The organism is Flavobacterium sp. DG1-102-2 (assembly GCF_033042555.1).
Classification (GTDB): domain Bacteria; phylum Bacteroidota; class Bacteroidia; order Flavobacteriales; family Flavobacteriaceae; genus Flavobacterium.
Genome location: NZ_JAWLIK010000013.1, coordinates 57,672 through 115,342 on the forward strand (window position 1 = coordinate 57,672; position 57,671 = coordinate 115,342).

At 40.9% G+C, this 57,671-nt stretch carries 53 protein-coding genes and 1 other RNA gene (2 of these 54 cut by a window edge); 32 read left to right on the forward strand and 22 right to left on the reverse strand.

What is annotated here, in order from left to right; genetic code table 11:
- The 4 genes from nadC to priA all read left to right on the forward strand — a co-directional run.
- Positions 1-557: the 3' portion of a carboxylating nicotinate-nucleotide diphosphorylase gene (nadC, locus tag R1T16_RS16230; protein WP_317502182.1), read on the forward strand. Its footprint begins 301 nt before the window's first position; only the last 557 of its 858 coding nucleotides appear in the window; the start codon falls outside the window, past its left edge; it ends in the stop codon at positions 555-557.
- Positions 557-1,483, forward strand: coding sequence for a YihY/virulence factor BrkB family protein (locus R1T16_RS16235; RefSeq protein WP_317502183.1), 927 nt, complete (start codon positions 557-559; stop codon positions 1,481-1,483). The genes nadC and R1T16_RS16235 overlap by 1 nt, the downstream gene beginning before the upstream one ends.
- A gap of 21 nt (positions 1,484-1,504) precedes the next feature.
- Complete coding sequence (locus tag R1T16_RS16240) at positions 1,505-1,936, forward strand: DUF2147 domain-containing protein (protein WP_317502184.1); 432 nt, start codon at positions 1,505-1,507, stop codon at positions 1,934-1,936.
- Between the two features lie 253 nt (positions 1,937-2,189).
- Positions 2,190-4,640, forward strand: a complete 2,451-nt coding sequence (gene priA / locus R1T16_RS16245; RefSeq protein WP_317502185.1) for a primosomal protein N' — start codon at positions 2,190-2,192, stop codon at positions 4,638-4,640.
- On the opposite strand, the gene R1T16_RS16250 is transcribed toward priA, so the two are convergent.
- Positions 4,637-5,332 (reverse strand): LytTR family DNA-binding domain-containing protein, encoded by a 696-nt coding sequence (locus R1T16_RS16250; protein WP_317502186.1) that lies wholly within the window; start codon positions 5,330-5,332, stop codon positions 4,637-4,639. The genes priA and R1T16_RS16250 overlap by 4 nt on opposite strands.
- A 173-nt stretch (positions 5,333-5,505) precedes the next feature.
- On the opposite strand from R1T16_RS16250, the gene rpsF reads away from it, so the two are divergent.
- From rpsF to R1T16_RS16270, 4 genes are all read left to right on the forward strand, one after another.
- A complete protein-coding gene (gene rpsF / locus R1T16_RS16255; RefSeq protein ID WP_317502187.1) occupies positions 5,506-5,850 on the forward strand; it encodes a 30S ribosomal protein S6 in 345 nt (114 codons plus the stop codon).
- Between the two features lie 2 nt (positions 5,851-5,852).
- Positions 5,853-6,149, forward strand: a complete 297-nt coding sequence (gene rpsR / locus R1T16_RS16260; RefSeq protein WP_020211613.1) for a 30S ribosomal protein S18 — start codon at positions 5,853-5,855, stop codon at positions 6,147-6,149.
- Between the two features lie 15 nt (positions 6,150-6,164).
- Positions 6,165-6,614, forward strand: a complete 450-nt coding sequence (rplI, locus tag R1T16_RS16265) for a 50S ribosomal protein L9 (RefSeq protein WP_317502188.1) — start codon at positions 6,165-6,167, stop codon at positions 6,612-6,614.
- Between the two features lie 147 nt (positions 6,615-6,761).
- The gene (locus tag R1T16_RS16270) at positions 6,762-7,229 is read left to right on the forward strand and encodes a DUF6495 family protein (protein WP_317502189.1); all 468 of its coding nucleotides are present in this window, start codon (positions 6,762-6,764) and stop codon (positions 7,227-7,229) included.
- Between the two features lie 84 nt (positions 7,230-7,313).
- Here the strand turns inward: R1T16_RS16270 and R1T16_RS16275 are convergent, their stop codons facing one another.
- Together R1T16_RS16275 and R1T16_RS16280 are read right to left on the reverse strand one after the other, a co-directional pair.
- Complete coding sequence (locus tag R1T16_RS16275; protein ID WP_317502190.1) at positions 7,314-7,613, reverse strand: hypothetical protein; 300 nt, start codon at positions 7,611-7,613, stop codon at positions 7,314-7,316.
- On the reverse strand, positions 7,614-8,150 hold the full coding sequence (locus R1T16_RS16280) for a hypothetical protein (RefSeq protein ID WP_317502191.1): 537 nt from the start codon (positions 8,148-8,150) through the stop codon (positions 7,614-7,616).
- 110 nt (positions 8,151-8,260) lie between these two features.
- Between R1T16_RS16280 and ligA the strand changes: the two genes are divergently transcribed.
- Genes ligA through rlmH form a run of 4 tightly spaced genes read left to right on the forward strand, consistent with a single transcriptional unit; the run spans position 8,261 to position 11,970 of the window.
- A complete protein-coding gene (gene ligA, locus R1T16_RS16285) occupies positions 8,261-10,264 on the forward strand; it encodes an NAD-dependent DNA ligase LigA (RefSeq protein ID WP_317502192.1) in 2,004 nt (667 codons plus the stop codon).
- Positions 10,265-10,266: 2 nt separating this feature from the next.
- A complete protein-coding gene (locus R1T16_RS16290) occupies positions 10,267-10,770 on the forward strand; it encodes a hypothetical protein (protein WP_317502193.1) in 504 nt (167 codons plus the stop codon).
- A gap of 14 nt (positions 10,771-10,784) precedes the next feature.
- Complete coding sequence (locus R1T16_RS16295; protein ID WP_317502194.1) at positions 10,785-11,474, forward strand: DKNYY domain-containing protein; 690 nt, start codon at positions 10,785-10,787, stop codon at positions 11,472-11,474.
- A gap of 22 nt (positions 11,475-11,496) precedes the next feature.
- Positions 11,497-11,970 carry a 23S rRNA (pseudouridine(1915)-N(3))-methyltransferase RlmH gene (gene rlmH / locus R1T16_RS16300; protein ID WP_317502195.1) on the forward strand — a complete coding sequence of 158 codons (474 nt, stop codon included), beginning with the start codon at positions 11,497-11,499 and terminating at the stop codon, positions 11,968-11,970.
- A 47-nt stretch (positions 11,971-12,017) separates the two neighbouring features.
- On the opposite strand, the gene R1T16_RS16305 is transcribed toward rlmH, so the two are convergent.
- Together R1T16_RS16305 and folP are read right to left on the reverse strand one after the other, a co-directional pair.
- The gene (locus R1T16_RS16305; RefSeq protein WP_317502196.1) at positions 12,018-12,320 is read right to left on the reverse strand and encodes a hypothetical protein; all 303 of its coding nucleotides are present in this window, start codon (positions 12,318-12,320) and stop codon (positions 12,018-12,020) included.
- Positions 12,317-13,141 (reverse strand): dihydropteroate synthase, encoded by an 825-nt coding sequence (gene folP, locus R1T16_RS16310; RefSeq protein ID WP_317502197.1) that lies wholly within the window; start codon positions 13,139-13,141, stop codon positions 12,317-12,319. The genes R1T16_RS16305 and folP overlap by 4 nt, the downstream gene beginning before the upstream one ends.
- Before the next feature lie 85 nt (positions 13,142-13,226).
- On the opposite strand from folP, the gene R1T16_RS16315 reads away from it, so the two are divergent.
- From R1T16_RS16315 to tpiA, 7 genes are all read left to right on the forward strand, one after another.
- Positions 13,227-13,769, forward strand: coding sequence for a DUF1599 domain-containing protein (locus tag R1T16_RS16315; RefSeq protein WP_317502198.1), 543 nt, complete (start codon positions 13,227-13,229; stop codon positions 13,767-13,769).
- 58 nt (positions 13,770-13,827) lie between these two features.
- Positions 13,828-14,925, forward strand: coding sequence for a thioredoxin family protein (locus R1T16_RS16320; RefSeq protein ID WP_317502199.1), 1,098 nt, complete (start codon positions 13,828-13,830; stop codon positions 14,923-14,925).
- 184 nt (positions 14,926-15,109) lie between these two features.
- Positions 15,110-15,331 (forward strand): hypothetical protein, encoded by a 222-nt coding sequence (locus R1T16_RS16325; RefSeq protein ID WP_317502200.1) that lies wholly within the window; start codon positions 15,110-15,112, stop codon positions 15,329-15,331.
- Complete coding sequence (locus tag R1T16_RS16330; protein WP_317502201.1) at positions 15,324-16,400, forward strand: ABC transporter permease; 1,077 nt, start codon at positions 15,324-15,326, stop codon at positions 16,398-16,400. Before R1T16_RS16325 ends, R1T16_RS16330 begins: the two co-directional genes overlap by 8 nt.
- A 9-nt stretch (positions 16,401-16,409) precedes the next feature.
- The gene (locus R1T16_RS16335) at positions 16,410-17,207 is read left to right on the forward strand and encodes a hypothetical protein (protein WP_317502202.1); all 798 of its coding nucleotides are present in this window, start codon (positions 16,410-16,412) and stop codon (positions 17,205-17,207) included.
- Positions 17,208-17,291: 84 nt separating this feature from the next.
- Positions 17,292-17,792, forward strand: coding sequence for a TlpA disulfide reductase family protein (locus R1T16_RS16340; protein WP_317502203.1), 501 nt, complete (start codon positions 17,292-17,294; stop codon positions 17,790-17,792).
- Positions 17,792-18,544: a triose-phosphate isomerase gene (gene tpiA / locus R1T16_RS16345; RefSeq protein ID WP_317502204.1), complete on the forward strand. Its 753-nt coding sequence runs from the start codon at positions 17,792-17,794 to the stop codon at positions 18,542-18,544. Before R1T16_RS16340 ends, tpiA begins: the two co-directional genes overlap by 1 nt.
- Positions 18,545-18,618: 74 nt before the next feature.
- Here the strand turns inward: tpiA and R1T16_RS16350 are convergent, their stop codons facing one another.
- Positions 18,619-19,209, reverse strand: coding sequence for a phospholipid scramblase-related protein (locus R1T16_RS16350; protein WP_317502205.1), 591 nt, complete (start codon positions 19,207-19,209; stop codon positions 18,619-18,621).
- A gap of 294 nt (positions 19,210-19,503) precedes the next feature.
- On the opposite strand from R1T16_RS16350, the gene R1T16_RS16355 reads away from it, so the two are divergent.
- Both R1T16_RS16355 and R1T16_RS16360 read left to right on the forward strand, forming a co-directional pair.
- Positions 19,504-20,886 carry a DUF3696 domain-containing protein gene (locus R1T16_RS16355; protein ID WP_317502206.1) on the forward strand — a complete coding sequence of 461 codons (1,383 nt, stop codon included), beginning with the start codon at positions 19,504-19,506 and terminating at the stop codon, positions 20,884-20,886.
- A complete protein-coding gene (locus R1T16_RS16360; RefSeq protein ID WP_317502207.1) occupies positions 20,886-21,740 on the forward strand; it encodes a hypothetical protein in 855 nt (284 codons plus the stop codon). Before R1T16_RS16355 ends, R1T16_RS16360 begins: the two co-directional genes overlap by 1 nt.
- Before the next feature lie 270 nt (positions 21,741-22,010).
- Here the strand turns inward: R1T16_RS16360 and R1T16_RS16365 are convergent, their stop codons facing one another.
- Positions 22,011-22,598 (reverse strand): Crp/Fnr family transcriptional regulator, encoded by a 588-nt coding sequence (locus R1T16_RS16365; RefSeq protein ID WP_317502208.1) that lies wholly within the window; start codon positions 22,596-22,598, stop codon positions 22,011-22,013.
- Positions 22,599-22,955: 357 nt separating this feature from the next.
- On the opposite strand from R1T16_RS16365, the gene R1T16_RS16370 reads away from it, so the two are divergent.
- Complete coding sequence (locus tag R1T16_RS16370) at positions 22,956-27,428, forward strand: choice-of-anchor I family protein (RefSeq protein WP_317502209.1); 4,473 nt, start codon at positions 22,956-22,958, stop codon at positions 27,426-27,428.
- A gap of 232 nt (positions 27,429-27,660) precedes the next feature.
- Positions 27,661-28,383, forward strand: coding sequence for an ElyC/SanA/YdcF family protein (locus R1T16_RS16375; protein WP_317502210.1), 723 nt, complete (start codon positions 27,661-27,663; stop codon positions 28,381-28,383).
- A 6-nt stretch (positions 28,384-28,389) separates the two neighbouring features.
- Here the strand turns inward: R1T16_RS16375 and R1T16_RS16380 are convergent, their stop codons facing one another.
- The 4 genes from R1T16_RS16380 to glmM all read right to left on the reverse strand — a co-directional run bounded on the left by R1T16_RS16380 (position 28,390) and on the right by glmM (position 31,730).
- Positions 28,390-28,995: a hypothetical protein gene (locus R1T16_RS16380; protein ID WP_317502211.1), complete on the reverse strand. Its 606-nt coding sequence runs from the start codon at positions 28,993-28,995 to the stop codon at positions 28,390-28,392.
- Between the two features lie 4 nt (positions 28,996-28,999).
- A complete protein-coding gene (locus R1T16_RS16385) occupies positions 29,000-29,605 on the reverse strand; it encodes a hypothetical protein (protein ID WP_317502212.1) in 606 nt (201 codons plus the stop codon).
- A 75-nt stretch (positions 29,606-29,680) separates the two neighbouring features.
- Positions 29,681-30,337 (reverse strand): peptide deformylase, encoded by a 657-nt coding sequence (gene def, locus R1T16_RS16390; RefSeq protein ID WP_317502213.1) that lies wholly within the window; start codon positions 30,335-30,337, stop codon positions 29,681-29,683.
- 4 nt (positions 30,338-30,341) lie between these two features.
- Positions 30,342-31,730 (reverse strand): phosphoglucosamine mutase, encoded by a 1,389-nt coding sequence (gene glmM, locus R1T16_RS16395; protein WP_317502214.1) that lies wholly within the window; start codon positions 31,728-31,730, stop codon positions 30,342-30,344.
- Between the two features lie 151 nt (positions 31,731-31,881).
- Here glmM and R1T16_RS16400 point away from each other — a divergent pair, with 151 nt between their 5' ends.
- A complete protein-coding gene (locus R1T16_RS16400) occupies positions 31,882-32,478 on the forward strand; it encodes an acyl carrier protein phosphodiesterase (protein ID WP_317502215.1) in 597 nt (198 codons plus the stop codon).
- Positions 32,479-32,587: 109 nt separating this feature from the next.
- The gene (locus R1T16_RS16405; protein ID WP_317502216.1) at positions 32,588-34,408 is read left to right on the forward strand and encodes a chloride channel protein; all 1,821 of its coding nucleotides are present in this window, start codon (positions 32,588-32,590) and stop codon (positions 34,406-34,408) included.
- 243 nt (positions 34,409-34,651) lie between these two features.
- Here R1T16_RS16405 and fsa read toward each other — a convergent pair whose 3' ends face one another.
- On the reverse strand, positions 34,652-35,308 hold the full coding sequence (gene fsa / locus R1T16_RS16410; protein ID WP_317502217.1) for a fructose-6-phosphate aldolase: 657 nt from the start codon (positions 35,306-35,308) through the stop codon (positions 34,652-34,654).
- A gap of 142 nt (positions 35,309-35,450) precedes the next feature.
- Entirely contained in the window at positions 35,451-36,254 is an 804-nt protein-coding gene (locus R1T16_RS16415; protein WP_317502218.1) for an SDR family oxidoreductase, read from the reverse strand.
- A 278-nt stretch (positions 36,255-36,532) separates the two neighbouring features.
- Here R1T16_RS16415 and R1T16_RS16420 point away from each other — a divergent pair, with 278 nt between their 5' ends.
- Together R1T16_RS16420 and R1T16_RS16425 are read left to right on the forward strand one after the other, a co-directional pair.
- Positions 36,533-38,251 carry a family 43 glycosylhydrolase gene (locus R1T16_RS16420; RefSeq protein WP_317502244.1) on the forward strand — a complete coding sequence of 573 codons (1,719 nt, stop codon included), beginning with the start codon at positions 36,533-36,535 and terminating at the stop codon, positions 38,249-38,251.
- Between the two features lie 33 nt (positions 38,252-38,284).
- The gene (locus R1T16_RS16425) at positions 38,285-39,187 is read left to right on the forward strand and encodes an alpha/beta hydrolase (protein ID WP_317502219.1); all 903 of its coding nucleotides are present in this window, start codon (positions 38,285-38,287) and stop codon (positions 39,185-39,187) included.
- A gap of 380 nt (positions 39,188-39,567) precedes the next feature.
- On the opposite strand, the gene ffs is transcribed toward R1T16_RS16425, so the two are convergent.
- Positions 39,568-39,665, reverse strand: an RNA gene (gene ffs / locus R1T16_RS16430) — signal recognition particle sRNA small type.
- Between the two features lie 88 nt (positions 39,666-39,753).
- Here ffs and R1T16_RS16435 point away from each other — a divergent pair.
- Positions 39,754-40,827: a glutaminyl-peptide cyclotransferase gene (locus R1T16_RS16435; RefSeq protein WP_317502220.1), complete on the forward strand. Its 1,074-nt coding sequence runs from the start codon at positions 39,754-39,756 to the stop codon at positions 40,825-40,827.
- Positions 40,828-41,131: 304 nt separating this feature from the next.
- The gene (locus R1T16_RS16440; protein WP_317502221.1) at positions 41,132-42,577 is read left to right on the forward strand and encodes a hypothetical protein; all 1,446 of its coding nucleotides are present in this window, start codon (positions 41,132-41,134) and stop codon (positions 42,575-42,577) included.
- A gap of 77 nt (positions 42,578-42,654) precedes the next feature.
- On the opposite strand, the gene R1T16_RS16445 is transcribed toward R1T16_RS16440, so the two are convergent.
- From R1T16_RS16445 to rpsA, 3 genes are all read right to left on the reverse strand, one after another.
- Positions 42,655-43,212 (reverse strand): fasciclin domain-containing protein, encoded by a 558-nt coding sequence (locus R1T16_RS16445; protein WP_317502222.1) that lies wholly within the window; start codon positions 43,210-43,212, stop codon positions 42,655-42,657.
- 305 nt (positions 43,213-43,517) lie between these two features.
- The gene (locus tag R1T16_RS16450) at positions 43,518-44,063 is read right to left on the reverse strand and encodes a hypothetical protein (RefSeq protein WP_317502223.1); all 546 of its coding nucleotides are present in this window, start codon (positions 44,061-44,063) and stop codon (positions 43,518-43,520) included.
- Positions 44,064-44,194: 131 nt separating this feature from the next.
- Complete coding sequence (gene rpsA, locus R1T16_RS16455) at positions 44,195-45,979, reverse strand: 30S ribosomal protein S1 (protein ID WP_317502224.1); 1,785 nt, start codon at positions 45,977-45,979, stop codon at positions 44,195-44,197.
- 338 nt (positions 45,980-46,317) lie between these two features.
- Here rpsA and R1T16_RS16460 point away from each other — a divergent pair, with 338 nt between their 5' ends.
- Positions 46,318-49,719, forward strand: a complete 3,402-nt coding sequence (locus tag R1T16_RS16460; protein ID WP_317502225.1) for a T9SS type B sorting domain-containing protein — start codon at positions 46,318-46,320, stop codon at positions 49,717-49,719.
- A 262-nt stretch (positions 49,720-49,981) separates the two neighbouring features.
- Here R1T16_RS16460 and R1T16_RS16465 read toward each other — a convergent pair whose 3' ends face one another.
- From R1T16_RS16465 to lon, 5 genes are all read right to left on the reverse strand, one after another.
- Complete coding sequence (locus tag R1T16_RS16465) at positions 49,982-51,193, reverse strand: nucleoside permease (RefSeq protein ID WP_317502226.1); 1,212 nt, start codon at positions 51,191-51,193, stop codon at positions 49,982-49,984.
- Positions 51,194-51,292: 99 nt separating this feature from the next.
- Entirely contained in the window at positions 51,293-51,475 is a 183-nt protein-coding gene (locus R1T16_RS16470) for a hypothetical protein (protein WP_317502227.1), read from the reverse strand.
- A 12-nt stretch (positions 51,476-51,487) separates the two neighbouring features.
- A complete protein-coding gene (gene cmk / locus R1T16_RS16475) occupies positions 51,488-52,177 on the reverse strand; it encodes a (d)CMP kinase (RefSeq protein WP_317502228.1) in 690 nt (229 codons plus the stop codon).
- 3 nt (positions 52,178-52,180) lie between these two features.
- Positions 52,181-53,200 (reverse strand): type IX secretion system protein PorQ, encoded by a 1,020-nt coding sequence (porQ, locus tag R1T16_RS16480; RefSeq protein ID WP_317502229.1) that lies wholly within the window; start codon positions 53,198-53,200, stop codon positions 52,181-52,183.
- A gap of 109 nt (positions 53,201-53,309) precedes the next feature.
- The gene (lon, locus tag R1T16_RS16485) at positions 53,310-55,760 is read right to left on the reverse strand and encodes an endopeptidase La (protein WP_317502230.1); all 2,451 of its coding nucleotides are present in this window, start codon (positions 55,758-55,760) and stop codon (positions 53,310-53,312) included.
- Between the two features lie 336 nt (positions 55,761-56,096).
- On the opposite strand from lon, the gene R1T16_RS16490 reads away from it, so the two are divergent.
- Both R1T16_RS16490 and R1T16_RS16495 read left to right on the forward strand, forming a co-directional pair.
- Positions 56,097-57,002 (forward strand): SDR family oxidoreductase, encoded by a 906-nt coding sequence (locus R1T16_RS16490; RefSeq protein WP_317502231.1) that lies wholly within the window; start codon positions 56,097-56,099, stop codon positions 57,000-57,002.
- 66 nt (positions 57,003-57,068) lie between these two features.
- Positions 57,069-57,671, forward strand: the 5' portion of a protein-coding gene (locus tag R1T16_RS16495; RefSeq protein ID WP_317502232.1) for a helix-turn-helix transcriptional regulator. Its footprint extends 318 nt past the window's final position; 603 of the gene's 921 nt are visible here — the first part of the coding sequence; the start codon lies at positions 57,069-57,071; the stop codon falls past the right edge of the window.

The window sequence follows — 57,671 nt, forward strand, 5'->3', positions numbered from 1 at the left end:
AACGCCTGGTACTTAACGCTATGCAGCGCATGAGTGCTATTGCCACCAAGACCGCCAGCTATGTAAAACTTTTGGAACGCACAGGCACTAAAGTGCTTGACACCCGCAAGACCACGCCGGGCATACGTGCCATTGAAAAATGGGCTGTAAAGATAGGCGGCGGCGAGAACCACCGTTTTGCCCTGTATGACATGATCATGCTTAAAGATAACCATATTGACTTTGCCGGCGGCATCACCCCTGCCATACAAAAAACGCAGGAATACCTTAAAGCCAACAACCTTGACCTTAAGATAATTGTTGAGGCACGCGATATTGAGGAAGTCCGTGAGATCATTTCAAATCCGGGCATCCACCGTATACTGCTTGATAATTTTGATTATGCGCAGACCCGCGAAGCTGTTGCCCTCATAGGCAACTACTGCCAGACCGAATCGTCGGGTGGTATCAACGAAGACACCATGCGCCATTATGCCGAATGCGGTGTTGACTATATTTCGTCGGGCGCGCTTACGCATTCTATCTACAATATGGACCTTAGCCTAAAAGCAATTTAATGTCGGCAGAACTGGAACATAAACTGGAACGCATCCCCGTACTCAAGTACCTCGTTCGGTTTGGCAAAAGCATTAAGCTGCCCTATGGTGACGGCTTAACGCTGTACCACCTAATGGAACTTTACATTACAGGCATCGTAAAAGGCGATCTGTCGTACCGTGCCGGGGCCATTGCCTTCAGTTTCTTTATGTCACTTTTTCCGTTTGCGCTTTTCCTGCTCAACCTAATTCCGTATATCCCGTTAGAGGGGTTTCAGGACGATTTTATGGAATTCGTGTCAGACAACGTTCCTCCGAATACTTTTGGTGCTATTGAAGGCATATTGAAGGACATCCTGAACAACAGCCAGGGCGGACTGCTTTCCGTCGGTATCCTTTTAGCCGTTCTCCTTATGAGCAACGGCATCAATGCCCTGCTGAGCGGTTTCCAGAACAGCCTACACATTACCATAAAACGCACTTATTTTAGACAATATGCCCTTGCCATAGGGCTTTCACTGATATTTACACTGGTGCTTATCGTGACTGTAGCAACTATCGTAACGCTTGAGGTTATCATGCATACCCTAACCACCCGCGGTTTTCTGAACGATGACGTTTGGCTCCTTAAGCTCGGGCGCTACGCTGTACTTATCGCCATGGTTCTTATTATTACTTCACTAATGTTCAAGTTTGCCGCGAAAGAAACAAGAACATCGGCATTCTTTAGCTACGGTTCGGTTTTAAGTACTGTTTTATTTGGCTTAACATCTTATGGATTTGGTATTTATGTATTGCGATTTGCCAAGTACAACCAGCTTTACGGATCTATTGGCACGCTACTTGTATTAATGCTATATATATGGATCAACTGCTTTATTTTGCTCCTTGGGTTCGAATTAAATGCGCTGATTCATAAATTAAAAAGAAAAAATTTATATATTTAACAAAACCAAATAGCATTACTTATGAAAAAAGCAATTTTCACATTTTTACTAGTAGCCGTGGCGGGCATCTTTTCTGCATCTGCGCAGAGCGTAACAGGCAAATGGAAAACCATTGACGACGAAACCGGCCAGGCAAAATCTGTTGTTGAAGTTTACGAACAAAACGGTAAACTGTACGGCAAGGTGGTCGAGATACTTAACCCTGCAAAAAAAGATTCTAAATGCACCAAATGCAAAGGCGCCGATAAGGATAAACCTATCAACGGACTTGTAATTATAAAAGGCCTGAAAAAAGACGGCAACGAATGGACCGATGGCGATATCCTTGATCCAAATAAAGGTAAACTTTACAGCTGTACCCTTAAACTTGACGGCGCTGACAAACTTAGCGTAAGGGGTTATGTAGGCATCTCTATGCTTGGCAGAAGCCAGACATGGCACAGGGTGAAATAAAGTAGACAGTTGCAGTTTTCAGTTGACAACAGTGTCATTTTGAGCGTAGCAGCGAAATAGAAGAATTTCATTTTAAGTATACAAACACTTCCTAACGGAGGTGTTTTTTTTGCCTCACTACCGAGCTATCGGGACTCTCCAAGAAGATGGGAGCCAACAATGGACTTTAGACTTCAGACATCTGACTTCGGACATCCGACTTACAACAACTACAAACCATAAAAATCTTATATTTGTATTTCAAATTCCATATATGCCTTTTTTCATAGAAGTTGTACTGCCGCTATCGTTACCCAAACCTTTTACCTACGCTGTCAATGAGGCTGAATATGCCTTTTTACAGACCGGTATGCGCGTAGCAGTACCCTTCGGAAGAAACAAGATATATACAGGACTGGTGCTGACCAAACACCAGACTCCGCCGCAGCTGTACGAAGCAAAAGACATCCACCAGATACTTGACGATTTTCCGCTGGTTACCCAAACACAGCTGGACCACTGGCAGTGGATTGCCTCCTACTATATGTGCAGCCTTGGCGAAGTATACAAGTCGGCGATGCCGGGCGCATTTCTGCTGGAAAGCGAAACCCTAATCACTTCCCGCCCCGATTTTAACGCCGAGAACGAACAGCTCTCTGACGATGAATACCTGGTTTATGAAGCACTGCAAACCCAGTCGGCACTAAAGGTACAGGAGGTTGTCTCGATACTCAATAAAAAGACAATACTTCCGGTAATCAACAGGCTTATCGCTAAAAATGCGATTTCGCTACAGGAAGAGATCAACGAAAAATATAAACCAAAAACCATACGCTACATCCGCCTTCAGGGGGAATTCCTGAAACAGGAACAGCTTAGCGAACTTATGGAGGTACTATCGCGTGCGCAAAAACAGCGTGATGCGGTGATGCAGTTCTTTCAGCTGCAGGCATCGGTTAAAAAACCGATCACCGCTAAAATACTTACCGAAGCAGGCGTTACCGCTGCCGTTATAAAAGCATTGGTAGACAAAAATATTTTTGAGGAATATTACCTTGAAGAAGACCGCATACAGTTTGACAATGCAACCAATACCGGATTTGGCCTCAGCCCAAAACAACAGCAGGCCTTTAACGAGATAAAAACAAGTTTTGAGCAGAAGGACGTAACACTTCTTCATGGTATCACGTCAAGCGGAAAAACAGAGATCTATATAAAACTCATAGAGGAATTTATCGCGACAGGCAGGCAGGTATTGTATCTCCTTCCTGAAATTGCGCTTACCACACAGTTGGTTGTCAGGCTTACAGCCTATTTTGGCAATCAGGTTGCGGTTTTCCACTCTAAATATTCTAATAACGAACGTGTAGAAACCTGGCAGCAGGTCCTGGCAGGCTCAGAAAAGGCAAAGGTTGTAATAGGTGCACGTTCTGCCCTGTTCCTGCCGTTTGAAGACCTCGGCCTCATAGTTATAGATGAAGAGCACGAGCAGACCTTTAAACAGGTTGACCCTGCCCCACGCTACCACGCCCGCGATGCGGCCATTGTATTGGCTAACCTTCACAAGGCAAAGGTATTGTTAGGGTCGGCAACTCCCGGGATTGAGACATATTACAATGCCACTCATGGTAAATATGGCTACGTGACGCTAAGGGAGCGTTTTGGCAATGTCACGCCGCCGGAAATCATACTTATCGATATCAAAGACAAGTACAAGCGCAAACGCATGACAGGCCACTTTAGCGATGAGATGATAGATGCTATTACCGAAACGCTGTATAATGGCAAACAGGTAATACTTTTCCAGAACCGCAGGGGATTTTCGCCCTGGGTGGAGTGCATGACGTGCGGCCACGTTCCGCAATGCCCGCAATGTGATGTGAGCCTTACCTACTATAAATACAAGAACGCGCTGCGCTGCCATTACTGCGGCTACAACATCGCGAACCCTACCAATTGCCACAAATGCCATTCTACCGACCTTAACACCAAAGGCTTTGGCACAGAACAGATAGAAATGGAGCTCAAGTCGCTGTTCCCCAATAAGAATTCGTGGCGCATGGATCAGGACACCACACGTGGCAAACATGGCTACGAGAAGATAATAGACTCCTTTAAGAACAAGGAAATAGACATACTGGTAGGCACACAGATGCTTGCCAAAGGACTTCATTTTGACAATGTAGGCATGGTGGGAATCCTTAATGCCGACAACATGCTTTTTCAGCCCGACTTCAGGGCATTTGAACGCGCTTACCAAATGATGGTTCAGGTAGCGGGCCGTGCAGGCCGTAAAGGCGACAGAGGAAAAGTTTTTATACAGACGTACAATCCGCTGCATAACGTTATCCAGCAGGTTACCACAAACGATTATGAAGGCATGTATAAGGAACAGTTATATGAAAGGCATAACTTTAAATACCCTCCTTTTTACAGGCTTATACGCATAACTTTAAAACACAGGGATTACGAAAAGCTGAAAGACAGCGCACTGTGGCTGTATAATGTACTATCGCAAAATTTAGGGATACCTGTACTTGGACCCGAAGAACCGGGAATAAACAGGATAAGAAATGAGTACATACGTACTATAATGGTAAAGATACCTTCGGCCGGCAATTCTTTGGGGGCGACAAAGAAAGCAATAGAAAAAATTCTTGGCAGTTTTGAGGCAGTACCTCAATACAGGCCTGTAAGGGTTACAATAAATGCAGATCCTTATTAGGCTTTGTTAAGCGCTTTTGCCAGGTCTTCCTTTTTATTCCGGCTCAGCGGAATTTTAGTAGTACCTATTTCGGCAAATTTGCTGTTAAAGCGGTCTACCTTTTCAGTATTTATGATAAACGATTTGTGTACCCGGAGAAATTTATCGGCCGGCAGCTCATTTTCAAAAGATTTCATGGTAGAAAGCACCAGGTGGGTTTCGTCTTCGGTGTTTAATTTGATATAATCACCATAAGCCTCAATCCATTTGATCTTAGCGATAAAGATCTTGAAGTTTTTAAGATTACTCTTTATAAAGATAAATTCCCCGTCGTCATCAGTACTTTCCTTTTTGCGCTGTGCAGCGTCAATAGCTTTAAGTACTGCCTTATTAAAACGATCTTTGGTAATTGGCTTATGAAGGTAATCTACGGCGGCATAGTCAAACGCCTTTAATGCATAATCCGATTTAGACGATACAAAGATAATCTGTGGCCTTGTCTTGAGTCCGTCAAGAAGGTCAAATCCGCTCTGAACAGGCATTTCGATATCCAGGAACAGCAGGTCTACATTTTTGTTAAGAATGCAGTTCCTTGTCTCCGACGCATTGGAGAAATCACCTACAAGCGTCAGGTCAGGATGTTCGTTGACCAGTTTTGCGACAGTTATCCTATGTATTGTACTATCATCGACAACAACACAGTTAAGTTTCATCAGCAGCTTTTAGTTAATAATGTTCAGTATTTTTTTTTGGATTCTGTTGGATAAATACAAATATAAACAAAAAAACGGTTTTTTAACATTTTAAAATCCAAATTTACCTGTTGCTAATTAAATATTATTTACTATTTTTGCACCCAATTTTATAACAAATAAATATTTTTATTATGAATCACTATGAAACTGTTTTCATCTTGAATCCCGTTTTATCTGAAACCCAGGTAAAGGAAACAGTAAGTAAGTTTGAAGATTATCTTACTTCCCGTGGAGCCAAGTTTGTAGCAAAAGAGGATTGGGGCTTAAAAAAATTAGCTTACGAAATCCAAAACAAAAAAAGCGGATTTTACACGCTTTTCCAATTTGAAGCTCCGGCTGAGGTATTAATCGGATTTGAAACTGAATTCCGTCGTGACGAAAGAGTTATGCGTTTCTTAACTGTAAGCCTTGACAAACACGCAATATCTTGGGCAGAAAGAAGAAGAGAAAAACTAAAAGCAGCTAAAGCAAACTAATTATGTCAACAATAGAACAGTCAGCTAAAGGAAAAAAAGACGGGGATATCAGATATCTTACGCCTTTAAACATAGAGACGAACAAGACTAAAAAGTATTGCCGTTTCAAAAAATCAGGTATCAAATATGTAGATTACAAAGATCCTGATTTCTTATTGAAGTTTGTTAACGAGCAAGGAAAGATCCTTCCTCGCCGTTTAACAGGTACTTCTTTAAAATACCAAAGAAAAGTGTCTGTAGCTGTAAAAAGAGCACGTCATTTAGCATTAATGCCATATGTGGCTGATTTATTAAAATAAAAACGAGTCATTGTAATGGAACTTATACTTAAGCAAGACGTTCAGAATCTAGGATTTAAGGACGATGTAGTTACAGTTAAAGCCGGATATGGCCGTAACTATCTTATACCACAAGGATTTGCTCAAATGGCAACTCCTACAGCTAAAAAAATACTAGCTGAAAACTTAAAGCAACGTGCATTTAAAGAGCAAAAAATCGTTAACGACGCTAAAGTTGTTGCTGAAGCTCTTAAAGCTCTTGAAATAAAAATTACTGCTAAAGCAGGTGGCGAAAAACTATTTGGTTCTGTAACCAATGCTGATATCGCTGAAGCTTTAGAGAAAGCTGGACAGCCTATTGACAGAAAGTTCATCACTAGCGGAATCGTTAAACGTACAGGTAAATATACTGCTAACGTAAGACTTCACCGTGACGTAATCGTTGAGCTTCCTTACGAGATTGCTGCTGAGCAGGAAAATAAATAATCATTTGTGATTATATTTAAAAGCCTTCCTAACGGAAGGCTTTTTCTTTTTATATAGAGCCACAAATTACACAAATCTTCACAAATTATATTTTAAGCAAGATGAATTAGTGGAAATTTGTGAAATTAGTGGCAAAACTTACCTGATATGAAATACGCAAGACTTACTAAAGAACAACTGGAAGAGCTGCATGAAGAATTTATACGCTTCCTTGCCTCACAAAAGATAGATAAAGCCGAATGGGATACCCTGAAACAGGAAAAACCGGAGGTTGCCGAACAGGAAATAGATATTTTCTCTGACCTGATATGGGATAACGTACTTGAAAAAGCCGAATGGCTGGAGCACTACTCTAAAAACCATATCTTTCTCTTTAAACTTGAAAAAACCGGCATGGAGAGCATCGTAATACATGCCCACAACAGCCACGCCGACTTTATGACCGAAGGCGGGCTTGCTTGGCTTAACGAAAACATCTTTTCTGATGATGTGCACCTTACCCGTGGCAAGAAAGATTTTGGGGAATACCGAAGCCTTGAAATATTCAACCTGATTGAACAGGGCGCTATCTTGAGCGATGGTGTTCTTTATGCACAGATTGAAGATATGTTTTAAATCGCCGAAAGGCGATTTTTATTTGTTCTTTTGTCTTAAAACAAAAAAATATCGCTAGCTATTGGGAGCTACTGAAGTATAATATTATTCTTTAGTTATTCTGTCTAGTTCTTTCAATATAGTAGGAATTCTGAAATCACCATGCATTTTTTTGATATGAGATGTCGCGACATTTTCATCAATACCTATAGCCGAAACATATAAAGGCTTTGTACTTTTACCCCTTAAAACTTCTTTGACTTTTTTACTATTAGCATGAAAAGGATTTTTTGCCACTCCTATAACTGGTATCCGTCTACTTAGTAATTCCCATGTATAATAACCCAATCCCGGATGGCGGTTGTTATCAGTATAAATATGCCCATCAATAATAACTTCAGTCACTTAAGAAAGATCAACCTTGTCAATGATTTTTTTAATAGATGGTAATTCTCTCTTGTAGAATTCTCCGGGCACGTAGTCGGCCACATCATCTATATATTCTATAATTACTTCAGATGGCATAGAATCATGCCATCCAAAAAGAACCCCTACAGCTTTTGCCTTTTCAGAGTAGTAATAAACATCTATTGCCAAGACTCTTAATTCGTTCATTAAATCAACTACCCTCTCAGTCTCTTTTCCTGTACCATCATAAATAACAAACATAATTAATCGACCTTTACTTGTCCACCTTTTATAATGTTCAATAATTCTGTTATATTTTATATAACACTCCTCTTCCATTTGCCCGTTGTTATAAAAACCCCTGTTAACTCCATCCTTGTAGCCGTTTTTATACTCTTCTTCGCTTAATAAAATACCATTTTCGTAATATTCAACAATAATACCTGTAAAGGGAAGCCCTTTATAATTAAGTATTTCGCCACCACCCGCATCAAAACCTGCATTTTCCAAATCATCATATAAAACTCTGAGCATGATATTTAAATATATAAGATTTTTTAAGGACAATATAAGTAAAATATGCAAACAACATTTCTCATTATTCAAAAGTTGGTTAAATTAGCAGGGCAAACAAAAACTATTCAATGGATACCCTTCAAACCATTCAGGCACTGCGCGAAGAGCTTAACCAGCATAACTACAATTATTACGTATTAGACAATCCTACGATATCTGATTTTGACTTTGACATTAAACTCAAAGAACTTCAGGCACTTGAAGAAAAGCACCCTGAATATTTTGATGAAGACTCCCCTACACAGCGTGTGGGCGGCGCAGTAACCAAGAATTTCAATACTGTTGTACACGAAAGGCGAATGTACTCGCTTGACAACGGCTATTCTAAAGAAGAACTGCTGGAATGGGAGAAACGCGTGCAAAAAGGCCTGGGAACAACCGATGTTGAATTTGTTTGCGAACTGAAATATGACGGCGCCTCTATTAGTATTACCTACGAGAACGGAAGCCTTGCAAAGGCCGTTACCCGCGGTGACGGGTTTCAGGGTGATGATGTTACCACAAACATAAAAACCATACGTGCCATTCCTTTAAAGCTTAAAGGAAACGATTATCCTGAAAAATTTGATATACGCGGAGAGATCATCCTTCCGCTGGAGGGTTTTGCAAAGATGAACCAGGAACTTATAGAGATAGGCGAAACACCTTACTCTAATCCGCGCAACACGGCATCGGGCAGCCTGAAACTGCAAGACAGCGCCGAGGTAGCCAAACGTCCGCTGGACTGCCTGCTGTACTTTGTGGTAGGCAACAGCCTGCCCTTTAAAACCCAGTACGAAGGGCTTGAAGAAGCGCGCCAATGGGGCTTTAAAGTGCCTAACCAGTCTAAGCTTGCAAAAAGTATGGACGAGGTTTTTGCCTTTATAGACCATTGGGACACCCACCGCCACGACCTGCCGTATGAAACTGACGGCGTTGTTATAAAAGTAAACGACCTGCACCAGCAGGATGAATTGGGCTACACTGCCAAGTCACCGCGCTGGGCTATTGCCTATAAATTTAAAGCCGAGCGTGTATCTACACGTTTAAATTCTATTTCCTACCAGGTGGGAAGAACGGGCGCTATTACACCTGTTGCCAACCTTGAACCTGTGCAGCTGGCAGGTACAATCGTAAAACGTGCCTCATTGCACAATGCCGACCAGATTGAAAAACTGGACGTGCGCGTAGGCGATGAAGTTTTTGTTGAGAAAGGTGGCGAGATCATCCCGAAGATTATTTCGGTAGACTTTACAAAACGTCCGGAAGACTCCATGCCTACAATTTATATTGATAAATGCCCGGAATGCTTTACCGAGCTGGAACGCAAAGAAGGCGAAGCTCAGCACTACTGCCCTAACTTTTACGGCTGTCCACCACAGATCATTGGGCGAACACAGCATTACATTTCGCGTAGGGCGATGGATATTGAAGGCCTTGGCGGCGAAACTGTCGCCCTGCTGTACAACGCCGACCTGGTACACAATTATGCCGACCTGTATGAACTTAAAAAAGAGCAGGTTATCCCCTTAGAGCGCATGGCTGATAAGTCGGCGCAGAACCTGATTGATGGTATAGAAAAATCTAAAGAAGTGCCGTTTGAACGCGTATTGTATGCTCTCGGTATTCGATACGTAGGAGAAACCGTTGCTAAAAAACTCGCTAAGCATTATAAGACTATCGATAATCTGGCGAATGCCTCACTTATGGATTTAATATTGGTTGACGAGATTGGCGAGCGTATCGCACAAAGCGTAATTACATTCTTTGAGAACGAAGAGAACCGAAAAATAGTTGAGCGTTTAAAGGGTTACGGCGTTCAGCTTGAAGCCGTGGCAAAGGCAGACACTAGCGTAAGCGATAAGCTTGCCGGTAAAACATTTGTGGTATCGGGCGTGTTTGAGAAATTCAACAGGGACGACCTTAAAAAAGCCATTGAAGATAATGGAGGTAAAGTAGGCAGCTCAATATCATCTAAAACACACTATGTGATTGCGGGAGATAACATGGGCCCTGCAAAACTAGAGAAAGCCAACCAGCTTGGTGTAGCAATTATAAGTGAAGATGATTTTATAGCCCTTATAAACGGTTAGTTATGAGATGTATGCTGTTTGCCTTAATATCACTATTTGCAGTGTCCTGTCAGGAAATGGCCGACAAACCGAAAGAACAGGTTATTAAAGGCACTCCGCTTATACTTCAGCCCAAAGATGAGTATGCAGGTACCTATAAAACTGTAAATGACAGTACCGAAACCTATAATTGTAACCTTAGCCTGAACATAGCAAAAAGTGCCTATGGCTATAGTTATCATCTTGTTACCGACAAAAGAAATGCAAAAGGGAGTGCTGGTATCAAAAAACATAGCGACGGAACTTACATTATCTTGAACAACCTGCCGTGGGATGAATATGAAGGCGACGTTAATAACGAGGAAGCCGGGCAAGAGCAAAAAGAAGTGCCATCAGCGGTTACAGCATTAATAAGCGGTGACTCCATCACGATTCAGAATTATGGCAATGCAATGAACAGTTATACCGTTTTAAGTGAATGCGGAAGAAAGTATATTGTCTTGGTCAGACATAAAAAAAGCAATTAAATTTCTTATAAAAAATGAGAAACCATATAAAATTCATATTCGTTTTAGTGCTGATATTTTTGAATCTGAACAAATGTAAAGCACAAGACACAGAAGAAGACAGAAGTAAAAAACGTTTAGAAAGGGCAATAAATTATGAGGACAGCCTTGCAAAAGCAATGAATTGGAGACCTTTAAAAGACGGCTTTTCAATAAGTAAATATGGAGACATAGGGTTTAAAACTTCTTATATTGTATCGAGAGAAGCTGTCACGACTTATAGAACTTTTTTTGGATGCTGCAATGATGGAAAGTCTTTTAAAGACGTAATAGACATTAAAACAATCAAACAAATAGGTGGAGACTGGGCATGGGGTGGCTATTTTAAAGACAAGAATTATATTTACCATTTTTGGGGAAATTCAGGAGGAGGAAATTTTGAAATTGTAAATGAAGCTGATTATGCAACTTTTGAAATTGTAAATAATTGCTATGGGCGAGACAAAAATCATATTTATGATATGCGCTTTGGCCTAATGAAAGAGATTAACCAAAAAGAATTTAAAATATTGCCAAACGGGAATACGTGCATTGCAAAATATATGAATATTTATTATCAAGGTAACAATCCTATAAGTATGGAGGATATGAATGACACTGAAATAAAAAAAGCTATAAAGGAACTTGATAGATATATTTCAAAAACTAAGCACCTCAGCAACTAAGTCCCTCAGAACCTTTTTAGAAATGAATATAAAACTCCTCGCCATAGGCAAAACCGACAATAAAGCATTACAGCAGCTTATTGATGATTATACCAAAAGGCTGTCATTTTACGTAAAGTTTGAACTGGAGATCATTCCCGATATCAAGAACGTAAAAAACCTTAGCGAAGCACAGCAGAAAGAGAAAGAGGGCGAACTCATACTCTCCAAGCTCTCCCCTACCGATCAGCTGGTTTTACTCGACGAAAATGGCAAGAACTTTAGCAGCGTAGGCTTCTCTGAGGAATTGCAGAAGAAAATGAATTCGGGTATCAAAACGCTGGTATTCGTTATTGGCGGACCCTACGGATTTAGCCAGGAAGTGTACAGCAAGGCGCAGGGAAAGATATCTTTATCGTTAATGACCTTCTCCCACCAGATGGTGCGTTTATTCTTTATTGAGCAGGTATACAGGGCGTTTACGATACTACGAAACGAACCTTATCACCACCAGTAAATTTGGGTATTTGCGGATTTGGTTATTCTAAACTCCTTAACCTAAGATTACTCGGCGCGGCCTTTGTCAATATATTTTCCGGTTTGTTTATGATCTATGGAATGCAGCGTAAGGACATAATGGTCTAGTTTATATTCAGTAGAAACAACAAGAGCCTCAGGTTTCCCATCCCTGTAAATTGTATCGTTACTAATGTATAACCCCCGGGTTTTATTTCCTGAAAAAGTGATCATATCGCCGAGGTTGTAACCATCGGAGGCTTTCCATTTGCGTACAGATACGATATCTTCATTTGTTTGTTGGCAGCCGATAAGCAGCAGTATTGCAGACAGGCAGGTAATTATTTTCATAACCCCAATTTACTAAAAATTTTTATTGCCTCCACCGCTTCTTTCACATCATGGACCCTTAAGATTTTTGCTCCCTTACTTAAAGCCACTGTATTTAAAACAGTTGTACCGTTAAGTGCTTCTTGTGGTGTAGTGTTTAACAGTTTGTATATCATCGATTTTCGTGACATCCCTGCAAGTATTGGCAAATCGGTAAGGTTAAAAAGCTCCATTTTGGCAAGCACTTCATAATTCTGCTCCAATGTTTTGGCAAAGCCAAAGCCGGGATCTATGATAATATCATCTATGCCAAAACTTCTTGCCGCATTTATCCTTTCAGAAAAATAGAGCATCATTTCCTGGACGATATCGTCATACTGCGTTAGCTTAACCATGGTTTGCGGTGTACCCCGCATATGCATCATGATATAGGGTACTTTCAGTTGGCCTACCGTTTCCAGCATCCTGTCATCAAGGTGACCGGCAGCGATATCATTTACTATGGCAGCACCGTTTTCTATGGCAGCTTTTGCAACAGCCGCGCGAAAGGTATCTACAGAGATAAGTGCATCAGGAAAATGTTTAATAACAAGTTCTACCGCAGGAACCATACGTGCAATCTCCTCTTCTTCGGAAACGAATTCGGCATTTGGCTTAGAGGAATAGGCGCCGATATCTATAAAATCGGCACCATCTGCCAGCAGTTTTTCTGCCTGGTGTAAAAATTTACTGTCGTTGTTATAATTTCCCCCGTCAAAAAAAGAATCGGGTGTGCAGTTAAGTATACCCATTACTTTGGGTTGCGATAAATCTACCAGCCTGCCTCTACAGTTAATCAACATAGCGTCTATTTTTAAATCGCCCTTGCCGTTAGGGGGCTTTTTTATTACATTTGAAAAAATTATACACCACAAAGATACTACTTAAATGAGTACTACTTCTCAGGAATATGATGGCGTTACTGCCATTTGCAGGCAGCTTTACATCAACAAAATGAAAGATTACGGTAGTGCATGGCGCATTTTACGACTGCCATCGCTCACCGACCAGATATTTATAAAAGCACAGCGTATACGCAGTCTCCAGGAAAATGAAGTCCGCAAAATTGATGAAGATGAAACCGGAGAATTCATAGGTATCATTAACTACTCTATAATGGCGCTTATTAACCTGGATATGGGTGTCGCCTTACAGCCTGATCTTGATGTAGAGGAAGCTGCACGCCTGTATGACGAAAAACTGCAGCTAACCAAAACCCTTATGGAAGCTAAAAACCATGACTACGGCGAAGCATGGAGGGATATGCGCATCAGTTCGCTAACCGACCTGATCCTGCAAAAGATACTCCGCGTTAAGCAGATTGAAGACAACAAAGGCAAGACCCTGGTTTCTGAAGGTATTGATGCCAATTACCAAGATATGATAAACTATGCTGTGTTTGCCCTTATCCTATCGAAATTCGGTCAATAACAAGTCATTAACAAATTGAAAGGGCTTATGCCTTATTTTTGAGAAAAAACTTATACTCATGGAAAACTTCAAGAAATATATCCCCTGGACCATACGAATTGTAATTGCTGTGCTGTTTTTAATTTCGGCAGCAGCCAAAATGTATCCGTCGCCTTATTTTGCGATTTCTACATTTGAGGTAAAACAGCTATATCCGCTTGGTTTTTCTCCTGAAGTTGCAGTTTACTTTTCAAGAACGCTTATAGGTATTGAGTTTGCACTCGGATTACTGATACTTCAGCCGCATTACCTGAAACGTTTTGTTACTCCTGCTACTATACTTATGCTGGTAGTTTTTATAATACACCTGACCATAGACACAATAGTACACGGAAATTCAGGAAGCTGCGGCTGCTTTGGAAGCCTGCTCCCTATGACTCCGGTAGAAGCTATCATAAAAAACATAGTTGCCGTTATCCTTTTGGTATGGCTTTATAAACTTCTTCCGGCAGGATCTGACAAAAATAACTTTTGGATACTTACTACGGTAACGCTTGCTGCAATACTTGGCGTATTCATGAGTGCTCCTATTCAGCCGGCACAGCACGAACCTGCCACGGTAGATGCTGCCGAAACAATTCCTGCAGGGAATTCAGAATTCAGTACTATTGCCACAGAAGACAGCACCAATACTACACTACCTGCTGTGAAAATTCCGACTACAGAAACTGAACCTGCTACCGAAACGAAACCCGCTGCCGACGAGCCTGCTCATGTAAAATCGGTGTACTCGCAGTATTTTGCCAATGCCGATAAGGGTAAAAAGATAATAGGTTTATTTGCCCCGGGATGCGAACACTGCATGGATACAGCAAAACAGCTTACAGAAATGAAGGCTAAAAATAAAGACTTCCCTGAACTTGAGATCATATTCATGGATGAGGAAGCCGAGAAAATACCTGACTTCTTTAAGTTTGCAGGTGCGCAATATCCTTATAAAGTAATTGATATCATTACCTTCTGGAAGGTTTTAGGCAATGCCAACGATACTCCGGGTGTGGTTTACCTTTGGAATGGTAACAAGATCAAAGAATGGGATGGCATCAACGAAAGAAAATTTGTGGCTTCCCAGCTGATGAGCGTGTACAAAAAATCGTATTCTCAGGTTAAGAAGTAGTTTTTAGTATTTAGAAGTTAGATTTGAGATAATAGATGATGGACCGGAATCAAAATACTGATAAAAATCAAGCCTCACTTTTATTAAAGGTACTACCCAAGGCTCCTATCGCTTTTTTATGCTTTCTTGGATTCCTTACAAAAATGTTGTTCATTTTAATTATTGAACCGTTTAAAAAGAAATAATGGATACTATAAAACAAAGAAGTCCATTGAGAAGTATACTTATTGCAATTGTATTATTTCTTCTTGGCCGCAATATTATTCTGGCGCAGAATCATCAAATTGATGGTGCAGAAGATATTTTTCGACAGCTTTCAGGGTATTTTACTATAACTCTGGCTAGTTTGCTAGCAATAGTTACGGTTTACAGAATAATAAAAGATATATTTCCGAAACGTGGTTAAATACTTTCTATATAAAACAGGATATGCTTTACTCACGCTTTTTGGTGTGGTAACTGTCATATTCTTTTTGTTCACAGTACTTCCTGGTGATCCTGCGCGCATGATGCTCGACCAGAATGAAAACTCAGAACAACTGGCGCTCATCAAAAAAAAGTATGGTTTTGACCAGCCCGTTTCTACGCAGTACCTATATTACATTAATGATTTACTTCCCATATCTTTTCACAGCAGAACAGAGGGCGATTATACCTATCTGGCGGAAGGAAAATATAATGCTGCAAAATTATTTACCATTGGCAGCACGACTACAGTTATAAAGACGCCCTATTTGCGTGAAAGCTTCCAGAAAAGTGGCAAGAAAGTTACACAGGTTATAGGCGATACACTGCCTAATACAATAGTACTTGCGTTTTTTGCAATCATAATCGCAATAGTTGTTGGGATTATCTTCGGGATCATTTCAGCGTTATATAAAGACACGTGGATAGACAGGTCAATTGCACTTGTGAGTACGCTGGGCATGAGCCTTCCCTCCTTTTTTGCAGCCATATTGTTTGCATGGCTGTTTGGGTTTCTACTGAATAAATACACACACCTTGACATGACCGGAAGCCTGTATGAGGTAGACGATTTTGGCGAGGGGTCATATATCAAATGGAAGAACATCATATTACCCGCCATCGTATTGGGCATACGCCCGCTTGGTGTTGTAATTCAGCTTATGCGTAACTCGCTGCTTGAAGTGCTTAGCCAGGATTACATCCGTACGGCAAGGGCAAAAGGATTGAGCGAACTGCGCATCATCCGTAAGCACGCGCTTAAAAACTCCCTTAACCCTGTAGTCACAGCCATATCAGGATGGTTTGCATCGATGCTCGCCGGAGCCGTGTTTGTAGAATACATCTTTGGGTGGAACGGCCTTGGCAAAGAGGTGGTGGAAGCCCTAAATACACTCGATCTGCCTGTCATTATGGGGTCGGTGCTGGTAATTGCAACTACATTCGTGATTATTAATATACTTGTAGACCTTATCTATGCTTACCTTGACCCAAGGATTCGATTAAGCTAAAACTCGTCCATGAAAAAAATCATAGCTTTTATTGTCCTGTTGTTGTCATTCTGCATGAGTATACAGGCACAGGATGCAGACACTAAAGAAACGCTAAAAAGCTATGATAAGGCAAACGACACCTTATTGATGACGTATTTTAAGGCAAAAGCAAATGAAGTACAACTAAAAGAATTGGGAAGAGACAGTTTGCCTGAATCGTACAGGTACAGGATTTCAAAAGTACACTACTCTCCTGACAACGCTTTTAAAATATTTGTATTTTCCGGTATGGTCAGAGATGGCGAAACTTCTATTGGATTCCATTATTCAGTGACACAATTTGCTTCAGGATATATAGAGGAAAAATCCGGATTTTCTTATATTTATAATATTACAGCGGCTGGTAAAGGCAGTTATATAATTATAGATTATGACACTTTTTCGGACGAAGATGTCCAGACCCACATTCTAAAGCTGAAACAATACAGGTTAGAGAATAACAAACTTGCACTGCAACAACTTGTAACCAACGATACAAATATACCTGTCGCATTAAAAGACTATTTCAGTAAAGACAAAACATCTTTTCTTGTCGCACTCCCTTTAGATACGCCGTTTAAGCATGACTTTATTACCTACGACACCAAAAAAAAGACGATAAGTTACAACTACACCTATTACCCCGGAGCAGCAAACCACTATCCTGATTACATACCACAGAATATGGTACCTAATCTAAGGGAGCATCTCATAGTAACAGGCTCTTTTAAGCTGGACAATGGTACCATCTCGGGCTTTAAAGAGGAGTATCAAAAAACGTTATAGTTAACAACTATGGTATTTTTTTAGTTAACGGCAGAAGTTTGTTCGCCGCCTTATTGTAAATTTGTTACTCTTTAATTTAGAAAAATGAAAAAATTACTTTTATTACCTATATTTCTGTTAAGCATAGTATCGTGCACGCAGGCTCAGGACACTGCTTTTACAAAAGCAGCCCTGGATTCTAAAATGACTGCCCTTGACGGCAAAGAAGTTACCTTTAAAGATGTGCTTGCCAAACATAAAGGCAAGACCGTTGTAATAGATGTATGGGCATCATGGTGCCCTGACTGCATTAAAGGAATGCCAAAGGTACACGACCTGCAAAAGCAGTTTCCTAATGTAGCTTATGTATTCTTATCGTATGACAGGGTCGACGACAAATGGAAAGAGGGCATTGAAAAATATGCTGTAAAAGGCGACAACTACCACGTAGGCAAAAGCATGAAAGAAGGCGACTTTGCAAAAGACATCAAGCTGGACTGGATTCCGCGTTACATGGTGGTAGACAAAAACGGAAAAATTGCATTGTTTAAAGCCATAGAGGCAGATGATGCAAAACTTATAGCTATTCTAAAAAAACTTAAATAATGAGAAAACAAATCGTTGCAGGAAACTGGAAGATGAACAACGACAGCGCACAAACTGAAGCGCTTCTTGCTGAACTGATCGAGAAAAAACAAAATGGCGGCCTTGCTAAAGTTGTAGTAGCGCCTACATTTGTTAACCTTCAGGCTGCAGTTAACCAAACTGCAGGTACAGGTATTATTGTTGCTGCACAAAACATGCACCAGGCAGAAAATGGCGCTTACACAGGCGAAATTTCTGTAGGTATGCTTAAAGGCATCAATGTAAATACTGTAATCTTAGGCCACTCTGAAAGAAGGGCTTACTTTGGGGAAACCAATGCATTATTGGCTCAAAAAGTAACTACTGCACTTAAGCATAATCTTACCATTATCTTCTGCTTCGGTGAAGAGCTTGCAGACAGGCAGTCGGGCGGTCACTTTAACCTTGTTGAAGCGCAATTGACACAAGGTCTTTTCCACATTGCAGAAAGCGACTGGAACAACGTCGTTCTTGCTTATGAGCCAGTTTGGGCTATTGGTACAGGCGAAACAGCTTCTCCTGAGCAGGCTCAGGAAATGCATGCCTTCATCCGTAACCTTATTGCTGCAAACGTAAGCGAGACTGTGGCTAACAATACTTCTATCCTTTATGGAGGAAGCGTTAAAGCAGATAACGCACGCGAAATTTTCGGTAAACCGGATGTTGACGGCGGGCTAATTGGCGGAGCGTCGCTTAAAGCAGATGATTTCCTTGCTATTGTAAACGCCATCTAATTTTTAGATACGATATACTATAAAAAACGCGGTAAGAGATTACCGCGTTTTTTTTATATCTGTATCGATTGTTATTACTTTGCTTCTTTAAGCACCATATCAATAGTTATGGCTCCTGCAAGGATGGCAAGCTTGTTCTTTTTATCTGCATAGTCATCGTTGATAACAACGTTATACTTATCGGCTGTAGTAAAGATTTCTTTCATTGCGCCTGCCCATTTCTTAGAGATAGCCCCTATCTGGTTTTCTTTAGCATCGCTGATCTTAAAGTTCCATGCTTTCCAGTCGCCTGTAATCTGCCCAACCACAACACCCGCGTTGTCTGATATCTTAAAGGTAGGTTTAAAAAGTTTAAACTTCTGCGCAATGCTGCCCACAGGCACACCATTAGCATCGGTAATTACAATCTTAGACATCCAGAATGTCCACCCCCTTGAAACCGTTGCCTGAACTTTACCATCAAGGTTTACGATCTCTAACATAAAAGGAAGCATTCCTTTATTTAAAAGCAGCCTTAAAAGCTTCTGCCCTGTTGTAAGTTTCTGTTTTATGGCACCAATATGCTGTCCTTTATCATCATAAAGCTGATACACATTCTCAAATTTAAAAAGGTTTACCTTTTCGTCAATAAAATAACTGTTAGATTCAAAAAAATCAGAACTCATAATTATAATCTATCCCTACTCATAAGGCTTTTCGGTATACGCCCCGTTTATTAAAGTGGGTTCTGGCATCCACTATGATTGATTGAGTGGAGGCGAAAGTAAATAAATATTTTCTTATAAATTATAAATTAATCTTAACGTTTTGTGTTATTTTTTTTTGGTGTATTAACTTACCGGTTATGGAGCAACCGCAATAAAGATACACAAAACAATATTATTTAGAATTATTATAAATAAACTTAGCTATTTATAAGTGTAATATTTTTAGTTTAATTTGTTAAAAAATCTTAATTCATGTTCAAAGTCAATATTCACAATTTCAGAAGTTTTCAAAATCAGTCATTTGATTTTTCAAAAGTTAATATTCTAATAGGTGAGAATAGCGGTGGAAAAAGTTCATTGCTTAAATTATTGTTGGCATTAAAACAGACAATGGATAGCCCAACAGAATCTAACTTAAAGTTATTAGGCGATTTTACTGACTTAGGTAATTTTGAAGAAGTAATTTATCAGAAAAATAAAAAACTACGAATTAAACTGGGTTTCGAATCCGATGAACGCTATCATGACTTTTTTTTAGAACACGTAAAAGAGGCAGAAAAACACATAAACAAAAAGGAGTCTGCTAAAGTTAAAAGTTGGTCAAAATTATTTAAAAAATCATCTACCTCAGTTAATGTAGAAATTTCTAACAAGTTGGACGACCACACAACTTTAAAAACAGTATTTCAAAATTCTATTATAGGAAAGGTTGAACTAGTTCATAAAAAACCTCGCGAAGAAAATCCTAATAAATTATATTGTGATGTTGTTTATGATTTTGGAGATTTAAAGGGTGTGTTTCAAGACTGTCCGGCTGGAAAAGAAGGCTTTTTTACCTTACTTGAATATGAACTAAAAGACTTAGCAATTAAAAGATATGGAGAGGACTTTTTTGATGTGTTTTACAAGATTGTTTATCTATTAGTTTTTCAGAATTATGTAGAGGATAATATTCTTAAAATAAGATTTGTAAATCCGATAGGAACTTCACTAAAGAGATTTTATTTCCGAGAAGACAAACGTTCCACGTATAGTCAAATAGATTTAGAAAGAGTTTTAAATGTTTTAAGTGATCCTACACTTTCAGAAAAACAGTCGACAGAATGGTTGGAGCTTTTAAATAAAACCATTAAGGATTTTGGAATAGCGGAAGAATTGGATATAATTAAGGATAATCGTTTACCCGTTTTAGCTTTGAATGTAAAAACAAAAGACTTTTGGTCCAACATTACAGATGTAGGCTATGGTGTTTCTTTACAGATTCCAATATTGTTTCAGGCTATACTATCTGAACATTATACAAGATATGGTCAAGCACTCCTTATTGAACAACCGGAAGTTCATTTGCATCCAAAATTACAAGCTAGATTTATCGATACCTTATTAGGAATAGGACCTAAAAATGTATATTTCATCGAAACACATTCTGAGCATATTGTTCGTAAACTACAAGTCATGATTAAACAAAAAAAATATGACTTGAAACCAGAAGATGTCAGCATCCATTATTTTCGAAGAGATACTGACAAATTCAATATTACAGAGCATAAAATTTTACAGGATGGAAAGTTAAGTCCTAATTTTCCCGAAGGTTTTTTTGACACTTCTTATAATTTAGTTAGAGAACTTTTATAATGACAACACTTTTACATTCAGACACAATAAAACAAGGTTTTAATCTGAAAGATGTTCGAGTTGTCAAACCTATTTTAGACCTGATGTATTCCACTTCTCAAATGGAATTTTCAACAAAATATATTGACATGATTACTTCATCTATAGGAGATGATTTAGTTGACCATTTTCGAAATTACATTGTAGAACTGTATGTTGAAAATAGAATTACCATAACTAATTTAGAAGAACACAAAGATGAAGTTGATGACGAATTTATTAATCTCGCAATTAATTCGCCTGAGACTATGACAATCCCTGTTACCGCAACTGACACTAAAAATCTTAAATCGTCAGTTCCTAATATACTGGTTCTTGATCGGATCTCACCTATCAATATTGAATGGATAAAATATGAATTGCTAACAAAGAATAGATTTGTAGTCAGCTGCCATAATTTCACTTGTAATACAGAGATCAAAAGCTTTGTTGAAAGCATCTTCAAATTACCTAGAATCATCAGAGAAGTTTCTATCTTTGATCGAGAACGTTACAATGTTTTTTTTTCCATATTTAAAAATAAACATATACATTATTACACGCGACTTGACAGAAAGACTACAATTCCTGACCTTCACGATTCACAAAAAGAACTTAGAAAACAGTTAGGAGGAAAGCTTAAGCTGTACTATTCAAGGGATTCAAAATTAATTCATGAAAGAAAGGTTCTCTTTGAGGGACTCCTAGTAACTTTCGACAACTCCCATGTAAATACTAATATTTCAGAACCTACATGGGAAATTTCTGTTTTGTACGATCCTTCTTTATTATTGAAATGGAAAGCAAAGTGTACTAAATTTTTCCCTTTGCGTTAATACTTTCTTTATCGATGATTTCGAGTTCTTCAATATCGTCAATCAGCGTAATCAAGTATGCCTACGGCTGTCTTAATGCTGGTAAGCTTGACTAATAAAGCTGTTGCAATAGTTGTTCTGTCGTATCAATATCGCCAGGTAAAATAGTAATTACAGCTTACAGAAAATCTATTAACAACATACTGGAGTCACTGTATCACTGGGGACAGGCCCACAGAAAGGAAGTTATAGGCAAATAAAAAAGCGGTCAACAACTACCGCTTATATTATTTATAGAGAGCGTTCCTTAAACTCAGCTTTCCTTTTACGCATACGGTTAAAGCTTTCACGCCCCAGCTGTAAATAAGCCGCCAGCAGCACAGGCTGTACTCTTTGCAGTATGTAGGGCTTATTCCTGGCAAGGTATTCATAACGTTCGGTAGGCGTATAAAGATCAAACAGCTCAGTATGCTCATCAGCCCGTGCAGCAGTAAAGTTCAGGCAGTTTTTTTGCAATACTGCCACCTGTGGCGCTTTAAGGCCTGCTTCGTGTAATTTTAACTTATCAACAACGATAACCGTTACGGGTTCGCAGGCTTCAATTGAATATCCTGACACACTTCCTGTAGAAAAGCTGTTTACATTTGTTACAATCTCCTCTTCAAAATGCAGTGCGCTGATTATTTCCTTTCCGTCAGTTTCGGCATACGTGCGCACAAAGCCTTCTTCTATAAAAAAAAGTGAATTGCAAACCTCGCCTGCAGCAAGCAATAATTCTCCTTTTGCAAATACCTTTTTGGTAAGTGCCGGCAACAATGCTTCCCAGCTTTCGTTTGATATTCCTGTAAGCGAATTGATATATGTAATTAATTTTTGCATAGCTCTTATTTTTGTAGCTAATTTAATTACAATATGTTACGGTTGGTTTTGGTTTAACTTTTCTTTGGATATTTACATTGTAACCAAAAGTAGCCCGCTGCACTTAAACACTTTTTTTAACTTTCGGGTAATATTGCCTTTTGTAAGTTTAGTTGTATAAAACGATTAATAACTTGCTAAAACCCTGATTTTGTAACGCTAAACCTCAACAAAGTTACGGTACAGTTAAGAGAGCAACTTTTGCTTTACGATAAACATACATTAATCCTAAGCTTCTTAATACTACTTTATTACTGGGTTAATGGTAAGATAAACCATAACATGGATTTTTGTAACACTATAAAAACCAAAAATACCATGTTAAACAACTACTTAAAAAAAGGATTGCTGCTTGCAGGATTATGCCTTATGGCAGAGTCAGGCGGAGCGCAAACCCTGGTTCACTACTGGAACTTTAATGACAATGCTTCGGTAGCAGCCATTACAACCCCTACACAAACTATTGGCAGTGCTTCTATCACTGCAACTGCAGGCGCAAACAGCAGCGTAATTGATTTTGCAGGCGGTACAGGACAAAACTTTAATGTACTGAACCTAAATGCACAAGGTACAGATGCAGCAGGCACGCACTTACGTTTCAATAACCCGATAGGCGGTACACTTGAATTTGCAGTACCAACAACAGGTTTCGAAAATATAGTGGTAAAATTTGCTACCCGTCGTTCAGGTTCGGGAGCAGGTACACAAACATGGTCGTACTCAACTGACGGGACAACCTATACAGTACTTACAACTGTGCTTCCTGTAGATGGTGATCCTGCCTTAGCTACACTTGATCTTTCGGCTATCGCAGCAGCTAATAATAATGCAAACCTTAAGCTAAAGGTAGAGTTTGCAGCGGCTCCGGGAGGTGCAGCGGGAAACAACCGTTTTGACAACTTTACGGTAGACGGATCGGTAGTGGTAACACCATCACTTATCCACTACTGGAACTTTAATGATAATGCTTCGATAGCTTCTATAACTACGGTAACGCAATCGGCAGTTACAGGTGCGGCAATTACTGCAACAGCTGGCACAAACAGCAGCGTGATTGACTTTGCCGGCGGTACAGGACAAAACTTCAATGTACTAAACCTTAACGCGCAAAACGGCGATGCAGCAGGTACACACTTGCGTTTCAACACCCCAATAGGCGGTACACTTGAATTTGCAGTGCCTACTACAGGATATGAAAATATAGTTGTAAAATTTGCAACTAAACGTTCAGGTTCGGGAGCAGGTACACAAACGTGGTCGTACTCGGCTGACGGAACTACATACACAGTGCTTACAACGGTACTGCCGGTAGATGGCGATCCTGCCCTTTCCACGCTTGACCTTTCGGCTATTACAGCAGCAGACAACAACCCTAACCTAAAACTTAAGGTAGAATTTGCAGCGGCTCCGGGCGGTGCAGCAGGAAACAACCGTTTTGACAACCTTACAGTTCACGGTAACAGCGTGGGCGGTGGCGATACGGCAGCTCCGGTTGCGGTTATCACTCCGGCAAACAACGCTGCAAACCTTGAGGTTTCTGTGCAGCCTACGATTGCACTTAATGAAGCGGTAAGGCTTATAGACAATTCTGCCATAAACAATACTAATGTAGATGCGCTCGTAACACTTCGCCTTAACGACGAAAACGGAGCTGTTGTTCCGTTTAACGCTGCATTTGCAAACAATACGATTACTATAGTTCCAACAACAGCATTGCTTAACGGACAGCAGTACTATGTTGCGCTTCTTGGCAATACTGTAGAAGATCTAAGCGATAACGCACTTACAGAAACAAAATCATCAATATTCACTACTATCGCTGTACAATCGCCTATCACTGCCGGTGACATGGTATTTACAGCATACAGAATGAATGCTACAGGTGCGGAAGACGAAGTATCGCTTCTTACTTTTGTAAATATCGCTCCGGGTACATTTATTACCCTTACCGATTCAAAATATACTACCAATGCAACACCTCAGTGTGCTAACGGTATCGTATGGACAGCAACAGACTGCGTTCCTGCAGGTTCGGTTATTTCAATCCAGACATCGGCACTTGTTGCAAATACAGGATCGCTTACGGGTTCAGGTTTCGGACTTAGCTCTGGTGGTGACCAGGTAATTGTTTACACTGGTACAGCTGCTGCACCTAACTACATTACAGCGCTTACCTCTAACGGATGGGTGTCTGCCAACGCAGATTGCGGAGGAAGCCTTTCTATGATCCCTAACGGATTAACTGACGGTACAACAGCGCTTAACCTTAGCACTAACCCTGCTAACGTAAGCGGGAACACGGTAAATGCATTTTACAATGGTCCGCAGACAGGTGCCCCGGCCAACTTAAAGGCATCTATACTAAACCCGGCTAACTGGACAGGTGTTGCAGGTGCAACTGCTCCGCAAACATGGCCTGCATGGGCTTTCCCGGGTGCACCAACGGTACAGACTGCTGTAGCTGCTACAAACACTACCATAGTACTTACTTTCAACAATGCACTTGAAGCAGCTTCTGCTACAAATATTGCAAACTATACAGGTGTGGCAGGTTTAACTTCAGCCACGCTTAACGGTAACACGGTAACGCTTACATTCGCTACTCCGTTTGCTGCAGGTTCTCAAAACACACTAACTGTAGACAACCTTGTTGATGCTTCAGGCCTTGCAATGGCGTGTGCATATAACTTCAGCTTTACATTTGCTACAAAAGTTTCTTTTGCAAAAGACTTTGTAACGGTAAACGAAAACCACGGCACACTAAACTTCGTGATTAACCTTGACAGCCCATCGGCGGGTACGGTAGATCTTGTGCTTAAGGCCGCGCCTTTCAGTACTGCTGTTGCAGGTGAAGACTTTACCTTTGCTACACAAACACTTACGTTTACAGGGTCAAGCCCGTTAACGCATACGATCACCATTCCTATCATTGACGATACAGCCGAAGAGCAGCAGGCAGAATATTTTGTTCTTAGCCTTGAGAATGCTAATGGTGTAGAAATTGCAGGAGAATCGCTGGCAACTATCTATATTAAAGATAACGACAGGCTTGCCCCTGTTCCTAACCAGACTATAGAACTTAACTATGTGGGCAGCTTTGACCCTTCAGGTTCAGGCGAAAGTACATGCGAGATTGTTGTGTATGATGCGCCAAGCAAAAAACTATTCACTACAAGCGCGGTTGCAGGTTTCTTAGATGTAATCGACTTTACTGATCCTACAGCTCCTGAAGTGTTAGAATCTATAGATATGAACCCTTATGGTGGTGTTACAAGCGTAGCCGTTAAAAACGGGCTTGTAGCAGTGGCTTCGCCAAATACTTTAGAACACCTTGACGGAACCGTTGTATTCTTTGATACTGACGGTACATTCATCAAACAGGTAACTGTAGGTGCGCTACCCGACAATATCTCTTTTACTCCTGACGGAACAAAAGTACTTACTGCCAATGAAGGCCAGCCAAACAGTGACTATACCATTGACCCTGAAGGATCGGTAAGTATCATAGACATTACAGGCGGTGCCGCAAATCTTACGCAGGCAAACGTTACAACATTATTATTTACTGCATTTAATGCACAGGAAACTGCTCTTATGGCTTCTGGTGTGAGGAAACTAAAAGCCAGCAGTACCCTGTCGCAGGATCTTGAGCCGGAATACATCACTACGGCAGCAGATTCTCAAAAAGCATGGGTTACACTACAGGAAAACAATGCTGTTGCAGAAATTAACCTTGCAGACAAATCAATTACGTCGGTTTGGGCGTTAGGTACTAAAGACCACAGCCTCCCGGGTAATGGTTTTGATATCTCAGACAACAATGGTGAGGTGCTAATCGCTAACTGGCCTATCAAGTCATACTATCAGCCGGATGGTGCTTCTACCTACAGTGCTAATGGTGTAAACTACATTGTTACGGCAAACGAAGGTGACGAGAAAGAATACACAGGTTTTGTAGAAAGAACTACTATAGGCGCTGCATCATACAACCTTGATGCTGCTGCTTACCCACAGGCTGCAATGCTTAAAAAGACACACAATGCAGGCCGTTTAAGGGTTAGTGCGTTTTCAGGAAACAATGGTACTGCTTACGACCAGATCTACGCCCTTGGCGGACGCTCGTTCTCAATCTTCAATGCAGATACTAAAGAGCTTGTATATGACAGTGGCGACGACTTTGAAATGTATACCGCTGCTGCCCCATCTATCAGTCCGTTATTTAACTCAGACCACGAGGATAACTCTTTCAAAAGCAGGAGCCGTGCTAAAGGACCTGAAGCAGAAGGTGTAACTACCGCACAGATTGCCGACAGGACTTTTGCTTTCATAAGCCTTGAGCGTGTAGGTGGTGTTATGGTGTATGATGTTACAGACCCGGCAGACGTGAAATTTGCAGACTACAAGAACAGCCGAAGCGTATCTGCCTATACAGGAGACCACGGTCCGGAAGGCATTACGCACATTAAAGCTGCTGACAGCCCTGACGGTAAAGATTACATTATCGTTGCTAACGAAATAAGCGGTACGCTTACCATATTTGAAGTTGACACTACACTTCTTGGCAATGGAGAATTTAACCCTGAACCTAAAACTTTTGTGGTATTCCCTAACCCGTCTGTAAGCGGAGTAGCTTATTTTAACCGTGCTGCGGATATCGAAGTGTACGACTACAGCGGAAAAATGATCTTATCGGCAAAAGATGCCCTTACAATAGATACATCAGGAATGGCGGCAGGTATTTACCTGATCAAAACATCCGAAGGTATCGTGAAAAAACTACTCGTAAAATAAGAGTAAAAGATTCGTGTTTTTTAATTTTTTCATTGAAAGTCCTGCCCCTAAAAAGGCAGGATTTTATCTTTATTATAAGCCACAAATTACACTAATTAGCACAATTTAATTGAGATGCTGCAAATTATAATATACCACCCCGCCGGGGACAATTCATATAATACAAAATCCTAAAAGAGATTTCAGAACAAAATAATTTATTTAACTTGTGCTGTTAAATCGCCTGTATACTATGACCATCTTTAATCCTGTTACTATTTTCTTCTTGTTTATAATTGCAGCCCTAGTACTGTATAAGTTCGAAAAAGAAAAAGCGGGAAAGATTGTCGTCATACTGGCATTCGCCGAAATATTCCTGTTTTCGGTAACGCCGCTGCCCGTTTACCTGTTGAGGCAGCTGGAACAGCAATACCCTGTTTATAAAGGCTCAGAAAGACTGCCCATACTTGTTTTGGGTAATTACCATGCTGAGGATAACTCACTCTATCCAAGTCAGAAATTATCGGTGCAATCGCTGGAAAGGGTTACGGAGGGCGTTAGGATTTATAAATCGTCGACATCTGCGCCAATTGCATTTTCGGGTTATGCTGTAAACGATAAAGTACCCACAGCAACCATAGCTAGTGAAGCCGCCGTTAGCCTTGGCGTAGCGCCAAAGGACACGATAACCTTAACCTCACCCCGAAATACCTACGAAGAAGCGTTGGCGTATAAAAAGCGTTTTGGCACACAAAATAAATTCATACTCGTAACTAATGCTACCCACATGCCGCGTGCTATGCTGGTCTTTAAAAAATTGGGTATGAAGCCTATACCTGCCCCTACCGGATTTTTTATAAAAGAAGGCACAAGAGAGGCAATGTGCAACTGGTATCCATCTTCCTTTAAGCTGGTTTATACCGAAATGGCATTTTATGAATACAGTGCGCAGTTGTATTATAAGTGGTTTAAGTAGTCAGGATTAGTTGTCCTCTACTCCGTATTTTACTCCGTTCTTACTGAAAAACCCCTTCAGTAATTCAAATCTTGGATAACATTCTTCGATTTGGGAATAGTTATTAATGGCAGTATCAGGATACATATTAGTTCTAAAACACTCAAAACAAATTTCAAAGTTACAGATAACCTCGTCCTTTTCATCGAGGAATAAAACAGAATTTCGTGGTGTATAGCAGGCCGCTTCCGAGATTAGCAGCATACCTTTTGGTTTATGCTTTAATGTGTAATTGACCATGATGTTGCTTAATTCTTCAACACTTTTCCGGTCAATTACAATCTCTTCTTTTATTTTATAAGAAACCTTATGATTTCCAATAGTTATATTTTCTGTCTTAATAATACCGTTGGCTTCATTAAAATCTCTGGTATCACCTTTTTTTAAATATCCATCCATTTCTCCTAAGTAGGAAATCAGAACTACCTTCTTTGCCTTATTAAACGGAAACACCTTATTTCTTTCGGCAACCGTTTTTTTGCCATACCAGCCACAGTCGTACTTTTGAGAAAAAGTATTTTGGTTTATAAAGAAAATAATTATAGTAGCTATTAGCTGAAACGCTTTCTTCATATATTTATCTATCAGTTCCATATTGTATTCCGCTGTTCCTGAAAAGGTTCTTTATAGTCATTAATTTTTCTTCGCATCCTTCGAGATTAGAATATTTGTTTAAATTTTTAGGATCAGGGTACATCGACGTTATTTCGCATTCAAAACAAATTTCGTAGTAACAGAAAATCTTATCATTTTCATCAAAAAACAATATCGAATTCCTGGGTGTATAGCAATTTGCGCCGGCAGCAAGGCCACCTTTCGGAATTTTTCTTAGCTTATAATTCACCAATATATTACTAAGTTTATCTACATCCTCTTTTGCCAGCTCAATCTCTTCAGTCGAAAAATAAACTATAGGCCTGTTTTCAATATCAATTACATACTTATTGATTATATCAGGATTAACATTTTTTACTTCATTTAGCGAAAGGTTATCATCTTCTTCAGACCCCAATTCCTTATTACTGTATGCTATGAGCACAACTTTCCTGGCCTTATCAAAAGGGAATACCTTATTTCTTTCGTCAACCGTTTTTTTCCCATACCAGCCACAATCATACTTTTGAGAAAAAGTATTTTGAAAAGTAAATAGACAGATCAAGAACAGCAGTTTGAAAATGTTCATAGCAGGCATTTTTTATATAAATATAAAAAAATAACCCTCTGCATAACAGAGGGCATATTTAAATATTATATGTACTTAATTCCTTTTTAGTTTATGCTCCAGGAAGAAATTCACTTCGCCGTTTAACGGTTGGTAGTCCGGGATAGTTTGCTGCTCAAGCCTGTCGGTAAACAATATGCCTAACAGGTGGTCTGTTTCATGCTGAAAGATAACAGCCGTAAAACCTTCTATGATCTCATCGTGAAACTTACCATCGGCATCATAATACGTTATCTCTAACGTGTAGCTGCGTAGCACATCGCCCCTTTTATCAGCGATAGATAAACAGCCTTCTGCACCTTTGCGCAGCAATGCCGACCTCCAGCGGATCTTAGGGTTTAGTAATGCCTCAAATGGTTCGCCCGGTTTGTCAAAACGCTGGATAAGTATCAAATTTTTGTTTATCCCTATCTGTGGCGCTGCAATACCCACGCCGGTATTGGCAGGGTCTTTTACAGTAGCCAGCATCCTGCCTATAAGCAATGGCAGGCTTTCATCCTTAAGGTTAACATCTGTAGAGACGCCCCTTAGTATTTTGGCGTCTGCTTCATTGGTAATCTGCAATACGCGCATCATGTCTTTTTTTGTTCCCGAAGTCACAAGTGCCTTTTCAGCCTCCGTCAGCCTAAGCGACTGCGCCTGAGTGCCAATGGTAAGCAGCAATAAGAATGATGTAACAATTATTTTTTTCATGGTTTTAGATTCCCGCTACGGCTTTAATTTCGTCGATGATCCTTACAGCAAGGGCATCTGCTTTTTCCTGTGTCGCCGCTTCGGTATAGATCCTGATGATCGGCTCCGTATTAGATTTTCTAAGGTGTACCCACTCTTCGGCAAAATCAATTTTTACACCGTCAATCGTAGTGATATCTTCGTTTTTATATTTATCGCCCATAGCCACAAGGATAGCGTCTACATCTATCTGCGGTGTAAGCTCGATCTTATTTTTGCTCATGTAATACTGAGGGTAAGACGCCCTTAAGGCGGCTACGCTCATTTTCTTTTCGGCTAAGTAAGTTAGAAACAATGCCACACCTACCAGCGAATCGCGGCCATAATGCAGTTCAGGGTAAATAATACCGCCATTGCCTTCTCCCCCTATAATGGCGTTGTTCTTTTTCATCATCTCAACTACGTTTACCTCGCCTACAGCGCTGGCTTCATACGTACCGCCATGCTTTTGCGTGATATCGCGAAGTGCACGCGACGATGACATATTAGATACCGTATTGCCCGGTGTTTTGCTCAAAACATAATCGGCGCATGCCACAAGGGTATACTCCTCGCCAAACATTTCGCCATCGTCAGAAATAAATGCCAAACGGTCAACATCCGGGTCTACCACGATACCAAAGTCGGCTTTCTCCTTAACCACAAGTTCGCAGATATCGCCAAGGTGTTCCTTAAGCGGCTCAGGGTTGTGAGGGAAATGTCCGTTAGGTTCGCAGTAAAGGCGTACTACCTCTACCCCCATCTGTTCCAGCAGTTTAGGAATGATGATACCACCCGATGAGTTAACACCATCTACTACAACTTTAAAGCCTGCTTTTTTAACCGCTTCGGCATCAACCAAAGGCAGGTCAAGCACCTCATCAATATGGATATCCATGTAGGCATCGTTGATTGTAACCTCACCCAGGTTATCTACATCGGCAAAATCAAACGCTTCATTGTCTGCAATCTCCAGTATTTTAGCGCCATCGGCACCACTTAAGAACTCGCCTTTTTCATTAAGCAGCTTTAGCGCATTCCATTGTTTTGGGTTATGGCTGGCTGTAAGTATAATTCCGCCATCAGCTTTTTCAAGCGGTACGGCAATCTCAACCGTTGGTGTTGTAGACAGCCCAAGGTCGATGATATCAATACCAAGGCCTACAAGCGTATTAACAACAAGGTTTTGTATCATTGGGCCCGATATACGTGCATCACGGCCTATTACTACTGTAAGTTTATCTTTTCCGGCGTGGCCTTTAAGCCATGTTCCGTACGCTGATGCAAATTTAACGGCATCAACAGGTGTCAGGTTATCGCCCGTCTGTCCTCCTATCGTACCCCTGATACCTGATATTGATTTGATTAATGTCATTTGGTTTGTAAATTTTAGTACCGCAAATATAAGCCATCCACGAGATTTGATATTTAAATACCATAGGATTTTTATGAACAAAAGCCTTAAAACATATATAAAATGGGCATTGGTGCATTGTCGTAACGAAAGTTTTCGCTAAATTGTGCCTATGAACTTCCTTGCACACATATACCTTTCGGGCGATAACGACCTTGTAAAAATTGGCAACCTGATGGCAGATGGCATCCATGGCAAACCCGATGGTTTTCCTGCAGATGTGCAAAAAGGAATCATACTGCACCGCGCTATCGACACCTATACCGATGCACATCCTATTTTCAGGCAGGGCACAAAACGCCTGCATGAACGCTACCACCATTACGCAGGTGTAATTATGGATATTTATTACGATCATTTCCTGGCAAAAAACTGGGCAAATTATCATGCTACTCCGCTAAAAGAGTACACACTGCAATTTTATAAGGCGCTGGAAGAAAACTACGATATACTCACAGAGCGTACTAAAGGTATGATGCCCCATATGATTGAGCACAACTGGCTGTTAAGCTACGCAACCGTTGAAGGCATAGGGCGAATACTCACGCAGATGGACCACCGTACCAAGAACAAATCAGGGATGCGTACCTCTGTAGATGAGATGCTTGAATTCTATAATGAATACGAAGCCGAGTTTACCGACTTTTTTGAGCAGATTCAGGCATATATCAAAGAGAAGACTGCCGAACTTGAAGGCGAAACCGTATAAACAGTTCAATACCGATTCCTTAAAAAATGACTAATTATTGCGAATTTTTTTAACAAATGGGTTAACTTAGCGTTTTATTCCATTTTCCAAAAAAATTTATTTGTTTAAAATGCAAAACCGCAAAGTTTCAAAGCTAAGATTATTTTTAAGAAGTAACCTGAGACGCCTGGAAACGCTGTTCTTTATACTTAAAAGCCTGCTCTCTGAAAGGCACTTTATTTACCTCTCCTGCGTAGTAGTGGCCATATCTACAGCCTTTGCTGTGATAGTACTTAAATCGTTCGCACACAACGTTTTTATCTTTGCCAATTATGTAAACGGTTATCTTAAGCTTCCGTATATCAACAGTATACTGCCTGTGGTAGGTATACTGCTTACCGTATTTGTAGTGAAGCGGGTACTGGACGGGCGCATTGAAAAAGGCAGCTCGCGAATCCTCTTTGCCGTTGCGCGAAAAGGAGGTATCATGCCCCGCAAGCAAATGTATGCGCAGATAATAACCAGCTCACTTACAGTAGGTTTAGGAGGATCAGCAGGGCTTGAGTCACCTATCACTATTACGGGTGCGGCCTTTGGATCTAACTTTGCACAGAAATACAAATTATCCCAAAAAGACAGGATATTACTGTTGGCCTGTGGTGTTGCAGCCGGTATAGGCGCTGCATTTAACGCTCCTATTGCGGGGGTTCTGTTTGCCATTGAGGTAGTCCTTACCGATGTTACCATAACAGCGTTCATCCCTATCATGATATCGGCGGCTACAGGTGCGCTTGTATCTACCATCACACTTAATGAAGAAGTATTATTATCTTTCAGGCAGCAGTTAACCTTTGATTATCATAACATTCCATATTATATATTGCTGGGAATCCTTGCCGGATTCGTATCGCTTTATCATGCACGCACCTTTCAAAAAGTAGAAGGCCATTTTGCCAGACTGCGCTTAAAAGGCTATCGTAAAGCGCTTTACGGAGCTATTCCGCTGGGTATACTGATATTCTTTTTCCCTACCCTGTTTGGAGAAGGATACGAGACCATCAAGATGCTTTCTAACGGGCAGGCAGAGAATATATTAGACAATACAATGCTCGAGCCCTTTAAGCACAACGGATGGATACTGCTTCTTTTTATAGGGCTTACTACACTCTTAAAAGCCTATGCTACAGGACTTACACTTGCCAGCGGTGGCAACGGCGGTAACTTTGCCCCATCGCTTTTTGTGGGCTCTTATCTTGGCTTTTTTGTTGCCAAGTTCTTTGAGCTGATAGGCTTTTCAGATAACATCCCGGTAAGCAATTTTACCATTGTAGGTATGGCCGGAATACTAAGCGGACTATTCCATGCACCACTTACGGCTATCTTCCTAATCGGTGAGATAACAGGAGGTTACGGACTAATGGTACCGCTTATGATCGTATCGTCCATTAGCTTCGCAGTGTCCAAGCAGTTTGAAAAACACTCGATGGATGTAAAACACTTAGCCGCTAAAGGAGACGTATTTACATCGGATAAAGACAAGAATATACTATCCGGTATTGATATACTTAACGTAATTGATACCGAGATGATTACGCTTTCGCCGACCCAAAAAGCAGAAGATATTGTTGGCCTTATGGCAACTACAAAACAGACTGTTTTTGCAGTAATTGATGCCAAGAAAAACCTGCTTGGCATTGTAGATTTTAACAAGGTAAGGCACATTTTGTTCAACCAGTTCCAGATAAAGTACACGCCGCTGGCTGATATGATAACCGTTCCAGCGGAAGTTGCCTGTATGGAAGATTCCATAGAGATGATAATGGAAAAGTTTGAGGCATCACACACTGATTATCTGCCGCTTATAAAAGAAGACCGTTATTTTGGGTTCATTTACAAGGCAAAAATACTGGAAGAATACAGGGCAAAACTTAAGGAAATGGTCATTGAATAAGGACTTAATTTTTAAATGTTAATGTTACGCTTCCTGTTCTCAAAACGCCATTTTTGTACGTAAAATTAAATTTTATAATACACTGAAAACCAAATAATACCAAATTAATGTTACGCATTTGGTTTTTCTGAATTTCGCCTAAAAACGACTTTTTGAAAGTTTACAAAATACAAAAACGGCCCGTTAAAACTAACGGCCCGTTTTTTTTGTGAAATCGTATCTAAAAATATACCGATCGGTATATTATTTGTTTCCTTTCTCGAAATCGGCAATAAATTGTGCAAGCCCAATATCGGTAAGCGGGTGCTTTAATAAACCTGCAATCGCAGATAAAGGCCCGGTTATAACATCGGCACCTATCTTAGCACAGTTCACGATGTGCATGGTGTGGCGCACTGAAGCAGCAAGTATCTCGGTTTCAAACCCGTAGTTATCATATATCAGACGAATCTCTTCGATAAGCGCAAGGCCATCGGTAGAAATATCGTCAAGGCGGCCGATGAATGGAGATACATAAGTAGCACCTGCTTTAGCTGCAAGTAACGCTTGCCCGGCAGAAAACACAAGGGTTACATTTGTCTTTATCTCTCTGTCAGAGAAATATTTAGCTGCTTTAACACCGTCTTTAGTCATTGGCAGTTTTACAACGATCTGCTCATGAAGTTCGGCAAGTTCTTCACCTTCTTTAACCATACCTTCAAAATCAAGGGCATTTACCTCGGCACTTACATCGCCATCTACAATATTGCAGATGTCTACATAATGCTTAAGGATATTGTCTTTCCCGGTGATTCCCTCTTTAGCCATAAGCGAAGGGTTAGTGGTAACACCATCAAGAACTCCCATTTCCTGGGCTTCTTTAATTTGTGCCAGATTGGCTGTGTCGATAAAAAATTTCATCAGTATAAATGTTTGTTGTGTTAGGATTGTTGTTGCAAATCTACAATTTATAAAATGCCACGCAAGAGGCAATCCTTCTTTTTACCGAATAAAAAAACAGCATAACCAATGGCTATGCTGTTTGTTATGTAATCGCTATATCTTAAAGCTTATAATGGTTCATAAGCATCTTTTCATACACTTTACCCGGCAGTATCCTCTTTAGCACAATAGAGAACTTCTGCATGAACACCCCTACTTTGTAATGCACTTCGGGGTTTGGCGTCTTCATTATGCCATATACCGCTTCTGCCATCTGTACCGGGTCGCTGCCGGCATCCACATGGTCGTTCATGGTAGCCAGGATATCGCCATATACCTTTTCGTAAGCCGATCCCTTAACCACAGGAGCGTGGTAACGGCCTGCTGCAATGTTAGTCGCAAAATCGCCCGGTGCTACGGTTGTTATGGTAACGCCAAACTGCTTCACTTCCATACGAAGTCCTTCGGTAATAAGCTCCAGCGCCCCTTTGCTCGCCGAGTACACACTCCTGTACGGAAGCCCCATGTAACCCGCGATTGATGTTACATTGATGATGAGTCCGCTGCCCTGCGCACGCATCTGCGGAAGCACCGCTTTCATTACCTCAATTGGACCAAACAGATTGGTTTCAAAGTTGTTGCGTATCTCATCGGCAGGGATTTCCTCAAGCGGACCTGTAATTCCCACTCCTGCATTGTTCACCAGTACATCTATCGTTCCGGCTTTGGTAATTACCTCGGCTACTGCACTATGGATGCTTTGTGCATTACGCACGTCTAATGCTACCAATGGGAAAACAGAACCTGTCACCTTCTCTGGAGTACGGCTCGTGCCATATACCGTGTAGCCCTTTGCGTGAAGGAATTCACCTATCGATTTGCCAATGCCCGACGATCCGCCGGTAATAAATACAACTTTGCTCATCTTTAAACTGTTTGGAGGGCGAAATTAAGGTTTAACAGATACATAAGCAAACTTAGATAACGATTGCGCGTTATGTGTTTTACCGGTACTGTTAATTCACCTCACCCCAGCCCCTCTTCTTTAGAGAGAGGAGTACTCGAACCTGTTCAGTTTTTATTGTATTGAGTGAAGTTGCCCCCTCTCCTTTGGAGAGGGTTGGGTGAGGCAAAAAAAATTCATCAAACGAATAACTTATAGTCAAATTGACTATATTAGCAACCTACTAACGCAAACGTTTGATGATTAAGAAATCGTATTATATAGGACTTATACTGTTAGGAATGCAGGCTGCATTTTCACAGTCAGATAAAGCAGTGACTATCTGCAATCCCTTAAATCTCAACTACAGGTTTTGCCTGGACAAGCCGTCAAGGCGCGAAGCCGCAGATCCTGTTATCGTAACCTACAAAGATGAATATTACCTGTTTGCTTCTAAATCGGGTGGCTACTGGCATTCTACAAACCTGGCCGACTGGGATTTTATTACCTCGCCCGACCTTCCGTTTGAAGATTACGCACCGGCGGCAGTGGTAATGGACGATGCTATTTATTTTGTTGCATCTACGCAGGACTCACCAAGCAGTAAGATATTTAAGTCAGATAATCCAAAGTCAGGACGATGGCAGGTGGTGAACAAGGGTTTCCCTATTCCGCTTACCGATCCCGACCTGTTTCTTGACGATGACGGCAGGCTGTATATGTACTACGGATGCTCTAATGTAAACCCTATCTACGTTGTAGAAATGGACCGCAAAACACTAAATCCTATCGGCGAGCCAACGGCCTGCATGAACGAAAATATAGCGGTAAACGGGTGGGAACGCCCGGGTGATACCAACAAAAGCAAAGACAAACCCTGGACCGAAGGTGCATGGATGACAAAATTCAAAGGCAAATATTACCTGCAATATTCAACTCCGGGTACAGAATACAGGAGCTACTGCGATGGGATGTATGTTGCCGATTCGCCTAAAGGCCCGTTCACGCTGTTAGAAAACAACCCCTTCTCTTACCGCCCGGGTGGTTTTGCCACGGGTGCCGGCCACAGCGGGACGTTTCAGGACAAGTATGGCAACTATTGGCATATAACTACCACGACCATATCAGTAAAACATAATTTTGAACGCAGGCTTAGCCTGTTCCCTGCCTTTTTTAAAGACGAAGAAACTATTTATACCTACACAGGATTTGGTGATTTCCCAATGACGATTCCGCAGAAGAAAACGAACGGAGAAGCTGATTATGCTCCAGGGCAAATGCTATTGTCATATAAAAAACCTGTCACGGCTTCATCTGCGTTGAACGGACACGAAACAGCGCTGGCATCTGATGAAGATATACGAACCTACTGGAGCGCAAAAAGCGGCGATAAGGGCGAATGGCTGTCTATAGACCTGCAAAAATCACAGGCAGTAAATACGTTACAGGTCAATTTTGCAGAGAATGATACGAAGCTCTTTGGAAGGGAAAAAGATATTTACTACCAATATACAGTAGAATATTCTGTAGATGGCAAGAATTGGAAAATGCTTGCTGACAAGTCGGCTAACACCGCCGATGCCCCTCATGACTACATAATTTTAGACAAACCTGTAAAGGCACGTTATCTTAAGCTTACTAACCTGCGTACGCCGTCGGGTACATTTGCAGTATCAGACTTCAGGATATTTGGCAAGGGCGACGGCAAGAGTCCGGCTAAAGCGTCAGGACTTACTATCACACGCAATAAGGCAGATGAATGTTCGGTACAATTAAAGTGGAAAGCCGATGCAAAGACCGTGGGGTACAACATTCGTTACGGCAGAAAGCCGGACCAGTTATATCTTAATTACCAGGTTTATGGCACAAACGAGCTTGAGATAAATTCACTTTCCAACAAAGAAGACTATTACTTTACTGTAGACAGTTCTAACGAAAATGGCATTACCCGCGGCACCGATACGCAGCATGTAAAATAAAATAGTACCTTCGGTTTTTATACCAGTATAGCAATGAAAAAAACAATTTTAGTACTGTCCCTAGTAACTACACTAACCGTTTCGGCACAACAGGTCGTTCCGTTATATGACGGCGCAATACCTAACAGCATATCATCTGTCAACACCGAGAAAACCACAAATGATGGTTTTATCGTAATAACCAATGTATCTGTACCTACCCTAACAGTTTACAAGCCTAAAAAGCAGTCCGCTACAAAAAGTGCAGTCATTATTTGCCCCGGTGGCGGTTACGGAATGCTGGCAGCAGGCCATGAAGGCATAGATGTCGCAAAGGCGCTAAACGATATGGGCATAACAGCCCTTATCCTTAAATACCGCCTGCCGAATGACGCTATCATGAAAGATAAGGCTATTGGTCCGCTTCAGGATGTACAGCGCGCTTTTCAGCTGGTGCGCGAAAATGCTGCCAAGTATAATATAGATCCGGCGAAGTTGGGCATCATGGGCTTTTCTGCCGGAGGGCATTTGGCCGCAACGGCATCAACACAATACAAAAGGCAGGTGATAGACAATCCGAAGCATACGTCGCTACGACCTGATTTTTCGATACTTTTATATCCCGTAATCAGCTTTAACGATGCCCTTACCCACATGGGCAGCCGCGATAATCTGGTGGGTAAAAATCCGTCAGCCGATGTAATCAAACTATATTCTAACGAACTTCAGGTAACCAAAGACACTCCAAAAGCATTTTTAGTGCATTCGGCAGACGATGGCGCAGTACCTGTTGGCAACAGTATTGCTTACTACGAAGCACTGTTCAAAAACGGAATTTATGGCGAAATGCTGCTTTACCCGCATGGTGAGCACGGTTACGGAATGAACAACAAGACTACCGCCGATAAGTGGATGGATAACCTTAAGAACTGGCTGGTTGCCGAGAAGTTTTTATAGCTGCTTTTCTTTTGTCTTGAAACAAAAGAAACAAAAATTCAAGGCTGAACTCCTTAGGCTAAAAATTATTTCACTCGGCTAAACCATTCGAACTCGCCTTCGGCTCAAACAGTGAATGCTTCTTAACGCCTCTTTCATAATTTTATTAACGCTACAGAGTTTAAAGCCTTAGCTTCACTCGTAACACATACTCAGCCAATAGCTTTACTTCTCTCTGTATTTCCGTAGACATGGTAACAGAGTTAGTCAATATTAAAAAAGCGAAGTATAATTGTTAGAGATTCATTAAGCTATTATGATTGAAGCTTCTTCCTCTCCTTTGGAGAGGGCCGGGGTGAGGTAAAAAAAATCCCCCGATTGGGAGACTACCTTAAAAAAAAAAATGGCAAGCGACCTACATCGCACCGCTCAACCGCGTACCTTTGCTGTGTTCCCACCCTGGAGGAGTCAGCAGGAGCTGGTCGTGTAGGACTTGCCGCTGCAAATATACAATCTTTTTGTATTTTCGCAAGGCAATTGCCAGATATAAAATACAATTGTATATTGGCTTTATTATTTATTTAACCATGAAAAAACATAACTTATTAGCTTTCATTTTATTGGGAGCCGTTGCGGTATCGTGTGGCGATAGCGAAGAAGATAAAAAAAATTTATTCGGCATAGATACTACAGGCATAAAACAGCAATATGAGCCTCAGGAAACACTTCCGCTACAGGTTACCAATGCTAAAAAAAAGGAGATCGACTCTGTTGTATACTACATCAACGACAAAAAAATAGGTACGTCTGCTGCTAATAAAAAACTGGATTTTGCACTTAACGGCCAAAAATTCGGTTACCAGAACATAAAAGCGCTTGTGTATTATAACGGCGACAATGCAGAGGCTTCGGGACGCGTGGAACTTATGAGCAACATAACGCCTAAGATACTTAAGTACGACATCGTGAATACCTACCCTCACGATATTACTGCCTACACACAGGGACTTGAATTTTTACGTGATACGCTTATTGAAAGTACAGGAAGCGGATCCGGCCCGTCAGGAAAAAGGGCGGTTTCTGATATCCGCAAGGTTAATCCTAAAACAGGTGAAGTTTATAAAAGCACTAAACTGGATGAGCAGAACTTTGGCGAAGGTGCAACAGTGCTTAACAACAAGATATACCAACTTACCTACAAGCGTAATGAAGCGTATGTATATGATGCCAATACCCTTGCAAAAATAAAAACCTTACCATACTTTAAACAGACAGAGGGCTGGGGACTTACCAATGACGGAAAGAACCTGTACATGACAGATGGTTCTGAAAAGATCTATATTGTAGACCCTGAAACTTTTAAAGAGACCGATTACCTTAATGTATATACTAAGGGTTCTAAAATTCCGGCTGTAAACGAACTGGAATGGGTAGATGGCAAGATATACGGCAACGTGTACCAAAAGAGCGCTCTTGCGGTTATAGATCCTAAAAACGGTGCGGTAGAAGCTATCTTAGACCTTTCTGCCCTTAAAAGCAAAGTAACGCAGCATGAAGATATCGATGTGCTTAATGGTATTGCATACAACCCTAAAACAAAAACATTCTTTGTTACCGGTAAGAACTGGGATAAGATGTTTGAGATAAGGATACACGAATAATAGTTGTCGGTTATCAGTTGATAGTTGCCGGAGATTAGAAGTCCTGTCAAAGCTATATAACGTAATAAAAGATATGTAATAAGAATGAGCCCGGTATTTAACCGGGCTCATTTGTTTTAACTGCAATTCATTGATAATTATGCTCACAGCTTTTATCTCTCAATAATTCATAACCTGAATTATTAGGTATGAATAAAACTACACAGTTAACCATAATCAGGTAAAAACACTTGCTTTTGTAACAGTACTCTTCTATAAATTTGTCTTGCAAATTGAATTTTAACCCCAATATAAAAGATAAATTATGGAAAACAGCACCACACCTACTACTTTAGCGCCGTTACCTACTAATGGACTTGATAATTATTACGCTTTACTTCTTGAAAAAGCTGTTAATGGAACACCGGATCATGAAAATCCGGATACTCCGCTATTAATGCCTTTTAATGGCTACTATGCAATTAGCAGCACAGGTGCATTTTTTGCGGTTGATACTAATATGCTTATAAGCCAGTCTAAGAAACCTGTATATGATCTATGCCTGTTAATTTCTTTAGACGGAGTTACCTCTGCCCGTTTTCCTTTTACAGGCACATTTGATGGAACCAATCTAATCCAGAAGTCAAGCACGGCGGATGAAGCAGATATAGAATTAACTTTTACCCGTACTGATGCTGTTTATGGCACTACAGCCTCTATAACAGGAACTATTACACTGCCGGGCAAGCCTGCTGCAAACGTAAACGGAAGCACCTATAATAACCCCATCCCTGCCACACTTTTTGCCGGTGATTACTCATATATTCCAACAGGAGAAACAGCGCCTATAAAGGTAATGAGCATTGGTGCTGATAACCAGTTATTGTATGATAATGGTGCTGATAATGGTAACCTGGCTACGATTGCAGCTTACGTGTATAACTTAAACATGTACTATTTTTACTTTAATCAGGCAGATGCAACCCAGGTAAAGCTCATAATGGGCACAGCAGGTACAAAAGGTTTTGCCTGCAACAACATGAGTGTAGCTAATGGAACAGTTGATTCAAGATCATTATTCACTATTCCAACCGGCGCGAAGCTTGACCCTAAATATTATGACCTTAGCGGTGTTCAATTAGCAGATTTTAGCGGATATTATCAAATCCCTGCAACAGGAAACCCGTTAGCATTTATATCAGTTCAGGCACAATATGCAACCTTATCTGAAGCGTGGAACTTAGATCTTAATTTTGTAATGATAAGTTATTCATTAGACGGTATTAATTCTAAAGGATTCCTGTTTGATCCATTTGCCTATATGTCATTCAACAATGACACAAATGTATTGACCATTCCTGCATCGGCCACAAACGATGCGATCAATCTAACATTTACCAGACAATACGATACGCAAAGCAGCTCTTTAGTAAGCATTAAAGGAAATATTGGAACACTTGCCATTGAGGGCAGTACACTATTCAACCCGGTGCCTTTAACGGCATTTGGAGGTATTACAATGACAAGCCCTGACGATAGCGAGAAATTAACGATCAATAATGATAACAGCATAACATATAGCGAAAACGGTGGTACGCAAACACAAATGAACAGCCTTATATATGTACCTCTTATGTATATTGTAGCGGCTCCTGCCAAAAAACCAACAATTGAGTTGTCTTTAGGCACCGATGGCCTAAGGGGGCTTGCCTGCATCGTTATCCAAAATAAAAAAATTACATCAGTATATGCAATTAATGGTTCTGAATAGGCATTATCGACAGTACTAAATGCAAAATCCCCAACGCAAAAAACGTTGGGGATTTCTATCTAACACGAACTTAATTCTTATTTGTGCATTAACACAGTATCCACAACGTGTATTACACCGTTAGACTGGTTAACATCTGCAATTGTAACTTTAGATTTTCCGCCTTTTTCATCTTTAATGATAAGGTCTTTACCTTCCATCATGAACCAAAGTTTACCGCCTTGTACTGTAGCAACCTCAGCTTTACCACCGCCTTTTTTGATTGCAGCAGCAACATCGGCAGCACTCCATTTACCCGATACTACGTGGTAGGTAAGCACACCCTGAAGCATTTTTTTGTTTTCCGGTTTAAGAAGTGTTTCTACAGTTCCTTTAGGTAATTTATCAAAAGCAGCATTCGTTGGTGCAAAAACAGTAAATGGGCCTTTTCCTTGTAATGTTTCAACAAGTCCGGCAGCTTTAACCGCAGCTACAAGCGTTGTATGGTCTTTAGAGTTTACAGCGTTCTCTATAATGTTTTTTGTAGGGTACATTTCTGCGCCGCCTACCATTTTAGTTTTCTGTGCGTAAGACGCAGTACCCAACATAACAATTAAGATAAAAGATACCGCTGATAAAATTTTTGAAGTTTTCATGTTTGTATTTTTTTTGTGATTTAAGTTTATAAAGACAGATACGCCATATAAACGATCTTGGTTTTAACACAAACTGAAATTTTGCATTTTTTTAACATATCAAAAAAGAAACATTCCCACAAAACAACTGAAAACTAATAGTATAACTGTTATTTTATAATAATAAAAAAATGCCTCTGTTAACGGGCACTGTATTTATAATTATGATTTTAAATAGGACATTCATCAAACTTATTTACATTAATCTGACTCAAAATAAAATGACCTATAAAGAATACGACGTTTTTCGTAAAAATCACACACCATTACTCACACTTAACATCAACAGTAAAGCCTTCAGGTAAGCCGAGCGCTTTAGCTTTAGCGACATCCTTACAGGCAAGATCATTCTTTTTATTATTAGCCAGCAACCTTGCCCTCGACACATAAATAACAGCTAACTGCTTTTGAGGGGTGTCACCGCTATCTATAGCGGTTGTAAGATCTGCAAGCGCTTTTTTATCTTCTTTTATAATTGCATATAATGTAGCGCGCGACATCAAAGCACGCCATGCATTTTTTTCGGTACTTACCGCCAGCGCCTGGGTATAATAATCCTCAGCCTTTAGATAATCTTTTTGGTGGAGCTGTTCTACAGCTTTATTCATAAGATCCTGAAAATCGCCTTTTGGCTTTTCCTCTTCTTTCAAAACCGTTTTTGGTGCGGCGACAGGCTTGCTTTCCTTACCATTGGCAGAAGCAGATTTAGAAGAAGTAGTACTATTGGCTTTATTGCCGGAATATGGGGCATACGTCTGCGCCTGTAAAGCTGAACCTAATAACATAGCTGTCATCAATAGCAATAATTTCATAGCGTTATTTTTTACACGTTAACTGATTGACATGGATAAAACTAATAAAAAACATCAACATAGAAACACAAAGCAACAAAAAAAGCCCTCTCATTGCTGAGAGGGCTTTAGTATTTAAAGAGGATTAAGGATTATTTGTTTTCTCCTTTTTCCATTCTTTCTTTTAATTCTGCTAATACGTCAAGATCACCTAGAGTGCTTCTTTCAGCATTGTTGTTAGAAGAAGAATTATTGTTATTGTTGTTAGACTCATTGTTTCTAACGTTTTTCTCTTCTTCGTCACGGAATGTAGCAGTATGAGAAGCTACAACTCTTTTGAATTCTTTGTTGAACTCAATTACTTTGAATTCAGCAGATTCTCCTTTTTTAAGTTTTTTTCCGTCTTCTTTCTCAAGGTGGCGTGTAGGAATGAACGCAACGATATCGTCACCAAATTCTACAGTAGCTCCTTTGTCAACAATTTCAGAGATCTCACCTGTATGTAGAGTACCTACAGCAAAAGAATCTTCATATTTGTCCCATGGGTTTGGCTGAGTTTGTTTGTGGCCAAGAGATAGTTTACGTCCTTCAACGTCTAGCTCAAGAACAACAACATCAAGTTTATCACCTACGTTTACAAATTCACTTGGGTGTTTGATTTTCTTAGTCCAAGAAAGGTCAGAGATGTAAATTAATCCATCGATACCTTCTTCTAGTTCTACGAATATACCAAAGTTTGTAAAGTTTCTAACGATACCTGTATGTTTAGAACCTACCGGGTATTTAGAAGTGATATCAGTCCAAGGATCCTGAGAAAGTTGTTTGATACCTAGAGACATTTTACGGTCATCTCTGTCAAGAGTTAAGATAACTGCTTCTACCTCATCACCAACTTTAACAAAGTCCTGAGCAGATCTTAGGTGCGTAGACCAAGACATTTCAGAAACGTGGATAAGACCTTCTACACCTTCAGCAACTTCGATAAATGCACCGTAGTCAGCGATAACTACTACTTTACCTTTAACTTTATCACCTACTGCAAGGTTTGCATCAAGTGCATCCCATGGGTGAGCGTGAAGTTGTTTAAGACCAAGTTGGATTCTTGTTTTCTCATCATCGAAATCAAGGATAACAACGTTAAGTTTCTGGTCAAGTTCAAGAACTTCACTTGGGTGGTTGATACGGCTCCAAGAAAGGTCAGTGATGTGGATAAGACCGTCAACACCTCCAAGGTCGATGAATACACCGTAAGATGTGATGTTTTTAACAACACCTTCAAGAACCTGGCCTTTTTCAAGCTGCCCGATGATTTCTTTTTTCTGTACTTCGATATCAGCCTCGATAAGCGCTTTGTGAGATACAACTACGTTTTTGAACTCATGGTTGATTTTCACAACTTTGAACTCCATAGTTTTGTTCACATACTGATCGTAATCCCTGATAGGTTTTACATCAATCTGAGATCCCGGAAGGAAAGCCTCAATACCAAATACGTCAACGATCATACCACCTTTAGTTCTGCATTTAACAAAACCATTAACGATTTCACCTGTTTCGTTAGCATTGATAACCCTGTCCCAAGCTTTGATTGTACGGGCTTTTTTGTGAGATAATACTAATTGTCCTGATTTATCTTCGCGAACGTCGATAAGAACTTCAACTTTATCACCTACTTTTAGGTTAGGGTTGTAACGGAACTCATTAAGAGAGATTACACCTTCTGATTTTGCGTTGATGTCAACGATAGCGTCCCTGTCAGTAATTCTCACTACTGTACCTTCTACTACTTCATCACTATCAGTTGAGATGAAAGTTTTTTCAACAAGAGTTTCAAATTCTCTCAGGTTTTTTTCGTCTACTGCATCGATACCTTCTTCAAAGTTATGCCAGTTAAATTCCTGTAGAAATTGATCTTGTGTTTTGATTTGTTCAGACATGCTGATTAAAAATTTGTATCCTGTGTTTGTGCGGGTTTCTAAAAACAGTACAAAACAACAGAAGTGTTTATATAAATAAGTTTATTACCTTAAGAGAAACCCTATCTGTCAAAAGGTGCGCAAAGGTACAACTTTTTTACACACATACAAGCATAACAAACACGTTTTTAAGCACATAATAAACTTTAACGCTCACACACCCTAAAAAGCTCGTAAATCGTGAAATGCCAATAATTTTTTAAACAATAATTTAACATAGTTTTTATATTAATTATTTTTTTCTACCTTAGGCAACGGAAAAAACTTGAAATTAAGTCACAAAGAACTTAATTTTCGCCATGAAACTAAACATAGATAAACCGAAGGTTAACACCGTGCATTTATCCTTATATAAATGCGCACTGCTGGTATTGTGCCTGTTTTTCTCACCTCTGCTTTTTGCCCAGCTAACAGTGACTGCTGTTGCTACACCCGAAACCTGTACCGGAAACGGAGCTTTGCAGTTATCGGTTCAAAACCAGACACCTGGTACAGCTATAACCTATGTAGTATATGCTGGCACAAACACAACCGGCACCATAGTACACAACAATACCAGCCCTACAGTAGGCGGACAGCCTGACGGAACTTATTATATCGTAGCTACAGAATATGTAGGTACCGTAGCCGGAAACTCGGCAAATACAACAGCAGCAATAGCAGACCAGACGACACCACTTACCTTTACCGCCGATAAGACCGTAGTACATTGCGGTAATGATGCATCCATAACGATAAATGTAACGGCAGGTACCGCGGCGATTTACAGAATTACACAAACGGCAACGGGCACCGTTACACAGCAGCCGGCTTCTCAGGCAAACGGCAATGTTTTTAATAACCTCGCCGCAGGCCAATACACCGTTTTTGTACTGGATACCTGTGGAGACGGTACATCGCAGGTGGTAACAGTGTTGTCAGAATATCATCAGCTTGAATTAGCCGGACCTTCATTTCCCGACGTCGTGCTTGCTGGATGCGATCTCCTTACAATAGGAGGGTCTATCTCATCGACTAACAGCGTTGGCATAATTTATCCTTTACAGGCAATATTTACCGTATACCCGCCCACAGGCGGAAGTGTAGACTATCCCGTAACAGTAAGTGGAGGCGAAGAGTTTTTTGCACAGGCCCTTGTGCAAGTGCCTTATTACTATAACCAGCCAAACCATACCTTCAAATTTACGGTTACAGATATATGCGGTAATTCACTAACCTCTTCGATATTCACTATAGACCCTTTGCTTACGGTTGTGGCAGACATGAAAGTTATATCCTGCTCAGGAAAAACTTTAGAATTCAAGCCATTTAAATACGTAGGGCCGTTTACGCTCGAATTTATACAGTCACCCCCGGGCTTTAACCCTAACGACTACAATACACAATATCCCGGACCATATACAGGTTTAGACGTTCCTGTAGCTTTTGGCGAAGAAGGCAATCCGCTGCCGTACGGCTTTTACCAGGTCAAGATATATGATGCCTGCAACCGCGAGGTATCTTTACCATCTTCGGTGGTTGAGATACCCGTGCCCGATATAATAATCATTGCCAACCCGTCTCCGGCAACCTGTACCGGTAACGGCGCAGTAGAGGCTTACATACAAGGCCTGCCTATGAGTGCCGCAGAAATTACAACTTATGTAGGCTCAGGTACATATCCTACCCCGGCAGATGTATCGCAATACATAGTGACTGACCAGTCTGCCGTACAGGTAGGAAATCTTCCCCCTGGAGAATATACCATTACACTTACTGACACCTGCGGAGTGGTGTATCCGCCAAAAGACTTTATTATAAAACCGTATAACGGTGATGCCGGAAGCGCCAACTCAAGACCCGACTGTGAACAGGGATATGGTACCGTACAGATAAATGCCACGTTTACCCATATCGAAATGATCATGGCACCAAGCAGCTATCCATTTACGATTCCTCATGATGTAACCGCCTATTTTAATCCTGCGGTAGGATCATTCACTATGGATCATCTGCCGCCCGGCCAGTATAAATTTAAAGGATATAATGACTGCGACGATGATGTCGCCATAAATGCCCCCACAAACATTGTCCCCATCTTCGCCTATACCGAGACAGTAAATGATTATTCTTTTACACCTCATTGCGGTTCGTTTGACATTTTTATGAACCATCAGAGTACAGGTGCTGCATTTCTTAAATTTGGACTTCAAAAATGGAATGAAACTTTGCAGGCATGGACGCATCCGGGAACAGATGTACTCTATGCAGAAGGTGAAGAATTGATAAACGACCCCGATGCAGATGTTGTAAATGCCTTACTGCTTGTAAATAATGCCAATAACCTCGACCTGCTCTATCCAAGCGGAAAATACAGGATCGTAAAACAATATACCTCCTATGCCGATGGAAGCCTGCAGGGAACCAGGGCAATAAAATACTGTACCCAGACATTATACGAATTTGAATATTATAAAGACATAGTAATAGACGGCGCTGTAAGTGTCGCCTGTATGGGCAACTCCGGCGATGTAATGATCCTGGCACATGGTGTACCTCCGCTCCATTACAAGATAGTACAGAAAAATGGGCAGCCTTTTGAAGTGGATAACGGCACAAACAATATTTTTTCAGGACTGGATTCGGCAGTGTATGTAGTTGAAGTATCAGACCAGTGCTCACAGCGTACATTAACTTTTAATATCGCCGATATTCCACCATTAGTATCGGTACCAGAACCTTCAGAACTGGATACCATTTCCCTATGTGATGAGGGCAGCGATGGAACAGAAACCTTCGACATATCTGGTTACGAGGCACTAATACTTGACGATCAGGATCCTGATGATGTTACCATTACCTTTCATACTTCAATGGCTGATGCCCAGCAGGGAAGTAATGCCATAAGCGATACTGCTAATGTAGTATCCGGCTCGGCAACCATCTATGTAAGGGCGAGCCATAGCGCGAGCGCCGACTGTATAGCAACAACACATTTTGACCTTTTTGTAAGGCTGCTGCCGCCCCTTACTATGAAAGAAACCTGGGGTGCCTGCGAAGGCGGCGAAGTAACCATTACTACCGATCCCGGATATGCCTATTACGGATGGACAAATCCTGATGGCGATATATTTGTAATAGACAGCAACCAGATAACAGTATCTGAACCCGGAACATATTCGGTTATGGTTACCGATAACTACGGATGCACCAACTCTAAAACCTTCCTGGTGGTTGCTTCGCCCCTACCGGTTATCACCACTGTTCAGGTAGACGACTGGACTGATAACAATAACATCATAACAGTCGTAATGGAAAATACTGCCGAAGGAAGCTACCAATATTCGCTGGATAATGTAACCTTTCAGGACTCACCAATATTTACAGGGCTCGCACCGGGGCAGTATACTGTTTATGTAAAAGATATTTACGACTGTGGTAATGCTAAATGGCCTACTTACATACTTACCTATCCTAAATTTTTCACACCAAACGGAGACAATATAAATGATTTCTGGAGGATAAAACTATCATCGCTTGAGCCGGATATGCTCATATATATTTATGACAGGTATGGCCAGCTGATAACCGGATTCGACCCAAAAAGCATAGGCTGGGACGGAACCCTAAACGGTACCAGACTCCCTGCAACCGATTATTGGTTTGTAGTAAAACGCCAGAACGGCGAAGAGCTAAAAGGGCATTTTTCTATGATTAGGTAGGTTGCTAAGTTTCAAAGAGGCAAAGTGTCAAAGTGTCAAAGTAAAAGTGGCATAATCTAATTAATGCCGATAAGATAAGAGTGAAGCTTAGCCATTAAACTCTGTGGCGTTGAGAAAATTATAAGTGAGGCGTTAAAAAGCATTCGCTGTTTGAGCCGAAGGCGAGTTCGAATGGTTTAGCCAAATGTAATAATTTTTAGCCTAAGGAGTTTGAGCCTTGACCTTTTGGTTCTTTTGTGTCAAGACAAAAGAACACAATAAACTACTTCTTCTCCTTAAAAACAAAAGGAAAAGTTACAGCCAGCACGAGCGCATATACTGCAAACGTAAACCAGATGCTCTGCCAGTCTTTTATACCATTTACAGTAAAATGATCTACAACCCATCCGCTGGCAAGCCCACCAATGAATGCCCCTACACCATTGCACATTATCATGAATAATCCCTGCGCGCTGGAACGTATACGCACATCGGCTTCACGCTCTACAAAAAGCGAACCCGATATATTAAAAAAGTCGAAAGCCATGCCGTAAATAACCATTGAAAGCACCAATAGCCAAAGCCTGTCGTCTGGATTGCCTATGCCAAAAAGCGCAAAGCGAAGCACCCAGGCAAGCATACTGAACAACATAATCTTTTTGATGCCAAAACGGCTCAGGAAAAAAGGAATGGATAATATGAAAAGGGTTTCTGATATCTGCGAAACAGACAATAACAGATTAGGGTGCTGTACCGCAAAAGAATCAGGATAAACCGATTTAAAATCATCAAGAAACGGACCTCCGAAGGCATTGGTTATCTGTAATGCGGCACCTAACAGCATTGCAAACAAAAAGAAAACTGCCATGCGCTTCTGCTTAAAAAGCACAAAAGCATCAAGTCCTAACGCCGATGATATGCTTTTTTTGCCTCCTACAACAGCAGGCACTACCGCCGGCATGGTAAACGAATACAAACCTAAGAAAAGCCCTGCGCCCGCACTCACATATAATTGCAGCGGACTCTGCGTGAATCCGCAGATATCTACCGTCCACATGGCCAGTACAAAACCTACAGTTCCCCATACACGTATCGGTGGAAACTCCTTAACGATATCGCAGTTGTTTTTTTCTAAAACCGCATACGATACAGCATTGTTAAGCGCTATAGTGGGCATATAGAAAAAAGAATGCAGCAATATGGCTACATAAAAAGGCCCAAAGTCATGAAGTGTAGATGCATAGATAAGAAAAGCTGCGCCTATTATATGGCACATGCCTAATACCCTTTCGGCGTTTAGCCATCTGTCTGCCACAATACCCATAAGGCCGGGCATGAACAGCGAGGCAACTCCCATGGTAGTATATACACTGCCTATTTGCAAACCACTAAAATTAAGGCTTCCGCCCATATAATTACCCAAAGAGATAAGCCATGAACCCCAGATGAAGAACTGGAGAAAGTTCATGAGCACGAGCCTTAGCTTTATAGCCATAAATTAACTTTTTGCATCAAAACCGCAAATCTATTAATAAATAGCAGCTCTGCCTGTTAAGAAACAGTAAAGTTAATTGAAACAGAATGTATTGAAGGATCAAATAAGCATAAAAAACACCAGGATTGCCAAAAGTACTATGGCAATAATAGCCCTGAGGTGCTCCCTTCCCTTAAGAAATACGTTGCCGCCATTTAGTTTATCACGCATGCCTTTTACTAAAAAATAAATAAGCTGCATGATTGCTATCGCAAAAATTATCGCAAGTATTTTATTTTGCATTTGTTCTGGAGGTTATCCTATCAGTTCTTTAGCAAGAACAAGCACCTTTTCAAACTGCTCCTGTTTAGAAATGTAGGAGTTGTCCATCTCTACGGCATCTTCTGCTTTTACAAGCGGAGAATCTTCTCGGTGGGTATCTATGTAGTCGCGATCTATAACATTTTTGTAAACGTCTTCATAAGTAACTTCCTGCCCAAGTTCCACAAGCTCTTTAAAACGCCTTTGTGCACGTACGCCCGCAGCAGAGTTCATGAATACTTTAAGTTCGGCATTAGGGAATACAACAGTACCTATATCCCTGCCATCCATTACCACACCTTTACGTTCGCCCATTTGCTTTTGCTGCTCTACAAGTTTAGCGCGCACCTGGGGTACTTCGGCAACAATGCTCACAAGCTGTGAAACACTAAGTGTGCGTATCTCTTTCTCAACATTCTCATCGTTAAGAAACATTTCCGCAAACTCAAGGTCCGGATTGTACACAAATTTTAAAGAGATAGCACCAAGGCTTTCAATAAGGCCTTCCCTGTCAAAAGAATCTGCGGCAATAAAACCACTACGCATGGCATATAATGTAACGGCGCGGTACATTGCTCCTGTGTCTACATATACATATCCCAGCTGTCTTGCCAGCTGTTTAGCAAGTGTGCTTTTTCCTGTGGAAGAAAAGCCATCTATGGCAATGGTAATTTTTTTGTCCAAAACTTATTGCAGGTTTATCGTTAACCCAAAAAGGCTTGTATTAGCCGCAAGGGTATATCGTGAGTACGAATAATCAAAGCGCAATTTACCAAATCTCACGCCCACTCCTGCCGAAATTCCCGAAAAAGTTCGCTTGTCTGTAATGCTTAGTTCCTGCCCTCTCCTGAAGTTATACCCTACACGAAGATTAAAACTCCTGCCGGGAAGGAATTCTGCTCCCACAATAACATGGCGCAGCGCATTATTAAAGAACGACACTTTTTCTTCAGTGCTTCCGCCGTCTATATTCTGCTCGGCGCGGTTTGGGTTAGAAAAGGCTATATTCCACTGCTGAAGGTTTTCCAGCGTAAGGTGCCATCGCAACGGCACATTTTCCATTTCCTGAGAGATGCCGGCGATGATTTCAAGCGGCAGTTTTTCCTGCAGCCCGGCATAGGTACTTAGCTGTGTACCTGCGTTACGAATTACTAAGGCGTAATTTATATCGTTGTCTTCGTCTACATACAACGCACCGATGTCTACCGCCACCCCAAACGAGTGGTAGCTTTCTAATGTAGATGATATAAGTTTAGCGTTAGCGCCAAGGTAAAGATCAGTATAAGGTACATTGTAGGAATAGCCAAGAGAAAGCGCCAGTTCGCTTCCTGTAAAATCACCCGTAAGAAGTCCCGTTTCGTCACGGCCTTCAAAGGTACCGTAATCTACATAGCTTACGCCCACATGAAATGTCTGCACGTGCCTGTCCCAGGTATACGCATAAGCAGCAGTACCATAGCCTACTTCGCCAAAATAACTACCGTAATTAGCAGAAAGATGGTTATCCATTTCCGGATTTATGGTTGCCGGGTTGTAAATTCCCTGGTTAACATCATAATCGCGAAGTGTTATTACTTTTCCGCCCAGGGCAGCCTGTCGCGGCGACGTAACAAGGTTTAAGAACTGATAAACACTTTTACCTCCTATCTGGCTAAAAGACAGAGTGGTGTAAAGCAGGATAAATAAAAGGTACCGGTTTTTAAACATTGTGGGCTTAGAGGTTTTGCATACTATAACGCGAATGCGAAGATATTATTTTTAAATAAAAAAACGGCTAAGAAATTTTAGCCGTTTTTTTCTGAATTAACCTCTATTATTATAGCGTTTTTGCGTTCTTAACCTTTTGGTCGGTAATTGCATATTTAATCACCTCAGGCATTTCTTTCACATAATGAAAAGTAAGCCCCTCCAGATATTCAGGTTTGATCTCATCAATGTCACGCTTGTTTTCGTGACACAAAATGATCTCTTTAATATTTGCCCTCTTTGCAGCCAGTATCTTTTCTTTGATACCGCCTACAGGCAATACCCTGCCCCTTAATGTAATCTCGCCTGTCATGGCAAGATGTTTCTTAACTCTTTTTTGAGTGAACGATGACACTAAAGATGTAAGCATTGCCACACCCGCACTCGGGCCGTCTTTCGGCGTTGCGCCTTCCGGCACGTGAATATGTATGTTATAGTTATTTATCACTTCAGGGTTAATACCAAGAAGCTCGGCGTTAGCTTTAATATATTCTAATGCAATAGTGGTCGACTCCTTCATTACCGTGCCAAGGTTCCCCGTCATGGTCATGTGCCCCTTGCCTTTAGAAAGGATAGACTCTATAAACAGGATGTCCCCGCCTACACTTGTCCAGGCAAGGCCTGTAACCACACCGGCAACATCATTATTCTCATACTTATCGCGTTCCATCTTTGGTGCGCCAAGTATTTTCAGTATATCTTCGTCGGTAATCTTTATGTTGTATTCTTCTTCCATGGCAATAGATTTTGCCACGTTACGAACCACTTTTGCAATCTGTTTTTCAAGACCCCTTACACCAGATTCACGTGTATAACCTACAACAATCTTTTCGACCTGTTTTTTGCCTATTACAATATCTTTAGCCTGAAGTCCGTGTTCCTTGATTTGTTTAGGAACAAGGTGCTTTTTAGCGATCTCTACTTTTTCTTCAATCGTATAACCTGTCATATTGATGATCTCCATCCTGTCACGAAGTGCAGGCTGGATCGTGGAAAGGTTGTTAGATGTTGCAATGAACATTACGTTAGAAAGGTCAAAGCCAAGTTCAAGGAAATTATCATAGAACTCAGAGTTTTGCTCAGGATCCAGTACTTCAAGCAATGCCGAAGACGGGTCACCTGCGTTGCTAACACTAAGCTTATCTATCTCATCCAGTACAAAAACAGGGTTAGAAGTACCTGCTTTTTTAAGGCTCTGAAGTATCCTGCCCGGCATAGCGCCAATATAAGTCTTCCTGTGTCCCCTTATCTCAGCCTCGTCACGAAGACCACCAAGCGAAATACGAATGTACTCCCTGCCTAATGCCTCTGCTACCGACTTACCTATTGAGGTCTTACCAACACCCGGAGGGCCGTAAAGGCATAATATAGGCGATTTCATATCATTACGAAGCTTAAGCACAGCAAGGTGCTCTATAATACGCTTCTTAACATCGTCAAGCCCATAATGGTCACGGTGCAGTATTTTTTCGGCACGTTTAAGGTCAAAATTATCTTTAGAGAATTCATTCCACGGCAGTTCCAGCATCAGCTCAAGGTAATTGCGCTGGGTACCGTAATCTGCTGCCTGCGGATTCATACGCTGCAGTTTGGCTACTTCCTTATCAAAATGCGATTTTACCTTCTCATTCCATTTTTTTGCCTTGCCTTTCTGGCGCATCTCGTCAATTTCCTGATCATGAGATACCCCACCCAGCTCTTCCTGAATGGTTTTCATCTGCTGGTGAAGAAAATATTCGCGTTGCTGCTGGTCAAGGTCAAAACGTACTTTGCTTTGTATATCATTCTTAAGCTCCAGTTTCTGAAGTTCAAGGTTCATGTAACGAAGCGTTTCAAGTGCGCGTTCCTTAAGGTCGTGCGTAGCCAGAAGGTCCTGCTTTTCCTGAACGGTAAGGTTCATGTTGCTCGACACGAAATTTACAAGAAATGAGCTGCTCTCAATGTTCTTGATGGCAAAAGTAGCTTCAGTAGGGATATTAGGGCTTTCCTTGATAATTTGTATCGCAAGTTCTTTGATAGATTCTATTATCGTTTCAAACTCAGCGTCTTCAGCCGTTGGCCTTTCTTCGCTTACCTCTTTAACAGTTGCCTGCAGGTATGGCGTATCGGTAATAACCTCGTCTATTTCAAAACGTTTTTTACCCTGAAGTATCACAGTCGTGTTACCATCGGGCATTTTAAGCACGCGGAGTATCCTCGCTACAGTACCTACGGTATTGATATCTTCAATACCCGGTTCTTCAACGCTTTCGTCTTTTTGGGCTACCACGCCAATGATCTTCCCTCCGGCATTGGCATCATTGATAAGCTTTATCGACTTATCCCTGCCCGCGGTAATAGGAATAACAACCCCCGGAAACAACACCATGTTACGCAATGGTAGTATCGGCAGCGTTTCAGGCAGCTGTTCGTTATTCATTTCTTCCTCATCTTCAGGGGTCATTAACGGAATAAGTTCCGCATCTGTATCCAGTTCCTGAAGTGACAAACTGTCAATATTTAATATTTTTTGATTACTCATAGTATGGTAAAAGTCATTTTGTCATTAAAAATAAACATCAGGCAAATGCATTTAAGCATTACAAATGCGCCTTTTGTCCTATATATCAATATGATGCAGAAAATATTTTGTATACCTGCATACTATTAAGACAATCTTTATGCCATAAAGATATCATAGCACGCAGATGATAATATATCTTATAACGTAAAGAGACTGATAATAATACAGCAAAATACTTATAACAGTAATTAAAATTTAGACAGTTACACGATAAGGATACGACAAGGATAGATATGGCTACTTCTGTACGCTTGTTTGAACCGAACTTTGCAACAACAAAAAAATACAAATAATATGAAAATCGTTTTAACAGGTTCCATTGGAAACATCGGCAAACCACTTACAACAGAGCTGGTAAAAAATGGCCACTCTGTAGCAGTAATAACCAGCAATCCTGAAAGAGTTTCAGCAATTGAGGCGCTGGGTGCAACGGCATTAACCGGCAGTATGTTTGATGCAGATTTCCTCTCACAGGCTTTTACAGGGGCAGATATCGTCTATTTAATGGAAACCATGGAAGCTGCCGGAGATATGTTTGATAAGAGTGTAGACTTTATAGCAACGATAGGTGAGATAGGCAAAAACTACAAAAAAGCAATCGAAAAGTCAGGTGTAAAAAAAGTTATTCACTTAAGCAGTATCGGCGCACATACCGATAAGGGTACAGGCATTCTGCTATTTCATTACAATGTAGAGCAAACCCTGCGATCATTGCCTGCTGATGTGGCTATCAAATTTATCCGCCCGGTTGGCTTTTACATTAATATGTTCTCGTTTATCCATACGATAGCAGCAAAGGGCAGTATCATTTCTAACTATGGCGGCGACACTAAAGAGCCTTGGGTATCACCGCTGGATATTGCAGAAGCCATTGAACAGGAAGTAGACCTCCCTTTTGAAGGAAGGACCGTTAGATATGTTGCAAGTGACGAAGTTTCGCCTAATGAAATCGCGAAGGTAATTGGTGAAGCTATTGGAAAACCTGGCCTTGAATGGAAAGTAGTAACCGATCAGCAACTTTTGGATAACTGGCTAAGTATAGGATTCAACGAACAGATGGCCCACGGCTTTATTGAAATGCAGGGAAGCCAGCGCAGCGGCGAGCTTTACGAAGATTATTATCGTAATGAGCCGACATTAGGCAAAGTTAAACTTCGTGATTTTGTAAAAGAATTTGCCCAAGCCTATAAACAGGACTGATTCAAACAACAATCGATGCGCAGATATGAATTCGCGCATCTGCAAAACAATCCTTAAATTTGAAATATGGAACAACGCAAAACCCAAAGAATAAAAACGATAAGTGAATTTCATCACTTGAGAGGGCTGCCCAAACCTGAGCATCCGCTTATTAGTGTAGTTGACTATCGCGATGTACAGCGCCCCGCAGATATAGGCGAAGTAAACTGGGTGCTTGATTTTTACCAGATTTCGCTCAAGCAGGGAATGACCGGCAATTTTAAGTATGGCCAGCAGCATTATGATTTTGATGAGGGCGTAATGTTCTTTATTTCGCCAAACCAGGTTTTCAGGATTGAACCGGAAGCAAAACCAGCCAGTGAAAAATCAGGCTGGATGCTGCTGATTCACCCCGACTTTTTATGGAATACTACACTTGCTAAAAATATCAAACAATATGATTTCTTTGATTACTCTGTCAATGAGGCATTGTTTCTTTCTGAAAAGGAAGAAAAGACATTAAACGGCATCACTGATAGTGTTCGGCAGGAATATCATGCAAATATTGACAAGTTTAGCCAGACTATAATTATATCGCACATAGAAACACTCCTCAATTATTGTGAACGGTTTTATGAAAGGCAATTTATTACGCGAAAGATAACCAACCATAAAATACTTAACAAACTG

Bases quoted from the DNA above. Each gene is read 5' to 3' on its own strand.
- R1T16_RS16235 (WP_317502183.1), top strand. From the start codon at position 557: ATGTCGGCAGAACTGGAACATAAACTGGAACGCATCCCCGTACTCAAG.
- R1T16_RS16240 (WP_317502184.1), top strand. From the start codon at position 1,505: ATGAAAAAAGCAATTTTCACATTTTTACTAGTAGCCGTGGCGGGCATC.
- priA (WP_317502185.1), top strand. From the start codon at position 2,190: ATGCCTTTTTTCATAGAAGTTGTACTGCCGCTATCGTTACCCAAACCT.
- R1T16_RS16250 (WP_317502186.1), bottom strand. From the start codon at position 5,332: ATGAAACTTAACTGTGTTGTTGTCGATGATAGTACAATACATAGGATA.
- rpsF (WP_317502187.1), top strand. From the start codon at position 5,506: ATGAATCACTATGAAACTGTTTTCATCTTGAATCCCGTTTTATCTGAA.
- rpsR (WP_020211613.1), top strand. From the start codon at position 5,853: ATGTCAACAATAGAACAGTCAGCTAAAGGAAAAAAAGACGGGGATATC.
- rplI (WP_317502188.1), top strand. From the start codon at position 6,165: ATGGAACTTATACTTAAGCAAGACGTTCAGAATCTAGGATTTAAGGAC.
- R1T16_RS16270 (WP_317502189.1), top strand. From the start codon at position 6,762: ATGAAATACGCAAGACTTACTAAAGAACAACTGGAAGAGCTGCATGAA.
- R1T16_RS16280 (WP_317502191.1), bottom strand. From the start codon at position 8,150: ATGCTCAGAGTTTTATATGATGATTTGGAAAATGCAGGTTTTGATGCG.
- ligA (WP_317502192.1), top strand. From the start codon at position 8,261: ATGGATACCCTTCAAACCATTCAGGCACTGCGCGAAGAGCTTAACCAG.
- R1T16_RS16290 (WP_317502193.1), top strand. From the start codon at position 10,267: ATGAGATGTATGCTGTTTGCCTTAATATCACTATTTGCAGTGTCCTGT.
- R1T16_RS16295 (WP_317502194.1), top strand. From the start codon at position 10,785: ATGAGAAACCATATAAAATTCATATTCGTTTTAGTGCTGATATTTTTG.
- rlmH (WP_317502195.1), top strand. From the start codon at position 11,497: ATGAATATAAAACTCCTCGCCATAGGCAAAACCGACAATAAAGCATTA.
- R1T16_RS16305 (WP_317502196.1), bottom strand. From the start codon at position 12,320: ATGAAAATAATTACCTGCCTGTCTGCAATACTGCTGCTTATCGGCTGC.
- folP (WP_317502197.1), bottom strand. From the start codon at position 13,141: ATGTTGATTAACTGTAGAGGCAGGCTGGTAGATTTATCGCAACCCAAA.
- R1T16_RS16315 (WP_317502198.1), top strand. From the start codon at position 13,227: ATGAGTACTACTTCTCAGGAATATGATGGCGTTACTGCCATTTGCAGG.
- R1T16_RS16320 (WP_317502199.1), top strand. From the start codon at position 13,828: ATGGAAAACTTCAAGAAATATATCCCCTGGACCATACGAATTGTAATT.
- R1T16_RS16325 (WP_317502200.1), top strand. From the start codon at position 15,110: ATGGATACTATAAAACAAAGAAGTCCATTGAGAAGTATACTTATTGCA.
- R1T16_RS16335 (WP_317502202.1), top strand. From the start codon at position 16,410: ATGAAAAAAATCATAGCTTTTATTGTCCTGTTGTTGTCATTCTGCATG.
- R1T16_RS16340 (WP_317502203.1), top strand. From the start codon at position 17,292: ATGAAAAAATTACTTTTATTACCTATATTTCTGTTAAGCATAGTATCG.
- tpiA (WP_317502204.1), top strand. From the start codon at position 17,792: ATGAGAAAACAAATCGTTGCAGGAAACTGGAAGATGAACAACGACAGC.
- R1T16_RS16350 (WP_317502205.1), bottom strand. From the start codon at position 19,209: ATGAGTTCTGATTTTTTTGAATCTAACAGTTATTTTATTGACGAAAAG.
- R1T16_RS16355 (WP_317502206.1), top strand. From the start codon at position 19,504: ATGTTCAAAGTCAATATTCACAATTTCAGAAGTTTTCAAAATCAGTCA.
- R1T16_RS16360 (WP_317502207.1), top strand. From the start codon at position 20,886: ATGACAACACTTTTACATTCAGACACAATAAAACAAGGTTTTAATCTG.
- R1T16_RS16365 (WP_317502208.1), bottom strand. From the start codon at position 22,598: ATGCAAAAATTAATTACATATATCAATTCGCTTACAGGAATATCAAAC.
- R1T16_RS16370 (WP_317502209.1), top strand. From the start codon at position 22,956: ATGTTAAACAACTACTTAAAAAAAGGATTGCTGCTTGCAGGATTATGC.
- R1T16_RS16375 (WP_317502210.1), top strand. From the start codon at position 27,661: ATGACCATCTTTAATCCTGTTACTATTTTCTTCTTGTTTATAATTGCA.
- R1T16_RS16380 (WP_317502211.1), bottom strand. From the start codon at position 28,995: ATGAAGAAAGCGTTTCAGCTAATAGCTACTATAATTATTTTCTTTATA.
- R1T16_RS16385 (WP_317502212.1), bottom strand. From the start codon at position 29,605: ATGAACATTTTCAAACTGCTGTTCTTGATCTGTCTATTTACTTTTCAA.
- def (WP_317502213.1), bottom strand. From the start codon at position 30,337: ATGAAAAAAATAATTGTTACATCATTCTTATTGCTGCTTACCATTGGC.
- glmM (WP_317502214.1), bottom strand. From the start codon at position 31,730: ATGACATTAATCAAATCAATATCAGGTATCAGGGGTACGATAGGAGGA.
- R1T16_RS16400 (WP_317502215.1), top strand. From the start codon at position 31,882: ATGAACTTCCTTGCACACATATACCTTTCGGGCGATAACGACCTTGTA.
- R1T16_RS16405 (WP_317502216.1), top strand. From the start codon at position 32,588: ATGCAAAACCGCAAAGTTTCAAAGCTAAGATTATTTTTAAGAAGTAAC.
- fsa (WP_317502217.1), bottom strand. From the start codon at position 35,308: ATGAAATTTTTTATCGACACAGCCAATCTGGCACAAATTAAAGAAGCC.
- R1T16_RS16415 (WP_317502218.1), bottom strand. From the start codon at position 36,254: ATGAGCAAAGTTGTATTTATTACCGGCGGATCGTCGGGCATTGGCAAA.
- R1T16_RS16420 (WP_317502244.1), top strand. From the start codon at position 36,533: ATGATTAAGAAATCGTATTATATAGGACTTATACTGTTAGGAATGCAG.
- R1T16_RS16425 (WP_317502219.1), top strand. From the start codon at position 38,285: ATGAAAAAAACAATTTTAGTACTGTCCCTAGTAACTACACTAACCGTT.
- R1T16_RS16435 (WP_317502220.1), top strand. From the start codon at position 39,754: ATGAAAAAACATAACTTATTAGCTTTCATTTTATTGGGAGCCGTTGCG.
- R1T16_RS16440 (WP_317502221.1), top strand. From the start codon at position 41,132: ATGGAAAACAGCACCACACCTACTACTTTAGCGCCGTTACCTACTAAT.
- R1T16_RS16445 (WP_317502222.1), bottom strand. From the start codon at position 43,212: ATGAAAACTTCAAAAATTTTATCAGCGGTATCTTTTATCTTAATTGTT.
- R1T16_RS16450 (WP_317502223.1), bottom strand. From the start codon at position 44,063: ATGAAATTATTGCTATTGATGACAGCTATGTTATTAGGTTCAGCTTTA.
- rpsA (WP_317502224.1), bottom strand. From the start codon at position 45,979: ATGTCTGAACAAATCAAAACACAAGATCAATTTCTACAGGAATTTAAC.
- R1T16_RS16460 (WP_317502225.1), top strand. From the start codon at position 46,318: ATGAAACTAAACATAGATAAACCGAAGGTTAACACCGTGCATTTATCC.
- R1T16_RS16465 (WP_317502226.1), bottom strand. From the start codon at position 51,193: ATGGCTATAAAGCTAAGGCTCGTGCTCATGAACTTTCTCCAGTTCTTC.
- R1T16_RS16470 (WP_317502227.1), bottom strand. From the start codon at position 51,475: ATGCAAAATAAAATACTTGCGATAATTTTTGCGATAGCAATCATGCAG.
- porQ (WP_317502229.1), bottom strand. From the start codon at position 53,200: ATGTTTAAAAACCGGTACCTTTTATTTATCCTGCTTTACACCACTCTG.
- lon (WP_317502230.1), bottom strand. From the start codon at position 55,760: ATGAGTAATCAAAAAATATTAAATATTGACAGTTTGTCACTTCAGGAA.
- R1T16_RS16490 (WP_317502231.1), top strand. From the start codon at position 56,097: ATGAAAATCGTTTTAACAGGTTCCATTGGAAACATCGGCAAACCACTT.